Genomic DNA, 41,594 nt, shown 5'->3' on the forward strand with positions numbered 1-41,594 from the left:
CCCCGCCGCCGCCTCCGGCGCGCCCCGCGCCCGCCAGCACGGCGCCGGCCACGGTGGTGTCCCGGCCCTCGGCTCCGGCCAGCAAGCCGCTGCCGCCGCCGCCGCCCTCGGCGCCCACGTTCACCGCGCGCGCGCCCGAGCCGCCGCGCCCGCCACCCACTGAGCAGGCGAGCAGTGCTTCGGGACCCATGTCCCGCGTGGTGGCCGCTGGCGCGAAGAAGAAGGTCGTGGTGAAGAAGTCCCGCTAGAGCCCGCCCACCGCGCCGCCGTTTCCGGCGGCGCGGGGGTGGAACAACCGGGGGTGCCACCATGGACGCCGAGCACAGGGCCGAGGGACAGGAAGGAATGCCGGGCACACCTGGGGAGAACGCGACGCCGTCCCAGCAGGAGGGCGCGTCCGAAGCGTCCCCGCCGGAGCATGGCGAGGGCGTGGCAGGGACCTCGCACGCGCAGGGCGCGGGTGGGGAAGTCATTTCGGAAGGCGCCTCTCAGGCGGGAGCGGGTGGCGACGCCGTGAGTGGAGCGCAAGCGGAAGCAAGCGATGGAGCAGCTGACGCCCCTGGGGCCCCGGTGGAAGCCGGCGGCGGCACGGTGGACGCGTCCAGCGGTGGAACCGACGCGAGCACCGCGGCCGTGACGGGCTCCGAGTCCGGAACCGGCGGTGAGGCGACTGCCGCGGCCGCGACGAACCCGGATGCGGGTGCGGCCTCCGGAGCCGGCGGCGATGGGGCCTCGACGAACCCCGAGGCAGGCACGGGCGGCGCGACGGAAGGTGCCTCCGCGACGAGCCCGGATGCGGGTGCTTCCTCCGGAACGACTGGCGAAACGGGCGCTCCGTCCGAGGCCGGTACGGGCTCCGAAGCCTCCGCGGAACAGTCGGGCCCGGGCCGCTACGTGGAGCTGCCGTCGGGCGGCGATGTGGCGGACGCCCCTGGCGAGCCGAAGGACGAGGCGCGCTCCGGCCCGGTGTCGGGCGTGGACGCAGCGCTCCTGAGCGCCGGCATCTGGGACGTGGCGAGCCGCGCGAGCCAGGAAGAAGCCCCCGGCCCGGATGGCGGTTCCGACAAAGCTGTGGCGACCCCGGACGAGGAGCCCCTCGCGGAGGCCGTGGAGCCCCGCGTGATGGGACAGGTGACGGCGATGGTGTTGCCGCTGGAGCGACTGGAGGAGGACACCACCTTCCGTCTGCGCGACGAAGGCGACGTGTCCGAGCTGGCCACGGACCTGGCGCGTCTGGGACAGCTGTTCCCGGTGGACGTGCGCCCGCGCGGCGAGGAGCGCTACCAGCTCATCTGCGGCTTCCGGCGCGTGGCGGCGCTGCGCTTCCTCAAGCGCGACCAGGTGCAGGTCCGCGTGCACGAGGAGCTGTCCGACGAGGACGCGCTGCTCTTGTCGCTGGCGGAGGCCATCCACGCCTCGCCGGTGGAGCACGACACGCTGGAGGCCAAGCGGGACTCGCTGGAGGCCGAAGGCCGGCTGACCGCGCCGGTGCGCGACATGCTGGAGAAGGCGCTCGCCACCGAGGAGACGCTGGCGCCGGAGGGCGTGGAAGAGGAGATCGACGCGGATGAGCTGGCGGCGGACGTCGCGCAGCGCATGGGCGCCCTCAACCAGGACCTGTCGCTGCTGGCGGACGTGTTCTCCTCGCTGGACGAATCCCGGCGCGCGGAGCTGCTGATGCAGGTCCGCTACTCGGCGGAGCTGGTGAAGTACCTGGAGGGTCTGTAGGCCATGGCGGAATCGCTGACTCGCGACCGCGCCCGGCTCCTGGAGGTGCTCACCCAGCGCTCCTTCGAGCGGCGGCGCGTGGTGCTCTCCTCCGGCAAGGAGTCGGACTTCTACATCGACTGCAAGCGCACGGCGCTGCTCGCCGAGGGCCACTACCTCATCGGCCGGCTGCTGCTGGAGGCCATCCGGCGCGACGCTCCGTCGGCGGTGGCCGCGGGTGGGCTGACGCTCGGCGCGGATCCGCTCGCGTCGGCGGTGAGCCTCACCAGCTTCCTGGAGGGCGCGCCGCTGCACGCCTTCATCGTGCGCAAGGAGCCCAAGGGCCACGGCACCGGCCAGTGGATTGAAGGTCTGGCCGCGCTGGGCCCCGGTGCGCCGGTGGCCATCGTGGAGGACGTGGTGACGACGGGCGCGTCCACGCTCAAGGCGATTGAGCGGGCGAAGCTGGAGGGCCTGACGGTGCTGGGCGCCTTCGCGCTGGTGGACCGGCTGGAAGGCGGACGCGAGGCCGTGGAGGCCTCCGGCCACCGCCTCACCACGTTGTTCACGCGCAAGGACTTCATCCCGTGAGAAGGCTGCTGGTGGCCGTGGTGCTGCTGGGCGTGCTGGGCGGTTGCGCCAACACGCCCCCCCTCGTCGGGGAGCCTGCTCCCACGCTGGATGATCCGAAGGCGGAGGCCGCGTACATGGCGGTGCTGGACCGGTACTCGGACCGCAAGGAGATCTACGACGGCTTCGACACGCGCATCTTCGCGGGGGCCACGCTGCAGACGCCCGTCTTCCGCGACGCCCGCATCCGCCGCCGCGCGCTCTTCCAGACGCTGCCCGCGGCGAAGGTGGAGTCGCTGCTCGCCGAGGAACAGGCGGAGGCGGCGCAGTTCCACGAGTTCTTCCTGGGCGTGCACGTCAACGACTCGCGCTACGACGACTTCGCCAACCGCAACAGCATCTGGCGGATCGCGCTGGTGACGCCCGCGGGCGAGGTGACGCCCGTGGAGGTCCGCCGCATCGGCCGGGCGGACCTCAACGTGCGCGCCTACTACCCGTACACCACCCTCTTCTGGGTGGGCTACCGCGTGCGCTTCCCGCTCACCTTCTCCGGAGGCCAGCCCGTCATCCCCGAAGGCACCGACCAGGTGATGCTGCGCGTGGCCTCGTCGCTGGGCAGCGCGGAGCTCAAGGTGAAGGCCCACTGAACGAAGCGGCGGCCCGCGGCCTCAGGTCTGCTGGCCGTCCTTGAGCCACTTCGACGTCACCGGCATGGTGGGCCCCGAAAGCAGGCGGTCCAGCAGCGCGTCCGGCGAAGGACTCACCGCGAAGGGCATCGCCTGGGTCTCCGGCACGAAGCCGGCCTCCACCATGCGCTGCACCAGCGCGAGCAGCGGCTGGAAGAAGCCATCCACGTCCAGAAGGCCCATGGGCTTGCGGTGCAGCCCCAGTTGGGCCCAGGTGACGATCTCGAACAGCTCGTCCAGGGTGCCGAAGCCGCCGGGCAGGGCAATGAAGGCGTCCGCGCGCTCGGCCATCAGCGCCTTGCGCGAGTGCATGGAGTCCACCCGGTGCATCTCCGTCAGGCGCGGGTGGCCCAGCTCCTTCGCGTCCATGAAGTGGGGCAGCACGCCCACGGCCTTGCCGCCGCCGGCGAGCACCGCGTCCGCCACCGCGCCCATCAACCCCACGCTGGCGCCGCCGTAGACGAGCGTCAGCCCCCGCCTTGCCATCGCGGCGCCCAGCTTCGTGGCCGCGTCGCGGTACTCGGGACGCACGCCCGAGCGGGAACCGCAGAAGATGCAGACGCTGCGCACGTTGACTTCGGCCATGTCAGAAACCTCCGTGCCGTTCGGGGTGGGATGCGACCAGGGCCAGGGCCGCGGCGATGAACAGCAGCACGGGGATGGCGCGCGCGTAGAACTTCCGGCCCTGGCGCAGGGCCATGCCGCACGGCAGGCCGAAGACGAACCCGCCCAGGTGCCCTGCCCAGCTCACGCCGGGCAGCAGGCTGATGACCGCCACCTGCACCAGCCAGAAGTACAGGTCCTTGCGGCCCTGCTGCGTGGCGATGGGCAGCATCGCGCCGCCCCAGCCGAGAATCATGCCGGAGGCGCCCACCGTCACGATGTTGAAGTTGAAGAAGAGCGCGAACGCGGAGCCGCCCAGCGCGGTGACGAGCGACAGCGCCAGGAACCGCAGACTGCCGATGCCGCGCTCCAGCGTCTGGCCCATCGTGAAGACGACGGACATGTTGAAGAACAGGTGCAGCGCGTTGCCGTGCTCGAACACCATGCCCAGCAGGCGCCAGTACTCGCCCGCGCGCACCGCCGGACCGAAGAGCGCCAGCGGCGGCAGGTGTCCCACCGGCGTCCCGTCCGGCCCCACCAGCGTCTGGCCCAGGGAGCGGCCCAGGAAGAACATCGCCACCGCGCCGGCCATCAGCGCGTAGCAGACGTACGGGCGGGGCAGGGCGACCCGCGGCCCCGGAGGCGGCGGGCCGTCACCATCGCGGTGGCCCTGCGTGGGCCCCGGTTCGTCGCCCAGGCCAGTGGGGCCCGGGAGCTCATTCTGCGTACGGCGCGGACTCGACATGGCGGCTCACAGCTCCCGGGACAGCACGGTGTCGCGCGTGCCCTGGTGCTCGTCGGTGTGGGGGTAGTCCAGGGTGTAGTGCAGGCCCCGGCTCTCCTTGCGACGGCTCGCGCAGTCCACGATGAGGTGCGCCACCTCCGCGATGTTGCGCAGCTCGATGACGTCGCGGGTCACCTTGAAGCGCCAGTAGTAGTCGCGGATCTCCTCGCGCAACAGCTCCAGCCGCCGGCGCGCGCGCATCAGCCGCTTGTCCGTGCGCACGATGCCGACGTAGTTCCACATCAGGCGGCGGATCTCATCCCAGTTGTGGGCCACAACGACGCGCTCGTCGGAGTCCACCGCGCTGCCGGAGTCCCATGCGGGCGGCTCCTCCCTGGAGTGCGTCAGCGAGGCGATCTCCTCCGCCGCCACCTTCACCGCGCGGTGGCCGAACACCAGGCCCTCCAGCAGCGAATTGGACGCGAGCCGGTTGGCGCCGTGCAGGCCCGTGGAGGACACCTCGCCAATGGCGTAGAGGCCCGGCACGTTGGTGCGCCCGTGCAGGTCCGTCACCACGCCGCCGCACTGGTAGTGCGCCGCGGGCACGACGGGGATGGGCTGCACGGCCATGTCGATGTTGAAGGCCTTGCACGTGGCGTAGATGTTGGGGAAGCGCTCGGTGACGTACGCGCGGCCCAAATGCGTCATGTCCAGGTAGACGCAGTCGTTGCCCGTGCGCTTCAGCTCCGCGTCGATGGCGCGCGCCACCACGTCGCGCGGCGCCAGGTCCCTCATGGGGTGGTAGCGCTCCATGAAGGCCTGCCCGTCCTTGAGCCGCAGCTTGCCGCCCTCGCCGCGCAGGGCCTCGCTGATGAGGAAGCTCTTGGCCTCCGGGTGGAACAGGCAGGTGGGGTGGAACTGGTAGAACTCCATGTTCGCCACGCGCGCGCCCGCGCGGTACGCCATGGCCACGCCGTCCCCCGTCGCGACGTCCGGGTTGGACGTGTACAGGTACACCTTGCCCGCCCCGCCGGTGGCCAGCACCGTCACCTTGGAGAGGAAGCGCTCGATGGCGCCGTCCTCCAGGAGCGCGTACACACCCACGCACCGGCTGGCGGAAGGCGAGTGCGGCTTCCTGTCCAGCATCAGGTCGATGGCGGCGGTGTTCTGGAAGAACGTGATGTTGGGGTGTTCGTCACACGCGGCCAGCATCGCGCGCTGCACCTCGCGGCCGGTGATGTCGCCCGCGTGGATGACCCGGCGGGCGGAGTGGCCCCCCTCGCGCGTGAGGTCGAACTCGCCGCCGACCCGACGGTCGAACTCCGCGCCCAGGGCGACGAGCTGCCGCAGCCGCTCGGGGCCCTCGCGCACCGTGACCTCCACCGCGTCCCGGTGACACAGGCCCGCGCCCGCCACGAGGGTGTCCTCGATGTGGGCGTCGAACGTGTCGGTGGGGGCCAGCACGCCGGCGATGCCCCCCTGCGCGTAGGCGGTGTTGCCTTCGCCCCGCTCGCGCTTGGTGAGCACGGCGACGGTGCCATGCTGGGCCGCCTCCAGGGCGAACGACAGACCCGCCACGCCTCCGCCCAGGACCAGGAAATCAAACCGATGGGGCATGGCGAACAGCCTTAATGGCGGTAAGTGCTGGAAACAAGGCGTTTTCTTGAGGACTTTCCGGCCGTTGTCTAAGGTTTCGGCCGCCGCCATGCGTGTCCTCACCGTCCTTCTTGCCCTGCTGACCCTCGCCCCCACGGCGTCGTTCGCCGACGGCATCTACAGCTACGTGGAGAAGGACGGGACGATCGTCTACACGAACGTGCCCCCGGCGGGCTCGCGCAAGGCGCGCAAGCTGGCCGGCACCTTCTCACCCGCGCCCGCCACCAGCGCTCCGGTGCGCGGCCGCGCACGCACGCCGGAGGAGCTGGATCCGCACATCGCCAAGGCGGCGCTGCGCTACCGCATCCCGTCCGCGCTGGTGCGCGCCATCATGCACACGGAGAGCAACTTCAACCCGAACGCGCTCAGCCACAAGGGCGCCAGCGGGCTGATGCAGCTCATGCCGGCCACCGCGACGGACATGTACGTGAAGGACATCTTCGACTCGAAGGAGAACATCGAGGGCGGCGTGCGCTACCTGCGCGTGCTGGCCAACATGTTCGACGGCGACATGGTGAAGATGGTCGCCGCCTACAACGCCGGGCCTGAGGCCGTGAAGAAGTACGGAGGCCAGGTGCCTCCGTACGCGGAGACCCAGGCGTACGTGCGCAAGGTCGTCCAGCTCTACTACCACTACAAGGAGCGCGAGCGGCTCGCCCAGGCCGAGGCCAGCAGCCGTGAGCCCACACCCGAGAATGACGACGCGCACGAAGGGGACGAAGGAGCCGGGCCCCGCTGACGAGGAGTTCCTGCAGCAGCTCTACCGTGGAAGCGAGCTGCTGGGCGCCGGCAAGGTCATTGAAGCGAAGGACTTCCTGGAGCGTGCGCACCAGCTCCAGCCGCGTCACGAGAAGGCCCAGAACCTGCTGGGCCTGACCTATTTCAAGCTGGGCCTCTTCGACCGCGCCGCGGACCTGTACGAAATGCTCGTGCGGGACAACCCGGTGGACCCCACGTTGCGCGTCAACCTGGGGCTCGTCTACCTGAAGACGAACGCGCTCCAGCGCGCGGCGCGCGAGTTCGAGACCGCCACCGACCTGGCCCCGGATCACAAGAAGGCCCACAACTACCTGGGCCTGACCTTCGCCCAGATGGGCGAGTACGGCCGCGCGCGCGAGCACTTCCTGCTGTCCGGCAGCGATGCCATGGCGGAGAAGATGTCGCGCGCCATCGCTGGTGAAGGCTTCAGCCGCCCCGCCGCGCCCGCCCGTCCCCGCGACGCGGAAGGCGGCGAAGGGGAGGGCGCGTCCACCGCCTCCACCGGCTCCGGCGAGAACGACTGGGGCGCCCAGTTCGGCCTGGACGAAGCACCCCGGAAGACTCCCGCCACGGGCGCCCGGGAAAGCCGACCTCCCGTCGCGGCGACGCCGCCGCCGCGCCCCTCGGACGACGAGCTGCGCTTCGACGAGGACGAGGATCCAAGCCTCGCCGCCGGTTCAGCCGCCCCTGCCTCCGACTCCGACGATGAACAGGCCCGGGCGCTGGCCGCGACGACGGACGCGTTCGCCTCCGGGGAGGACGTGGAGGTCTCCGACGAGCTGCCCCCGACCCCGGTGTCGGAGGAGATTGAAGTCTCCGAGGAGCCTGTCACCACGTTCGAGGAGACCTCCGCCGCGCTGGCCGCGAGCGAGCCCCCCGCGCCGGTCCGCGCCGCGCCGTCCCCGGCCGCGAACACGAGCGGATCCGGACCCGGCGTGAACCCACCGGTGCTCACCGAGTGGGCGCCCACGGCGGTCCTGCCGGGTGCCTCCGCGACCCAGCCCTTCGTGCAGGGGCCCGCGAGCGTCGCCGTGTCGGTGAGCGGGGAGCTGCTCACCCGTCTGGAGGGGCTCATCGCCGTGCAGGGACAGGTCACCTTCCAGCCGGAGATGAAGCGCTTCCGGGGCCGGGCCACGGACAAGCCCTTCGGCGACGGCGTCCAGGCCATGGTGCGCGCCCGGGGTCAGGGCACGCTGCACCTGGAGCCGGCCGCCGGGCGGCAACTGGTGGCGATGGTGCTGGACGACGAATCCGTCTACCTGCGCGACGCGAGCGTCTTCGCCTTCGAGGAGCCGGTGGTGTTCGAGAACGGCCGCGTGCCGTCGGACCTGGCGCCGGACCTGGACCTCGTGCACCTGCGCGGGCAGGGGCGGGTGCTCTTGAGTCTGTCGGGGCCGCTGCGCTCGGTGCCGGTGACGATGGACGCGCCGGTGTCGGTGCCCCTGTCCCATCTGGTGGGCTGGCTGGGCAACCTCACTCCGCGTGTGGTGCCGCTGCTCCAGTCCGCTGGCGGGGAGACACTGCGCACGGCGGTGGAGCTGGGCGGTGAAGGTTTTGCCCTCATCGCACTCGGGGTCCGGTAGAAAGCGCGCCCATGGCCTCCTCGGACCGAGCTCTCCGGAAGCAGAAGAAGCGTGAGGAGCGGGCCCGCAAGCGCGCCTCCCGCCGTCCCAGCATCCTGGTGCAGGAGTTCTGGAACCTGCCCAACATGCTCACGTTGGGGCGCATCCTCATCATCCCCCTGTTCGTCTGGCTCACCTACGACGCGGATCCGCTCCACTCGCTGCTCGCGGGGCTGGTGTTCGCGGTGGCCTCCATCACCGACGTGGTGGACGGCTACCTGGCGCGCAAGTGGAACCTCATCACCGTCGTGGGCAAGTTCATGGACCCGCTGGCGGACAAGCTCATCGCCATGGCCGCCCTGGTGATGATGGTCCGCCTGGGCCGCATCGCCGCCTGGGTCGTCATCGTGTTGCTGGCGCGCGAGTTCATCGTCAGCGGCCTGCGCACCATCGCGGCCAGCGAGGGCATGGTCATCGCCGCCGGCCAGGAGGGGAAGTGGAAGACGTCCCTTCAGCTCGTGGGGATCATCTCCCTGTGCGTCCACTACGTGCACCCGCTGGACCTGGGCTTCCAGACCGTCACGGTCGACTACAACCAGGTCGGCAAGGTGCTCGTCTACCTGTCGGGCGCGTTCTCCGTGTGGAGCGCCGTCGTCTACTTCCGCGCGTTCCTGGCCATGCTCGCCCGGAGGGGAGGCGCGGATCCGGAGGCGGATGCGAAAAGTGTTTGACGGGTCCGAAGGCCCTCTGTATACCCCATCTCACTTCCGGCGCGGCACCGCCCGACGGAAAGCAGCAAGCGGTACGGCAGTCCTGATGCGGGAATAGCTCAGCGGTAGAGCATCGCCTTGCCAAGGCGAGGGTCGAGGGTTCAAATCCCTTTTCCCGCTCCAAAAAATAAAGGCCCTCTGGGAAACCAGGGGGCCTTTTTCTTTTCCAGGTGGTGCGCGCGCGAGGCCGGCGCGGCGCGATGCGGCGAGCGGCCGGACGGGCGTGTCCGCGAGCGCCCGGAAGTCCCGTTGCTCACCTCTTCCTCTTCGCATGATGTATGGATGGCCCTGCATGCTTCGCAACCTGCGTGAGCTCTACCAATACCGGGGCCTCCTGCTCAGCCTGACCCAACGGGAGCTCAAGGCGCGGTACCGGAACTCGGTGCTCGGCTTCCTGTGGACGTTCCTCAACCCGATGCTGCAGATGGGCGTCTACTCCCTGCTCTTCACCGTCTACATGCGGCAGAAGATCGAGGGGTACACCTACTTCGTGTTCGTGGGGCTCCTGCCGTGGATCTGGTTCTCCACGTCCCTGGGGGCCGGGGCCAGCTCCATCAGTGATCGGCGCGACCTGCTCACCAAGGTGCGCTTTCCCGCGCAGGTGCTGCCGGCCACCGTGGTGGTGACCAACCTCTGCAACTACGTGCTGTCCCTGCCCCTGATGATCGGGCTGGGGCTCATCCTGGGCTATGTGCCCACCTGGCACATCATCGCCTTCCCGGTGGTGCTGCTCACGCAGCTGAGCATGACGGTGGCGCTGGTCTACATCGTGTCCGCGTTGAACGTGACGTTCCGGGACCTGCAGCAGATCATCGCCAACCTCCTGACCATGTGGTTCTTCGTCACGCCCGTCTTCTACCGGGTGGACACGCTGCCGGACGCCGCGCAGGGCCCCCTCGTGCTGCTCAACCCGATGGCGGTGATGGTGACGTCCTACCAGTCCATCTTCTACGAGCACCGGCTTCCCAATCCAGGGCCGCTCCTCATGTGGATGGGCGTCTCCCTGGCGCTGCTCTGGGTGGCCGCCGGCATCTTCGAGCGTCGTCGCGAGGACTTCGCGGAGTTCATATGAGCAGCGACATCGCGTCGCCGGACGCCATCGTGCTGCGGAACGTGGTGAAGCGCTTCCGCAAGAGCACCATCCGGCGCGAATACACGACCATCAAGTCGGAGCTGATCCGCATGCTCCGGGGCAAGCGCGACGTGGACGGCAAGTCCATGATCGAAGCGCTCCGGGGCGTGGACCTCGTGGTGCCCCGCGGCAAGACGGTGGGCATCATCGGGCGCAACGGCTCCGGCAAGAGCACGCTGCTCAAGCTCATCTGCGGCATCTACACGCCGACGACGGGCACCATCGACATCCACGGGCGCATCAGCGCGCTCCTGGATCTGGGCGCGGGCTTCCACCCGGACTTCTCCGGCCGGGAGAACATCCTCATCAACGGCATCATCCTGGGGATGACGCGCGCGGAGGTGAAGGCCCGGATGGAGGAGATCATCACCTTCAGCGAGCTGGGTGACTTCATCGACGAGCCGGTGCGCACCTACTCCAGCGGCATGTACATGCGGCTGGCGTTCTCGGTGGCCACGCACGTGGAGCCGGACATCCTCATCATCGATGAGATCCTGGCCGTGGGCGACGAGCACTTCGGCAAGAAGAGCCTCGCGAAGATGACGGAGTTCAAGCGGGCCGGGAAGACCATCGTCATCGTCACCCACGACCTGGGGACGCTGGAGCGCTGGTGCGACCTGGGCGCGTGGATCGACGCGGGCCGCATCCGTGAGTTCGGTCCTCCCGCGGAGGTCATCAAGAGCTACAAGCGCGCGGTGGCGCTGGCCGAGGAGCGGGGCATGGCGATGGAGTCGCCCGCGCTGGCGTCCGACGGCGGGGCCCTGCCTTCGCTCGCGGCGCCGTCCGCCGCGCCTTCGCCGCTGGAGGTGGACTCGGTGGGGCTGTTGCGCCGGGACGGCTCCGTGGCGGAGTGGGTGGACTCCGAGGACGGGGTGGAGCTGTGCGTGGGGTTCACCACGCGGACGCCTGCGCCTGGGCTGGGCTTCGGCCTGGAGCTGACGCGCGCGGACGGCGTGGTCGTCTACGGCACGGACACCTTCGTGGAGCGCGTGCCCTTTCGCGCGGAGACGCCGGGAAGCGGTTCGGTGCGCTTCGTCGTCGACCGGCTGGGGCTCACGGCGGGCCGCTATGCGTTCACGGTGACGGTGCGTGATGCGGCCGGGCAGGTGCTGCAGAAGCGCGAAGCGGCGTGTGCCTTCGAGGTCCGCTCCGGGGTCAAGGACGTGGGCGTCACGCGGCCGGTGCATCGCTGGGTGGTGGAGGGTGTCGGGGCGCGCGTGGCGCAGGTGCGAGACGTAGGCTCGTGAGCGGGCGGGATGCGGCAGGCCGGGGGGAGCCGGGCATCTGGCTGGGCATCGTGCTGTACCGGAACCCGACGCAGGAGCTGGAGCGACTGTGGACGTCGCTCCAGTGGAACCGTGACGCCGTGGGGGCGCCTGGCTTCCGCGTGACGTGGCTGGACAACTCGCCGGACGACTCGCTGCGCACGGTGGTGACGCGGTTGGATGCGCGGGCGGACTACCGCTACTCCGGCCAGAACCTGGGCTTCGGCGGCGCGCACAACCGGCTGATGGCGGAAGCCTTCGGGACGCCCGGGGTGCGTCACTACATCTGCGTGAACCCGGACGGGGTGTTGCACCCGTACTGCGTGCGCGAGCTGGTCCACGCGGCGGACCGGATGCCGGACACCGGCCTGGTGGAGGCGCGGTTGTTCCCGGATGAACACCCCAAACCCTATGATCCGGTGACGGGGGAGACGCCGTGGTGCAGTGGCTGCGTGCTGCTCGTCACGCGGAAGCTGCATGCCAGGGCGGGGGGCTTCGACGAGCGTTTCTTCATGTACTGCGAGGACGTGGACCTGTCGTGGCGGGCGCGGGCCCTGGGGCTGTCCGTCCGGGTGGCCCCGGCGGCGCGCGTGCACCACTACACCGTCACCCGGGAGGAGAGTCCGTTGCGCGAGCGGATGGTGCGCCGCAGCGCGGCCCTGCTGGGAGCGAAGTACGGGAACGCCACGTTCATGCGCGACCGCCTGCGGGAGTACTCCGCGCTGGGGGGCGAACCGTTCGCCGTGCCGGAGGTCGTGAACCCCGGGTGGCGCCTGTCGCGCATCGCCGAGTTCGGCCATCACCTCGAGTTCGCGAGGAGGCGCTGGTGAACGCCATGCCGGAGGAGGTCGCGACATCCGATGCGCCGGAGCGGCTGACCGCCTTCGTGCTGTCGCGCGTGCGGGCCGGGGCGGTGGTGTGCCTCGTGGGCGAGGCGAAGCCGCTGGCGGCGGCGCTGCGCGCCCACGGGTGTGACGTGCGGGAGCAGCCCGGACCGGCGTGGACGCGACCCGAGGGCACCGAGCCGTCCCACGTGGTGCTCACCGGCGACGCCGTGTCGCACGTGCTGACGGGCGGGCTGGAGGTGCTGCGGCAGGAGGCGCCGCGTGCGGAGGTGCTGTTCCACCTGCGCAACGCGGGCTCGGCCCGTGCACTGCTGGAGACGTGGCTGGGCACCGCGCCCGTGCGTGCCGGCATCTCCGAGCAGGGGATGCTGCGGCGGCTGTCCGACGCGGGCTATCGCATCGCCCACCGGGAAGTGCTGCCTGGCGCGTCGGGTTCCACCGCGCTGGCGGCGGACGCCGAACAGGCCCTGCGGGCGTTGCTGGCCCAGCTCTCCGTGTCCACGCAGGTGGAGGAGGGGCTCTACGCCATCGTCCCGGAGGCGCCGGCGCGGGCGCTTGAACAGGGGCTGCTCAGCGTCGTGCTGTTGCATGACCCGCGCGCCTCCGCCGCGATGTTGGACGAAGCGCTCTTCGCGCTGGCGTGTCAGGAGCAGCAGCCGCTGGAACTCCTCCTCGCGGCGCCGGAAGACAGTGACCTGTCCGCCGCCGAGGCGTCGCTGGAGCGCTACGCGAAGCTGGGAACGTTCCAGCCGCGCGTGGTGCGCGCTCCGGCGGGCGACCTGTACGCGGCGGCGCTCCGTCAGGCCCGGGGCCAGTACCTGGCGCTGCTGGATGCGCGGTGCCTGGTGTATCCACGTCACTACGCGCACCTCGTCCAGGCGCTCCAGGGAAGCAGCGCGGCCTGGGCGGTGGCGCGGTCCTTCCGCACCGAGTGGGCGTCCAGCGCCGGGGCCATGCCGTACGTTCGCGCGAAGGTGCCGTTTCCGCTGGGGGAGCAGCTGGAGGTGCAGCACCTCACGCTTCACCCGGAGCTGGTCCATGTGCTGGTCATCGACCGGACGCGGATCGGTCCCTTCCCGCTGACCGGGGTGGGGCAGGGGGGAATCGGGGACCTGCCCGTGCGGCTGGGCGCGCTCTTCGTGCCGGTGTTCCTCGGCGGCATCGCCTCGTGTGAAGTGCGCGGGCCCTGCATGGCGCCGGGGGGCGGTGCGGCTTCCGCCTCGTCGGACCCCTGGCTGCTGCGCCGGGTGAGTGCCTGGACCGCTGCGGTCGTGCAGACCCGTGAAGAGGCCCTGCTGGCGCGTGAGTTCCGCCACCGGCTCGTGGATGGGGTGAATGCGCGCCTTCATTCCATCCCCTGGATCCACGACACGCTGCGGGCGCTGGCGGACCGGCTCAAGCTCGACCGCACTCCCTGAGCCGGCCATGAACCACTCCACCCACAGTGGGGGGCTTCCGCCGCCGCTCGAGGCCTTCACGCAGGTGCTCGGCTTCGACGTGCCTCCGTCGCACCGGGCGCGTTGGGGCTCGGCCATCACCACCGCCAAGCGCCTGGGCACGGTGGGACTCGGGCCCGTGCAGCGGCTGTTGCTCTCGCGTCAGGTCCACTTCAACGCCCTGTTGGCCTCGCTGCTGCGGCAGCCGGAGCGGACGCTGCCGGAGCGTGCGCGGAGGGAGCTTGCTCCGCTCGCGGATCCCCTGCCGCTGGGCGTGAAGGCCGCGTGGCTGCCCGCGGCGCCGGGCCTGCGCGAACAACAGTCCTGGAACGGGGCCCTCGTGGCGTTGCTGTCCGGGCAGGACTGGCCCCTGCGGACCGACGGTGTGCGCGGGCCCCTGGATGCGCTGGATGCGCGCTGTGACGTGCTGGCGTCCCAGCCTCCAGGGACCGTGGGGCTTCCGTTGTGGCGCGAGGTGTGGCGGCGGCAGATTGGCTTCAACCATGCCTGTGTCCGGACCCTGCGACACATGCTCGGCGCGGCCCGGCCGGTCCTGGTGATGCCCGAGCCGGAGGCCTACGCGCGGGCTGCCCGCGAGCAGGAGGCGCGCGACGTCAGGGCCGCGACCACCGCGCTCGAAGGGCTGACGCGGCGTCCCCTCATCAGCCTCGTCACCCCGGCGTGGGAGACGCCGGTCGAGGTGCTCCAGGCGTGCATCGCTTCCGTGACGGCGCAGGTGTATCCGCACTGGGAGCTGTGCATCGTGGACGATGGTTCGCGTGGCGCGGGGGTCGCCGCGACGCTGCGACGGCTCGCGGCCGGGGATGCGCGCATCCGTTTCGAACGGCTGCCGGAGAACCAGGGCATCGCTCGCGCGACGAATGCCGCGCTGGCCATGGCCAGGGGAGAGTTCGTCGGTTTCCTCGACCATGACGACCTGCTGGCCCCGCATGCGCTGGCGGAGGTGGCGCTGCGTCTTGCGTCCGCTCCCGACACGGAGGTCCTCTACTCGGACGAGGACAAGGTGGATGCGGGGGGACAGCGCTTCGCGCCCTACCTGAAGCCGGAGTTGTCCCCGGAGCTGCTGCGCGCGGTGAACTACGTGTGTCACTTCCTGGTGGTGCGCACGTCGCTGCTCCGCGAGGTCGGCGGCATCCGGCCCGGCTTCGAGGGCGCGCAAGACCATGAGTTGCTTCTGCGGCTGATGGAGCGCACGCGGCGCTTCGCCCACATTCCCAAGGTGCTCTACCACTGGCGCACGTTGCCGGGCTCCACCGCCACGGATGCGAGCGCCAAGCCCGCCGCGTCCGAGGCAGGTCGCCGCGCAGTGACTGCGCACCTGGAGCGCGCGGGGGAGGCGGCGACGGTCGAGACTTCCGCGCCGGGGCTGTACCGGATCCGCCGCTCGATCGCCCATCGCCCCCGTGTGTCGGTGTTGTTGTCAGGTGAGAGCACCGAGGCAGGACTCGAATCGCTGCTCGCCCTGACGGACGGCTTGGAGGTGGAAGTGCTCGTGCCCGTCTTCGGGGGGCGCGAGCCGGGGGCCGCGGCGTCGGTCGCGTCCCCCGCGAAGGTCGTGCGCGTTCGCGTGGAGAGAACCCTGACGCCCGGGGCCGTGGCGAACCGACTCCTGCGCGCATCGAGTGGGGACCTCGTGCTGAGCCTGGACGCCGGCACGCTGCCGACCGAACCGGGCTGGCTTGCCGAGCTGTCCTCACAGGCCCTGCGTCCCGACGTGGGCGTGGTGGGCGCGCGGATCCTCTCCCCTGAAGGGCACGTGCTGCACGCGGGCCTGTGCTTCGGCTCGGAAGGTCGGCTGCTGCGGCCCTTCGCGGGGCTGCCGGATCCGTCGCTCCGGGACTTCGGCGGCTCGCACTGGCCCCGAGATCTGCTGGCCGTCTCCAGCGCCTGCGCGATGATCCGTCGCGACGTGCTGGAGTCCCTGGGCGGATGGGACGAGTCCTTCACGTCGGACGATGCCCGGGGCGCGGAGCTGTGCCTGCGCGTGGGCGCGCGAGGCCTTCGCGTGCTGTACACCCCCCACGCCCGGCTCGTGAGGACCCAGGCACGGAGCGATGGCGACGACGCGCGGGATGCCCCCCGCTTGCGCGAGGCGTGGACGCGTCACCCGCGCACCCCCAGAGGTGATCCCTTTGGCCATCCGTGCCTCGAACCCTCGGATGCGGAAGGAACAGACCGATGAGCGAAGTGCCTGAAGGCCGGCGCCGGAAGCTGGCCCGCCTGACGCGGGATGCGGCTCACGAAGTGCGCATGGGCGTGACGCGGCCCACCGTCCACCTGACACCTGAACCCGTCACGGGAGTGACCGCCGACAGCGGAGGCCCCTTCGAGTGGAACGCCGACGGCGCCGGGGCCCTCGTGGCCCTCACGGCCGACAGGCAACCGCTGCCCACGGGCTGGACACAGCTCTCCTTCCAGCTCCGCACCGAAGCCCCCGGCGCCGCCTCGCCCGTGCTCGTCGTGGACACGGGCGTCGCGGGGGCCGAACAGAGCATCCGGCTGCCGTTGGATGCCCACGGTCGTGCTCGCGCCCTCGTGCGACTTCCAGACGCCGTGCACGCGCTGCGCCTGGGCCCGGTCAGCCACGCCACGCGCTTCCGCCTCACCGACGTCCGCGCCGTGCGCGTGGGCCGGACGGAGGCCGCGCTGCGCACGACCCTGCCCCTGGCCCTGCGACTCGTACGGGAGCCCCAGCGCATTCCCCAGGTGGCCCGTCGCTACCTGGGCGCCCTGCGCACCGGGGGACTCCAGGGCGTGGATGGGGTGCTGGGCCAGAAGTCCCAGGGCAGGCTGTCGCTCGAAAGCTACGACGACTGGGTGGCGCAGTACGACACGCTCACCGACGCGGACCGCGAGTCCCTGCGCCGCACGGCGGAGGCCCTGCCCTGGAAGCCCCGGGTGTCCGTGGTGATGCCCACCTACAACACGCCGGAGGTCTGGCTCCGGCGGGCCATCGACTCCGTGCGCGCGCAGCTCTATCCCCACTGGGAGCTGTGCATCGCGGACGACGCCTCCCGCCAGCCCCACGTGCGCGCCGTGCTGGAGGACTGCGCCCAGCGCGATGCCCGCATCCGCTTCGTCGTCCGGCCCACCAACGGTCACATCTCCGCGGCCTCCAACTCCGCGCTGGCGCTGGCCCAGGGCGAGTTCGTCGCGCTCTTCGACCACGACGACGAACTCCCGGAGGACGCACTGCTCCGCGTGGCGGAAGCCCTCAACGCGCACCCCGACGCGGACATCGTCTACAGCGACGAGGACAAGATCGATCCGCGGGGCCGCCGGTTTGATCCGTACCTCAAGCCCGCGTTCAACCTGGACCTGTTCCGCACCCAGAACCTCATCAGCCACCTGGGCGTCTACCGCACGGAGCGCGTGCGCGAGGTGGGCGGCTTCCGCGTCGGCTTCGAAGGCAGTCAGGACCACGACCTGGCCCTGCGCGTGATGGAGCGCACCACGCCCGAACGCATCCATCACGTCCCGCGCGTGCTCTACCACTGGCGCGCCATCCCCGGCTCCACGGCGCTGCACGCGGGGGAGAAGGACTACGCCAGCATCGCCGCGCGCAAGGCGCTCCAGGAGCACCTGGACCGCACGGAGCCCGGTGCGCGCATCGAGCCGGGGGCCAATGCCTCACTCCAACGCGTCCGCCATCCGTTGCCCACGCCCCGGCCCCGGGTGACCGCCATCCTCCAGGCCCGGACCCACGAAGCGGCCACGGCCCGTCTCCACGGATGGCGTGCCTCGGCGCAAGGGTGGGATGTGGATTGGCGCGTGGCCTCCGGCGCTCACGAGCAGGCCTCCGCTTCCGCGAACGAGGCCGCGCGCGACGCCACGGGCGAGGTGCTGATCTTCGCCGACGCGGACCTGTCCCCGGACAGCGAGGACTGGCTCGCGGAGCTGGTGTCGCAGGCGCTGCGGCCGGAGGTGGGCGCGGTGGGGGCGAAGCTGCTCGCGCCGGACGGCCGCGTCGAACACGCGGGCTTCGTGTTGGGCATGGGCGCGGACGGGGTCGCGGGCTGTCCGTACCGGGGCCTGCCTCGCGACGGCACCGGACACGTGGGCCGCGCGGCGGTGCAGCAGCGGGTGTCCGCGGTGAGCGCGGCGTGCCTCGCCGTGCGCCGGAGCAGCTTCGAGGCCGTGGGCGGCTTCGACGCCGGACACCTGCCCGGTGCCTGGCGCGACGTGGACCTGTGCCTGAGGCTGGCGGCCCGGGGCTTGTGGACGGTCTGGACGCCCCACGCCGAGCTGATGCGACAGCCGCCCGCGAGGGAGCCGGAGGTGGTCCCGTCCGCTGCCGCCGCCGCATTCAAGGCTCGGTGGAAGGACACTCTCGACAGCGATGCGTTTCACAGCCCCAATCACGCACTGGGCACGGAGATGCTGCGCTTCGCGTGGCCTCCCCGCCCGCCGCGCTGACGGGCGGAAAGTCCAAACGGCAGGACGGGGACGGGGACGGAGGGGCTGTCTCCCCCCCTGGAGAGGAGGCGGCCTCCCGGCCTTGACGCTCTCCAGGGCAGATGACATGGAGGGACGTCCATCATCGGGCGGGCGCCTGTTCGAAGCCCCGCCACCGCGCCAACGCCTGGAGAGGGGGGCGTGCCCCGTGTATCGGGGCCAGGCCTTCCTGACGCCAAGAACACCATGCACCCACTGCTCAATCCCCTGGACCATCCCCTCAGCTTGACGGTGCCGAAGCGGCTTCTGGCCTCCTCCGCGTGGGTTGAACACGTCCCGTTCGCGATGTTCATCATCGACCTCGCGCGTCCCCGGACGTTCGTGGAGCTGGGGACGCACTCGGGCGTGTCCTATTGCGCGTTCTGCCAGGCCGTGGACACGCTGAAGCTGGAGACGAAGTGCCACGCGGTGGATACGTGGAAGGGGGATGCGCAAGCGGGCTTCTATGGGTCGGACGTGCTCGCCGACCTGCGCGCGCATCATGATCCGCTGTACGGCGGCTTCTCCCGCCTCAACGCGATGACCTTCTCCGAGGCGGCGGGCGCCTTCGCGGACGGCTCCATCGACCTGCTCCACATCGACGGCTGCCACACGTACGAGCAGGTGCGAGCGGACTTCGAGCAGTGGCTGCCCAAGATGAGCCGCTCAGGTGTCATCCTGTTTCACGACACCAACGTCCGGGAGCGCAACTTCGGCGTCTGGCGCTTGTGGGAAGAGCTGCGGGGGCGCCATCCCTCCTTCGAGTTCGACCACGGTCACGGCCTGGGCGTCCTGGCCGTGGGCCCGGATCAACCCGAGGGCGTGCGCGCCCTGGTGGAGGCGCGCGGCGAGGAGGCCGCCCGGCTCAAGGCCGCCTTCTTCGCGCTGGGCTCCCGGCTGTCGCTCCAGCTTCAGACCCAGCAGCTGATCGCGGAGCGGGACCGGCTGAGCCAGGAGCGCGACCAGCTCACCCAGACGCGCGACCAGCTCACCCAGACGCGCGATGAACTCTCCCAGCGCATCGACGCCACCACCCGCCGCGCCGAGCAGCTCCAGGCCGACGTGGAGGCCGCCCGGCTCCGGGCCCGCGCGGATGCCATCGCCCTGAGCGCCCGCTCCGCGGAACTCGACAAGCTGGAGAAGGCCCAGCGCGTGCTCCAGGTGGAGCTGGACCAGAAGGCGCACCGCGTCTCCGAACTGGATGCCCTGGCGTCCCAGCAGCGCTCGCAGCTGGCGCACATCAACGGCAGCCTCGGGTGGAAGCTCGTGAACCGCTACTGGGCGGCGCGCGAGCGCGTCCTGCCCCCCGGCACGCTTCGCGGGAAGGTCTACCAGCGCGGCAAGCAGACGCTCCACAAGGTCGGCGCGAAGCTGGCGCGGTTGCCCAGGGCGGAGCAGCTCGCGCCCAGCCCCGCCGGGAGCACCGCCGTGGCCATCGCCCGGGCAGCGCGCCCCCAGCCGTGGACGGTGCCGCTGACGAAGGACTCCCGGTCCAGCATCGGGCGGCGCATCCTCATCATCGCGGAGCTGTCGCTCCCCCAGTGCAAGCGCTACCGCGTGGACCAGAAGGTGGAGATGTTCCGCCGGCTGGGCAACGAGGTCACCGTGCTGCGCTGGAACGACCACGCCGAATGCAAGACGGCGCTCCAGTTCCATGGCCTGGTCATCTTCTACCGGGTGCCGGCGTTCCCCGACGTCGTGGAGACGCTCGAAGAGGTGAAGCGTCTGGGGTTGCCCCACTTCTTCGAAGTCGATGACCTCATCTTCGACGTGGAGGAGTACCGCCGGAACAGCAACGTGCAGGGCCTTCCCAAGAAGGAGCGCGACCTGCTGCTGGACGGCGCGAAGCTCTATCGCAAGGCGCTCGGCATGTGCGAGCACGCCATCGCGAGCACGCCGACCATCGCGGAGGCCATGCGCAAGGTCGTCACCGGCGACGTCTACGTCGTCGAGAACTGCCTGGACGAAGGCATCCTGGCGCTGTCCGAGGAGATGGAGCAGCGCCCGCCGACGGTGGACGCGGGCATGGTCACCATCGGCTATGGCAGCGGGACCCGGACGCACGACGCCGACTTCGCCGTCGCGTCGGACGCCATCCAGTCCGTGATGGAGCGCTACCCGAACGTGCGCCTGGCCATCCACGGCTTCCTGGAGCTGCCGGAGGGCTTCGAGCGCTTCTCCGACCGCGTCTTCCGCATTCCCTTCCTGGAGGCGGACGACTACCTGCGCGCCCTGGCCTCCTGGCAGATCAGCATCGCGCCCCTGGAGAAGACCCTCTTCAACGACGCCAAGAGCAACATCAAGTACATCGAGGCGTCGGTGTTCCGCGTGCCCACGGTGTGCTCGGGCGCGGGGCCGTTCCGGGAGATCGTCGAGAACGACAGCAACGGCTTCATCGCCACGACGAGCGCGGAGTGGGAGCGCGCGCTGTCGCGGCTGGTGGAGGACGCGGGCCTGCGCCAGCGGATGGGCGAGGCGGCGTACCGCAGCGTGATGGGCCGCTACCATCCCGCCGTGGTGGCCACCGAGCGGCTCCAGCCGGTGCTCAAGCACCTGCCTCCGCCGTCTCCCCCGCGCCTCAAGGTGCTGGAGGCGAACATCCTCTTCGCGCCGCTGAGCTTCGGCGGGGCCACCATCGTCGCGGAGCAGCTGGCGCACCGGCTCCATGACAACGGCTGTGACGTCACCGTCTTCACCGGCATCCTGGAGTCGCCGCTGTCGGCGTACTCGGTGGTGCGCTACGAGACCGGGGGCCTGCCCGTCATCGCCGCGCAGGTGCCGCACGGTGGCGACCGTGCGCTGGACTACGAGAACCCCCGCATGGGGGAGCTGTTCACCCAGGTGCTCAAGGCCGTGCGCCCGGACGTGGTGCACTTCCACTCCATCCAGATGCTGAGCGCCTCGCTCGCGACGGCGTGCCGGCAGGAGGGCATCCCCTACACCATCACCCTGCACGACGCGTGGTGGCTGTGCGAACGGCAGTTCATGGTTCGCGAGGACTCCACCTACTGCAACCAGAAGAGCATCGACCTGCGCGTCTGCTCCAAGTGCGTGCCGGACTCGCGCTTCACCTTCAAGCGGACGTTCGCGCTGCGCAAGGTGCTGGATGGCGCGGCCCTGCTGCTCACGCCCAGCGAGTTCCAGCGCCAGCTCTACATCGCCAATGGCATCGCCCCGGACCGCATCAAGGTCAACAAGAACGGCGTCATCCTGCCGTCGCGCGAGCGCACCCCCCGGCCGGAGAAGACCCCCGTGCGCTTCGCGTACCTGGGCGGCCGCGCGGTGCACAAGGGCTACTTCTGGCTCAAGGACATCCTCGAATCGATGCCCGAGGACCAGTACGTGCTGAAGATGACCGACATCCAGTTGCGCATGGGCTCCGCCTCCATCGACGCGAAGGAGTGGAAGGTGCCCGGCCGCGTGGAGGTCGTCCCGCCCTATGATCAGGACGGGCTGGATGCCTTCTTCGAAGGCGTCGACGTGCTGCTCATGCCCTCGCAGTGGAAGGAGAGCTTCGGTCTGGCGGTGCGGGAGGCCCTGGCCCGGGACGTGTGGGTGCTCGTCACGGCTTCGGGTGGCGTGGTCGAGGACGTCGTCGAAGGCGTCAATGGCAACATCGTGGAGATTGGCGACCGGGAAGGCTTCCGGCGGGCGCTCCGCGAGCTGCTGACGCATCCGGAGCGGCTTGCCCACCACCGCAATCCGCAGCGCGCCCAGGTGCGAGGCTACGAGACGCAGGCCACGGAGCTGCGGGACCTGCTCTCCGGAATCGCCCAGGCTCCCGTCCTGAAGCGGTCCGCCAGCTAGGCCACGACTCCGGCTTCCCTCCCAAGCTCATACACGGGAGGGAAAAGGTCCAGGCAAGCCTTCGAGTCCGTGTACCGGGCCCGCGTCGCTCAGGGCTTCTTGCGCTCGGCGGCCAGCTGCTCCAACTGCTTGTCCACCTCCTGGCGCCACAGGGCCTGCGTGCGCGCCTGGGTCCGCTGGTGCTCGTAGATGAGCGCGAGCGCGTCCAGGATGGACTCGTTGAACTCCACCTGCCGCCGCAGCGCTTCGTTGATGAAGGGCTGGAACGCGAGCCGGAAGGCGCGCTTGGCCATCACGAGCGCGGGCCCCACCACGGGACGGTGGGAGGTGGGCGCGTCGGCGTAGCGACTGTCGCGCTTGCGCCGCGCACCCTCCAGGAAGTGCGGCCAGGCAGCGCTGGAGGCCGGCGCCAGGGTGGCGGTGAACCTGCTGCGCAGCGCGTCCACCTTCTCCGGCTCGGGGCGCGGCAGCCGGCGCAGGGCTTCGGCCACCGCCTCCGCGGTGGGGTGGGTGCTGATGAGGTCTTCAGCGCGCATGCGTGCGTCCTCCTGCGTCCAGCTCCCGGGCCAGGTCCCTCGCGAGCGCGTCCACGTCCGTGTCGGGCTTCAGCTCCTTCAGGCGCGGTCCCAGCAACCGCCGCACCCCCGCGTCCGGCGCGCGGCGGGCCTCCCAGACGCCCCAGGCGTGGGCCTGGACCTGGGCCGCCGTCCGCCGGGCCACTTCCTCCGCGCCCGCGAACAGCACGGGGCCGGTGGCGCAGCGCACGCCCGTCTCCAGGGAAGAGGACGCGGGCGCATCCGAGCTCGCGGGGGAGGTTGGTTCATCCGGGGTGAAGTGCCACACCGGCGTGCCTTCACGTCGCTCCTCACGCGGCGCCAGTTGCAGCGGCATCACCCCGCGCCGCACCGTCCAGAGCCTCGCGCCGGGCATCCGGTCCACCACCGCGCGCGCCAAGCGGGACATGGGCGCGTCCGGCGCCGTGTCGAAGCCCGGGCACACCACCGTGGCGGCATCCGGCCCGGGCTTCGCTTGCACCGGAGAGCGGCCCTCCAGGAAGGGGGTCAGGGCCTCGTGCACCCGCCGGGCGACCGTCTGCTGGTCCAGCGGGGCCAGCCGGTCGCGCTGGGCGGCCACCACCTGCGCGCGCAGGGCCGCGTCGCGCTCCAGCACCGCGAGCAGCCCGGCCACCTCCACGGGGTCGTCCGACAGGGTGGTGAGGCCCGCGCCGCCCATCGTCTCCGGCACCGCCGCGGCGCCGTACGCCACCACCGGCACCCCCCGGTACATGGCCTCCAGCAGGGGCACGCCGAAGCCCTCGTGGCGGCTCATGGAGAGGTAGGCGGTCGCGGAGGCGAAGCACGCGGACAGCTGGGATGCGTCCACGCGTCCCAGGAAGACGACGCGCTCGGGGCCCAGCTGCTCGCGCAGGGCGATCACCGACGCGTCATAGGGCGTGCTGTTGGACAGCGTCCCCGCCACCAGCAGCCGGCTGCGCGGCTGGTACAGGCGCTGGTAGGCGGTGAAGACGCGCAGCACGTCCTCCAGGCGCTTGCTGGGCACGGTGCGGCCCACGAAGAGGATGTTCGCGCACCCATCCTCCACCTGCGCCCGGAGCGCCGGGTCCGGCGGCACGTCGAACGCGTTCCAGTCCACCGCGAAGGGCAGCACGGAGGCGTCGCGGTAGCCCGCGGCGGCCAGCTCCTCCGCGCTGAAGTGCGAGTAGGCCCAGGCGTGCGACACGTGGTCGCGCAGCGCCCGCAGCTCCTCGCGCGCCGCCGTGCAGCCTTGCGCCACGTGGCGGTCCACGCCCTCGAAGAACCGGGTGGGCGTGACGTTGTGGTACAGCAGCGCCTTGCGCCCCCGCGCCTTGGCGACCAGGGGGACGAGGCGCGACTCGAAGCTGTGGTGGATGAGCAGCGCGCTGTCGGAGCTGGCATCGCGCGGATAGTCCCGGGCGGGCCGCACCTGGTCGCGGCAGGCCTCGTCCCACTCATTCGCGTAGATTTCCGAGTCGAAGCCCCAGCCGCGCAGCAGGTCCCGCAGGTAGCGCACCTGATTGCCCACGGCGTCGCCCCAGGCCAGGTGCGACACCAGCTGGTGGACCCTCCCGACACTCCGGGAGGCGGTCCCTCGCTTGCTGTTCCAGAGGCTCACGTTGGCCATGGCGTTTACAACCGGCACGCACCGGGGACAAGTGGGCGCGGCCTTGCCTTGACGGGGCTCCCCTGCCTCCGATACGGAGGGCGCTTTCTCCTGCGTCCGAGTGGTGGCTTGTCAATGAACGTCCTGGTGACAGGGGGCTGCGGCTTCATCGGCTCCAATCTGGTGAAGTACCTGCGTCGCGAACGGCCTGACTGGAAGATCGTCAACCTCGACAAGCTCACCTACGCGGGCAACCTCGAGACGCTCGCCGACCTGGAGGGAGACCCGAAGCACGTCTTCGTCCGCGGCGACATCGGCAACCGTGAGCTGGTGGAGCACCTGATGGTGCAACATTCCATCGACGCGGTGATGCACCTGGCGGCGGAGAGCCACGTGGACCGCTCCATCCTGGGGCCGGAGATCTTCGTCACCACCAACGTCCTGGGGACCCAGCAGTTGCTGGAGGCCAGCCGGGCGCGGGGCGTGAAGCGCTTCCTGATGGTGTCCACCGACGAGGTGTACGGCTCGCTGGGGCCCACGGGCGCGTTCACCGAAAGCTCGCCCCTGCAGCCGTCCAGCCCGTACTCGGCGTCGAAGACGAGCTCCGACCTGGTCGCGCTGGCGTACCACCACACGTTCAAGATGGACGTGGTGGTGACGCGCTGCTCGAACAACTACGGCCGCTACCAGTTCCCGGAGAAGCTCATCCCGCTGATGGTGGTCAACGCGCTCCACGACAAGCCGCTGCCCGTCTATGGCGACGGCGCCAACGTGCGCGACTGGCTCCACGTGGAGGACCACTGCCAGGGCCTGCTGGTGGCGCTGGAGAAGGGCCGGGCCGGCGAGGTCTACAACATCGGCGGTGGCTCCGAGCGTCGCAACATCGAGATCGTCAAGGGCATCCTGGGCCTGCTGGGCAAGCCCGAGTCCCTCATCCAGTACGTGGCGGACCGGCCCGGGCATGACCGGCGCTACGCCATCGACCCGACGAAGATCCGCACGGAGCTGGGCTGGAAGGCGCAGCAGACCTTCGAGCAGGGGCTGGCGGACACGGTGAAGTGGTACGTGGAGAACCGCGCCTGGTGGGAGCGGGTGACGAGCGGCGCCTACCGCCAGTACTTCGACACCCAGTACAAGGCCCGCCTCCAGGGGAAGGGCTAGGCCATGCGCTTGCTCGTCACGGGGGCCAACGGCCTGGTGGGCAGCCGCGTCTGCGCGCTGCTGACCCAGCAGGGACACGACGTGGTGGGCCTGGGCCGCGGCCCCCGGCGCACCGGCGGGACGCACCGCTACGTGGAGGTGGACCTCACGCGTGAGGCGGACGTGGCCCAGGCGCTCTCCGCGAGCGCGCCCGAGGTGATCATCCACCCTGCCTCCATGACGGAAGTGGACGCGTGCGAGAAGGACCCCGAGGCCGCCTTCGCGGCGAACGTCACCGCCACGGCGGCGGTGGCCCGGGGCGCCCGGGCGGTGGGCGCGCACCTGGTGCACGTGTCCACGGACTACGTGTTCGACGGGGACGCGGGCCCGTACGCGGAGGACGCGCTGCCCAACCCGAAGGGCGTGTACGCGCTCACCAAGCACATGGCGGAGCAGGCGGCGCGCACCTTCGTCCCGGGCTGCGCCATCGCGCGCACGGCGGTGGTGTACGGCTGGCCGGCGGCGGGCCGTCCCAACTTCGGCGCCTGGCTGGTGGGCGCGCTGGAGAAGGGGCAGCCGGTGAAGCTCTTCGAGGACCAGGTGGTGTCCCCGAGCTTCGCGGACAGCGTGGCCGCGATGCTGGCGGAGCTGGGCGTGCGGCGGCTGGGCGGGGTGTGGAACACCTGCGGTGGCACCGTCATCGACCGGGTGGGGTTTGGCCGGGCGCTGTGCGAGGTGTTCGGCTTCGACGCGTCGCTCATCACGCCCACGCGGATGGCGGACCTGAAGCTCGCGAGCCCCCGGCCGCTGCGCAGTGGCCTGACGACGGACAAGGTGCGCGACCAACTGGAAGCAAAGCCGTTGGCGCTGGCCGAGTCGCTGGCGCGCTTCCACGCGGCGTGGAAGGCGAACCGTCCCGTTTGATCATCCGCGCGTGGCGGCCGGCCGCGCGCATCCCTCCACGCGATCCGCCGGAATCCCGGGCCGGGTGCGTGGAACGCAAGGAGCATCCATGAAGGGAATCGTTCTCGCCGGCGGCTCGGGCACGCGCCTGTATCCGCTGACGCGCGTGGTGAGCAAGCAGCTGTTGCCCGTCTACGACAAGCCGATGATCTACTACCCGGTGACGACGCTGATGCTGGCGGGCATCCGGGAGATCCTCATCATCTCCACGCCGCAGGACCTGCCGCGCTTTCGCGAACTGCTGGGGGACGGCGAGCAGTGGGGCGTGCGCTTCCAGTACGCCGAGCAGCCGAAGCCGGAGGGGCTGGCGCAGGCCTTCGTCATCGGCCGCGACTTCGTGGGCAAGGACCCGGTGTCCCTCATCCTGGGCGACAACATCTTCTACGGCCACGGCATGGGCGAACTCACGCAGCGCGCCTCGCGTCGCACGCATGGCGCGACGGTGTTCGGCTACTACGTGAAGGATCCGGAGCGCTACGGCGTGGTGGAGCTCAACGCGCAGCACCAGGCGGTGAGCATCGAGGAGAAGCCGGCGAAGCCGAAGTCGCACTACGCCGTCACCGGGTTGTACTTCTACGACAACCAGGTGGTGGACATCGCCGCCAACCTCAAGCCTGGCAAGCGCGGCGAGTATGAAATCACCGACGTGAACGCCGAGTACCTGCGGCGCGGGCAGCTCAACGTGGAGCTGATGGGCCGGGGCTACGCGTGGCTGGACACCGGCACGCACGAGTCGCTGATGCAGGCGTCCAACTACATCGAGATCATCGAGCGCCGTCAGGGCCTCAAGGTCGCGTGCCCGGAGGAGATCGCCTTCCGCATGGGCTACATCGACGACAAGCAGTTGGCGGCGCTGGCGGCGCCCATGCGCAAGAACGAGTACGGCCAGTACCTGTTGGATCTCATCGAGAACCGGGGAGCGGTGTCGTGAAGGTCACCCCCCTGGAGCTTCCCGAAGTCCTCCTGGTGGAGCCGAAGGTGTTCGGCGACGACCGGGGCTTCTTCCTCGAGTCGTACCACGCGAAGCGCTACGCGGACGCCGGCATCACCGGCCCCTTCGTGCAGGACAACCTGTCGCGCTCCGTGAAGGGCACCCTGCGGGGGCTGCACTTCCAGGAGCCGAACGCGCAGGGCAAGCTGGTGCAGTGCCTGTCCGGCGCGGTGTGGGACGTGGCGGTGGACGTGCGGCGCGGCTCGCCCACGTTCGGCCGCTGGGTGGCCGCGGAGCTGTCGTTCGAGAACAAGCGCCAGCTCTGGGTGCCTCCGGGCTTCGCGCACGGCTTCTGCGTGCTCAGCGACTCCGCGGACTTCTTCTACAAGTGCACCGCGCTGTACTCGCCGGAGACCGAGCGGAGCGTGCACTGGAATGATCCCGACCTGGCCATCCCCTGGCCGGTGAGCGCGCCGCTGCTGTCCGGCAAGGATCAGCAGGCGCCCCGGCTGAAGGACGCCCCGGTCCTGCCCGTTTTCTGACGGTTGTCCGACGTCTGGAGCAGGCGGGCGGACGCGAAGTGGGGGCTTGCCATTCCGGTCTCCCTGCGCGGGCAGCAGGCAGGGAGGCGGGCGACTTCCGCGAGGAGGACGCCAGTCAGGGGATGGAATGCCCAATCTCCTCCGAGCAGTCGTGGCCACACCTCGGAGGAGGCAGCATGGTTTTGCCCGGCAAGGGAATGAGCTGGAAGGAGTTCTTCAAGTCCCTCAAGGCCGAGTGGGGGCGGGACAACGTGGGCAACGTGGCGGGGGCGCTGACGTTCCAGGGCATCCTCGCGCTGTTCCCGTTCCTGCTGTTCCTCGTGTCGCTCGCGGGCGTGTTGATTGATCCGCATCAGGCGCAGCAGCTCGTCCAGGAGCTGTCGCGCGTGGCGCCGCAGGAGGTGACGAAGATCCTGGGTGAGCGGCTGGAGGCGCTGGCGAACAGCAACCCGGTGGGGCTGTTGACCATTGGTGGCGTGGGCGCCATCTGGGCGGCGTCGGGCGGCATCGTGGCGCTGATGGAGGCGCTCAACACCGTCTACGGCGTGGAGGAGAAGCGCCCGTTCTGGAAGAAGCGCGGCATCGCGCTCCTGACGACGCTGGGCACGGCGGTGACGGCGGTGCTGGCGGCCCTCGTCGCGGTCGTCACGCCGGCGGTGGCGAACAAGCTGGGTGAGCCGCTGAGCACCGTCATCATGTGGCTGCGCCTGCCGGTGGCGGGGCTCCTGATGATGTGCCTGTGGGCGTACCTGTACTACGCGCTGCCGGACGTGAAGCAGAAGTTCAAGTTCATCACGCCGGGCTCGGTGGTGGGCGTGCTCATCTGGGTGGCCGCGTCGTGGGCGTTCTCCATGTACGTGGCGAACTTCGGCTCGTACGACGTGAACTACGGCGCCATCGGTGGTGTCATCGTGCTCTTGCTGTGGATGTGGATCTCCTGCCAGGTCATCCTGCTGGGCGCGGAGATCAACGGCATCCTGGAGCACAAGTCGCCGGACGGTAAGTCGCCGGGTCAGCGCGATCCGGATGCGGCCGGCCCGAACGTGACGAAGACGGAGGCGGAGGAGAAGGGCGCGGACCTGCCTGGAGCCACGGACTTCCGTCCCAAGCCGCCGGTGCCGCCGTACACCACGGCGCCCGTGCCGCTGAGCAAGACGCCCCTGGCGGCGGCGGCGAAGGTGGCCGCGGGCGTGGGCCTGGGGGTGTTCCTGATGCGCCGCAAGTCTCCGGCGCGGTAGCCGGCACGGACACGGGGCGTGACGACGGCGGGCGGTCTTCCTTGGGGAAGGCCGCCCGTGGTCGTTTCAGGGCAGGGGCGTGGTGACGTAGTCCTTCCCGTCCGAATGACAGCCGTGGCAGGTGTCGTGGCCGCGGCCGTAGTAGTTGCTGTCGTAGTTCGGGCCGAAGCCCTCGTAGAAGATCCAGGTGTCCTTGCCGGCGCCGTCGGCGACCTTCACGTCCAGCGCGTGGCCCCGGAGGGTCTTCCCGTCCTTCTCGAACAGCTCCTTGACGAGGATGCTGCCCACGGGGTGTGTGGCATTGCCGTCGCGCAGCGAGCCCACGACGCGGTCGTTGAAGAAGACGCGGACCTTGCTGCCGTGGGGCGCGCGCGTTTCGTGGACGGTGGGCTCGGCGAGCCACGACTTGTAGCGGCCGGAGCGCACGAAGTCGGTGATGCCCTGTTCGGAGGTATCGAGTTCCTGGACGACGCCCAGGCCCTCATCCACGGACGAGGAGGGGCCACAGGCGCTGGCGAGCAGCAGGAGGGACAGCAGCAGGGGGCGCGGGTGCATTCCCTGCGTTACGCCGGGGGGCCCGGGCGGGTTACGTGGGAGCGGCTCAATGTTCCGAATAGATGTGGGTGAGGCCGACTCTCAGGGCCGTCACGACCTCGGGGATGTCGATCTCGAACCAGCCCCGGTTCAGGTCGGCGCGGGTGACTTGGTAGTAGACCGTGCCGAATTCGTCATCGAAGGAGAAGTCATCGACGTCGAAGATGGAGAGCTCGATAGGGTTCTTGAGGAGGTTGGACGACACCACTTGGCAGCTCCCCGCAGACCACCGGGGCTCCAGGCTCTGAACGGTCTCGGTGCGCGAGCGCTCGGAGGCGGAAGGGCAGCGCATCTCGACGACGACGTCCGGCGGCGAGCCATCCGGATCCCATTCCGGGTCCTCCTCGTCGAGCGGGTCGAAATCGAGAATGGACGCCGCGAGGGGCTGCACCCGCGTGCGCATCACGCCCACGATGCAGGTCTGCTTTTGCAGGTGGCAGACCGAGCCCTCGGCACAGCCCTCACACGTGCCACCCGTCCTGGGGCCGCAGGCATCATCCCCCAGGGAGCGGATGCACGTGTCGTCCGCCCCGCAGCACCCGTCCCGACAGTTGTCCGGGGTGCACTCCGAAGGCCCGCACGCGGAGAGGAGCAGCGCGCAGGTCAGGGCGAGTAGGAGGGACGCGGGTCTTCTCATAAGGGCAGCGGCGAAATCTGGCAGACCTGGGGGAGTGGTATCAAACCACGCCCTGCGATGGCTGCATGCTGGCTCCCCACAGCGCGGTACAATCAAGGCTCATGGACGCCATTGACCGAGTGCTGGCTCGCGCTGGACGGCCTTCTCCGCCGCGAACGGCTGGTGGGGAAGGGCTCCGAAAACACACGGCCCTCCGCATCCAGGAGCGATGGAACCCCCTGCCACAGGGCTCCGACTATTCGGTCAGATAGGTGTCGAGCTGGAAGACCAGGGAGGTAACGGCCTCGGGAATCGCGACATCCACCGAGCGCCGGTCGAGGTCCGCTTGGGTCAGTTGATATTGGGCGACGGTGATCTCGTCGTCGAAGAACGCGTCGACATCAATGACCCTGAACTGGATGGGGGCCGCGAGGAGGTCCTGGGCGAGGACATCGCAGCCACCCTTGGTCCACTGAGGGGTCAGGCTCTCAATCTCTTCCGTGAGGGAGACCAGCGGCTCCGGCTGGGGGCAGGTCAACTCGACCACGACATCCGGGGGAGAGCCATCAAGGTCCCAGTCGCTGTCATCCGAAGGATCAAGAGCCGTGAGCGTAGCGCGAAGCGCCCTGAGCCGCGTTCGGATGACCGGGGTGATGCACTCCTGCCTCGTCGGATGACACACCATTCCGGACGCGCATTTCGTGCAGACGCTTCCGTTGAGACCACACGCTTCGGCGCCCCGGGTCGTGATGCACTTGTTGGTCAAAGCATCACAACAGCCTGTGGTGCAATTTCCTGCGTTACAGACTTCGTCGAGGGGCGGCGGTTGTTCATCGACCGTAGGATCTTCAGCGGGTCCTGGGCAGCCAGTCACGAAGAGGAAGGACATCATGAAAACAAGGGAGAGGATTCGATTCATGGAGGGCTACCGGGAACCGTTCAGATCAAGAAGAAGGACGCGGGTTCCGTTGTCCTGACGCACTTCCGCGGTGGTCAGCCTGGCAACAGGAATGCTTACAGCTTGAGGTCGTTTATCACTTGGGCTTGGAACGAGTGCCACGCTCGTGGCTTGCTTCGAACGCAGGGTGGCTCTGCTCTGAGGGTCGACGTAGCCGACGAAGAAGAGTTCGTCGTTGGGGGTGCGATGCAGTTCGATGCCATCCCGGAGGCTACCGAAAAGCGGAGTCTTCGCATTGAACGAGGGAACGCTCTCCATTTGGACAAAGGCATACCGGCCTCGGGGGAGCTGATCCACGTGTGAAGCACGTTCCGCTGTCAATGCAACCGAGACCCGGTGCTGCTGTCGCAGGATGCTGATGGATTCGGCGGGCGCAGGGAAAGAGGTGAACACGGGTTTCTGCGGGTTGGGAATCGCATTTCTGGGCGGCGGCATATCCGTGCCGACCTCCCTGTGTTCATTGCTCTGGGTCACCAGCGCGAAGGCGCCAACGAACAGCGGAAGCGCCAGGACCGGCACGAGCCAGTTGGCAGTGGAGCGGTCCTTCTGGGGAGGTGACGACGCCTGATTGATGGCTGGTGAAACCGTGCTCGCAGGGGAAACGGCGATGACGGGGCCCGTTGGTGCCGGTTGCGTCGTGGCGGATTCAGGGCGCGGCGAATGGGGCGGACGAGGCCGGGTCGTTGACGCGTTGACAGGGGCCTGGGCCGGGTGTGAATCGCCAGTACCGCCAGCCCGTTGATCCGGGACTGTTGCACGCTTCGCGTCCAGGTCACCTTCACCGATGGCGGAAGGGGCTCCAGGCGTGTCGAAGTCCTCGCGGATTTTCGCGAAGAGTTCATGGCAGTTGATGCCACCATAGATGCGAAGCTGGTTACGGCCAGTCAGCTCTCTGATTTGGTTGAAGAGGTGCTTGTTTCTCGCTTCGACAACGACGGTTTCGCTGTCGTAGAAGGCCCAGAGGATGTCTACGTTCTGGTGGCGATCAGCTGCGATGGATGAGAGCGTTTGGGTGAAGACATCGTCCCATCCGCCGTATCCAACGACAATCAGGGTGTGGGTGTTGAGGAGTCTGATGATGTCGGCCGTAACGCGCTTGCGTTCACGAGCGATTTCCATGGGGGTGTGGAGGGTTTCGCCGTTGAGCCAGTAACCATGGAGGTGAACGATGTGGGCGACATTGGGGGTTGAGAGCTTGGCTTGGCTGAATGGCTCATCCCGGTCGACCACAGTCCGGAGGAATTCCCCTTTTGCCATCTTCACGGATGCGGAGATGAGGGGATCAAAGTTCGTTGTCAGGACGGGGCCAAAGCGTTCGGGATGGTCCGCGAGGAGCTTGCCCAGATGGAGTGTCGCAGGGGGCAATGCCCAGCCGCTGAAGTCGTCATCGAGCTGTGCTTCCGTGAGTCCAGACTCATTCCGTGCGTTTGTTCGGGCTCTAAGGACCGCCTCGCGAATGACGGTATTGGCGATGCCTCTGTTGCTGCGATCCTGGAGGAACTTCATTGCCCACTGATAGCGGTTGTTTTTGCCGGCCTTGAGTTCTGCGTCGAACTGCTCGAGGTGCTTGGCCGGAACGCGCTTTCGGATGAGTTCGAGCATCGCCTCCACCCCTGGAACCTGAGGGGCATCTTCCTTCGCCTGCGTGGAGAGCGGCGACCCAACGAGAAAAGCGATTTTCTTGTTGGGGGTGGATGCCTGCAAGGCGCTGCGAAGTGCGTCCAGTGGAGGAAGGGAGTTGTCAGAGGACATTGAACTGGAAGGGTATCAGACAGGTGCACTTTTCCGAGTTCACGCCGCCTGCGCTGCGGTGGCTCCGCGCTCCTCTTCTTGGAGCGCCAACGTCTTGCGGTACTCCGCCGCTTCCGCGAGCTGGGTCAATTCGAACTCTCCGTGGTGCTTGCGGACAGCCGCGGCGATCTCTTCCAGGCTGACGCGGAAGAACTCTTTGCGCTCGTTGATGCGATTGACGCGCCGGTCCGTGAAGGCGCGGTGCAGTGCGCTCTCCAGCGCGGGAGCATCCGAGGTCCGGATGATGGCATGCACGTCGAACTCGAAGGGGACGGAGGCGTCCCCCAATTCGTCGATGCGGTCCTGCGGCACCAGCCTTCGCGTCATCCCCAGCTTGTAGACGCCTTCCCCGAACGAGCCGATGTTGGAGATGACGTAGACGTGTCCCGTCCGCGTGAGCTGCGCCTGGGAGATGGCCCGCTGCTTCTCCATGTCCTCGGCCACCCGGCGCTCCAACTCCGCGATGCGTTCCTGCATCCGTTGCTGTTCGGGCCCCTTGGCTTTTTCGTAGTCCAGCCGGGCCCGGGCCAGGGCGTCCGCATCGCGTTTGGCTTCACGCTCCGCTTCCAGCTTCGCCTTCTCCAGCTCTCTCTGGGCGGCCTCTTCCTCCCGCATCTGCTCCCGGATGCGGCGCTGTTCGTCCCGCTCCTGTTGCACCTTCTCCGAGTACTCGTACGCCAGGAGCAACTCATCCCGCTTCAGCTTCACGTACTTGCGCACGATGACGCACTGCTGGATCTCCGTGAGGCTGTTGATGGCCGCTGCCGCCTTCTCGAGGCGCGTCTCCATGGCCTTTACGTTCTTGTACGTCACCTTCGCGATGCAGGCGTCCGCCTCGCCGTTGAAGGCGCGCAGCATCAGCTTCAGCGTCCGGTCCGTCTGCTTCCTGCCTTCCGCCTTGCTGCCGTTGACCTCCCATTCCAACGAGCACGTTGCCGCCTGCTTGTCCTTCAACATCTGCTTCTGGCCTTCGCGGAGCGTCTCCAGCCGGTCCTCGTATTCCTTCACCGAGGAGAGGGCATACACGGGCTTGTAGAACCCGAAGGAGAGCAGGACGGCCTCCTCCTCCAACTGCTTCAGCTCCGCCTTCAATCGGCCGATTCCCGATTCCAGTGCCGTGCGCTCCGTGTTCGCCTGGAGCCGCCGTGCCTCCGCTTCCGCCATGGCCCGTTTCGCGGCCTCCGTTGTCCGGGTGGCTTCGTCGCGAATGCGTGTCAGCTCCGCCTTCGCCCGCGTCTGTTCCGCGGCGACGGCCTGCTCGACATCCGCCTTCGCCTTCGCAAGCTGTGTCTCCACCCGCCTCTGTTCCGCGGCCAGCGCACCGTCCGCCTCGCTCCGTGCGCGAGCCAGCTCCTCCTGGACGCGTTTCTTCTCTGACGCCATGGCCGCGTCCGCGTCCGTTCGCGAGCGCGTCAGTTCTTCAGCGACCCGGCGCCTCTCGGCTTCCAGGTCCAGGATGGGCTTGAACCGATCCTGCACGGCCTGGAGCTGAAGCCGGGTCCGGAACCACAGTCCCACGAAGAGAAGGGTCAGCACTCCCAGCGAAATGGCAATGATTGACATGGGTGTCCCCCCACCGAAGCGGGAAAGTCTAGGTCAGGCACTCAGGGAACGCATCCGACCCTCGGCGGGCGGGTCGTCGCGGACCACCACGGGCAGCTCCGCCGCGTCCTCTTCCCGGAGCAGCGTGTCGATGCGTGCGATGATCCGCGCAACCTCTTCCGAGGGTGAGCGGAACCAATCCGTGGACCAGATGCGATGCAGCCGCCACCCCAGCCCCGTCAACACCTGGTCTCTCAGCCGGTCGCGATCCCTGGCGGATCGTGAGCTGTGATAGCGCGCACCGTCGCACTCCACGCCCAGGATGTAACGGCCGGGATGACGGGGATGCCGTATGGCCATGTCGATGAAATAGCCCGCGACGCCCACCTGGGGCACGACCTCGTAGTGGTGTGCCGCGAGCGCTTTCGCCACCGCCACCTCGAAGTCCGAATCCGGCGGGCGTCCACTGCCCACGCCGTGGGCCACGATGGCACCCTGGGCCTCCAACAGGTAACGCTGCAGGACGCGCATCCCCCGGGGACTGCTCTCCTGCACCTTGAGGTCCGTTGGGTCGAACGACGCGAACACCGTCAGCGCACACCGTGCCCGGGTGAAGAGCACGTTCAAGCGTCGGTAGCCGTCCGCCTGGTTGATGGGCCCGAAGTTCTTCCGGAAACGGTTCTCCCGATCGTTGCCGAACGTCACCGAGACGAAGATGGCGTCGCGCTCGTCGCCCTGGACGTTCTCCAGGTTCTTCACATCGAAGGGATTGGGCGTCTTCGCCCAGGACGCCAGGAAGGCCGCGAGCCGTGCATCCTTCTTCTCCTCCGCCAGCACGAGCGCGTCGATGAGTTCCCGCTGCTTCGAGTTCAGCGTGACGACCAGCAGGCTCTGGGTGGGGCGGGTGTGCGCATGCTGCCGCACGGCCTCCACCACCGCGCGGGCCTCGGGCTCGTTGCGATTGGACTCATAGAGCCCGTCCTTCACCCGTTCAAAGCGCAGCCCCAACCCCTCCAGGTGCTGTCCGGGCGCGGGAAAGACGATGAGGTCTCCGTTGTAGAACTCCCGGTTGCTGAAGGAGATGAGCGCCGGGTGCCGGGAGCGGTAGTGCCAGCGCAGCATGCGCATGGGGAAGCGCCGCGCGGCGGCCACCAGGATGCTCTCCGATTCATCCAGGAGGGACGGGCCCCGTGCCTCCTCGGGCTCAGTGGCTTCGTCACCCGTGTCGTCGTCGTCCCGTTCGAGCTGCGCGAAGAAGCTCGTGGGCGGAAGCTGCTCCGGGTCTCCAACCACCACCAGTTGGCTGCCCCGGGCGATGGCGCCCAGCGCGTCCTCCGGGCGGAGCTGGCTGGCCTCATCCATCACCACCAGATCGAAACGCAGGTGCCCGGGTGGCAGGTATTGGGACACGGACTGCGGACCCATCATGAAACAGGGCATCAGCGCCTGGAGCGCGCTTCCCGCGCGTTGCACCAGCTCACGGATGGAGACGTGGCGCTGCTTCTTGCCCAACTCGTGCTGGATGAGCTGTACCTCCGTCAGGCCCGCCACCTTCTGCGAGTGCACGCCCTGCGGCACCGGCCGACGGCTGAGCTGATGCGCCAGGTTCGGTCCCTGTTGCCCGATGAGCTGTGCATCCAGTCGCGCGAAGTCCTCCCGCTGCGCGGCGTGCACGGCGCCCGTGAACTGATCGAGCTCCGGCTGTTCCCTCAAGACGGACTCGGCGAGGGACCGGAAGAAGACAGCGTCGAAGGCGGCGAGCAGCTTCGTCGCCAGCGCAGGCCGGGAGTCGATCCGCGCCAGGAACGCGGCGGTGGAGCGCAGGCGGGTCACCGCGTGCCGGTGCCGCTGGTACGCGGCCCAGCCGGGAAGGGTGGTCGCGCGCTCCAGCGCCCTGTGCAGCCGCCGCACGGTGGCCGCGAGCGGTGACTCGGAGGCCGCGTCCTCCCAGGTTCCGGGCTCCATGTGTCCCAGTTCCTGCGCCCGTGCTGTCGCGTCACGGTAGTCCCGCAGGCGGGCTTCCACGTCGTGGCTCCGCGCCCCCAGGTCCGCGTGGCGACGCACCGTGTCCTCCCGCAGCAGCCAGCCCGCGAAGCCTTCGGGCAGGGGCGCCGCGAGCACGTCATCGACGTAGCGCGCGAGCGCCCGGGGGCCGGCCGTGAGCGTCTTCCTTCCCTGGTACTCCGTGCCCAGCAACGCGGACGCCGCCGCATGGTCCTTCAGTCGCTCCGCTGCCTCGCACGCCTCGCGCACGGTGCGCACCTGGGCCTGGAGCTGGACCAGGGGCAGTGAAGGCGGCGCATCCGCCCTGCGGGCCTGGTCCAGGACCTCTCCCAGGTGGACGCGGAGCGCACCCAGGCTGGCTTTCACCTGGGACACGGGTTCGGTGTTCCACGAGTTCTTCCGCAGGTGCATGCGCGTTGCGGCTTCCCGAACCGCGTCGCTCACGTTGCGGGCCTGGCTGTGCGCATCCCCCTGGGCCGAGGCCTTGGCGATCGCCTCGCGCCAGCGATTCGCGGGCAACTCCAGGGCCATGCGTGCCAGGGGCTCGACGCTGGTGCCCATGGGGCGCAGCAGCGCTTCCACCTTCCTCCAGACCTCCACCCACGAAAGGAGTCGATCGAAGCGCGTCGCGGTTCCCTGGAAGCGCTCGCCCAACAGCTCGCGCAGAGAGGCGTCCGCCTGGAAGCGCTCACGTGCCGCGTGATGCGCCAGCAGGTCGTTGTACCCGAGGATCAGCAAGGGCCGTGTCGGCCGCTGACCATGGGCCATGGCCTGGAAGTCACGCCGCGCGGAGCGCCACCCCCGCGACAGCCACGGGATGAACGGTGCGGTCGACACGGCGACGGCATGCGCCTTCAGCGTCTCCAGGGAGGGGACGAGCTCGGGCATGAAGCGGACGGCGAGGGCTCGCGCCTGTTCGTCCAGGTCGTCGCGGGTGCGCGCCGCGTTTCGCAGCAGCTCCTCCGCTGCTGGCGTCACCCAACGGGCATCGCGCCAGTCCAGGGCGCCGTCGTCCAGCCCCGCCATCGCATCCACGACCCGCGCGAGCGTCTGGATCATCGCGGGCGTCAAAGGCCCTTCGAGCCCCAACACGGGAGCGAGTCCTTCCGCGAACGCACGTCCCTGGTCGACCGCCGCCAGCGCGTGCTCCACCGCTTCACGGGCCCGCGCCACGGTGAGCAGCGGGGTGTCCGGGGTGAAGAGCCGCAGGCAGGTGTCCAGCAGCGCCTCCGCACCCTTCAGGGCCTCCGCGGTCAGGTCCTCGCGGGAGCGCCAAGCGGCCTCCAGACCTGCCCACTGCCGTTGCACCGACTCGATGGCATCCAGGAGCGAGCGCAAGGCGTCACGGTTCGCAGGCTCCAGGAGGGCGGATTTAAGGCCAGGACGAGGTGGCGTCGGGGGCTCGGGCAGCAGATGCACCGCGCTCACGAAGGCGTCCGCCGCGAGGGCGCTGTTCCGGAGGGCCATCCCCGTGAGGGGGGCCAGTGCCGCCAGGGACTGCTCCAGGCCCAGCGCGGCTTCCTTCCATGCGGTGGTCCGCTCAATGAGCGCCTGGCAATCCCCGGCGCTCAGGTTGGGATTCTTGATCCCGGACCAGGGATGCTCGGAGGGCAGGGGCGCGACGCGGAGGATGTCCTTGAACTGCGCCGCGAGTCCCCGGAGCGCTTCGCGCACTTCCTCCAGTGCCGTGGGGGACACGCTCGCGGCCGCCTCGATGCGCACGTCCTTGAGCGCAGCGACTTCATCCCCCAGCTCTGTTTCGGACCGGCTCACCCTCCAGAAGATGTCGTGCGGCGTCAGCTCCAGGCCTCCCTGGGCCGAGTGCAGTCGCTCGGTGTGCGCGCGCAGGACGCCAATGGCCTGCGTGACCTGGGCTCCCAGGGGTCCTGTCGCGACTGCCGTGGGCCGTTGTTTCAGCCGTCTGCGCAGGTCCTCCATGAACTGCTGCTTCTGGGTCTTGTGGCTGTGCAGCTCCAGGCAGAAGTCGCCCAGCCCCGCCTGCTGGAGTCGTCGGGAGACGACCTCCAGGGCCGCCATCTTCTGCGTGACGAACAGCACCGTCTTGCCCGCCGCCAGCGCCGCGCCGATGAGGTTGGTGATGGTCTGGGACTTCCCCGTGCCCGGGGGGCCCTGGACCACCAGACTCTCGCCCCGAAGCACGTCCACCAGCACGCTGTGTTGGCTGCTGTCCGCGTCCGTGATGAGCGGAGGGACCTCCGACGCGAGCGCAGGTGAGTCCAGGTCATAGACATCACTCCGGCGCTCAGCGATGGCGGGTGCGGCGCCGCCATTGGATTCCTTTTCCTGCCTGCCACCCAGCAGCGTCCGAACCTGGGGACTGGACAGCAGGGGGCTCGAATCGGGCCAGCGACCCGGCTCCAGATCCCGCCACATGAGCAGCCGTCCAAAGGACAGCAACGTCAGGGTGACCTGCCGCTCCAACCCCCACCCAGGACGCACGTTCGCCAGGAGCGTGTTCACCTTCGCGAAGTACGCCTCCAGTCCTTCGTCCGCATCGAACACGGGCAGCGCGATGCCGAACTCCTGCCGCAGCTTCTCCTGGAGCGTGAGGTTCAGCTCGATGGACTCTCCCTCGTTGTAGTCCACCTCGTAGGCGTGGACCTGCGTCTTCGCATCAGGCGCGTTGCGCCGGAGGCTGACCGGCATCAGCACCAGTGGCGCGCTGCGCGGCTTCTCGCGCGCGACATCCCCTGGCTCGTACCAGCGCAGGAATCCGAAGACGAGGTGGAGCAGGTTCGCCCCCGTCTCCTGGATGGCGGTCTGCGCGAGTCCCTGCAATTGACGCAGTTGGGACTCCAACTCCTCCGGAAAGTAGAGCGTCTGGACGTGGCGGTCCTGGTGCTTGCGCGAACCGGCTGCACCGTCCGTTGTGGCAAGCGGCAGCTCGAAGCGGGTGTCGATGCCCAGCCGTTCGGCCTCTTGGGTCGCCAGCCGTTGCCGGGACACGGGAGGCGCGACGGCCTCCATCGTGAGCACTCCGGGACGCGGCTCCTTCGCGGGAGCTTCGCGTTCGGGTTCAGGCACTGGCAGGAACGTGAGCGCGCGATGGTTGCTCAACCGCTCGAAGATGATGCCGGGAAGCTCATCCACCAGCCGCAGCGACGTCCGCACGGTATGCCGGAAGTGGAGGAGCCGATTGGATGCACTCAGATCCAGGAGCCGCGTGCGCTGCCGTTCAAGCTCCTTCAGCAGGACCGGATCTTGCGGAGTCATCGGTGCGTGCCCCTCCCCGGGTCGTCACGCGAAGGGCGACCTGGCACGCAGTGTTCTGACGCTTTCTGCGGAGCGGGGGCATCCCCCGTGAGGGGTATGGACAACTCCAAATGGAATCGCCGCCTCGCTTCCGGAGGCTCCGGAGGCGGGCGGCGATGGGGACTGCGCTTGCGCGTGGACTACCGGCGCTTCATCGCCGCGTCCGCGTGCTTCTCGCGGAACTCGGAGTAGGGGCCGTTGAAGTCGAGCACTTCCTTGCCCGCCTCCAGGCTCCAGATGCGCGTGGCGACCTCGGAGATGAGCTCCTGGTCGTGCGTGACGACGATGACCGTGCCCTCGAACTTCTGGAGGCCTTCGGCCAGCGCCGCGATGGACTCCAGGTCCAGGTGGTTCGTCGGCTCGTCCAGGATGAGCACGTTGTCCTGCATGATCATCAGCTTCGACAGGAGCACGCGCACCGTCTCACCACCGGAGAGCGTGTCCGTGTTCTTCATCCGCTCTTCACCGGAGAACAGCATCCGGCCCAGCACGCCGGAGATCTCCTCGTTCGTCAGCTTCTCGCTGATCTCCCGCAGGTAGCCGAAGCAGGTCGTGCCCTTGTAGATGACCCCGTGGTGGTCCTGCGGCAGGTAGCCCACCGACGCCTGATGGCCCCAGGTGATGGTGCCCGCGTCCGGCTCCGTCTTTCCGGCCAGCATCTTCACCAGCGTGGACTTGCCCACGGCGTTTCGGCCGATGACGCAGATGCGCTCGCCCTTGCAGACCAGGCCGGTGAACGGCTTGATGACCTGCACGCCGTCGTAGGACTTCTTCAGGCCCTCGAACATCAGCGTCTGCCGGCCGCTGACCACCTTCTGATCAAACCGGATGAAGGGCCGCGCGATGTTCGAGCGCTTCAGGTCCTCCGTCTTCAGCTTGTCGATCTGCTTGATGCGGCTCTGCACCTGCGAGGCGCGCGTGCCGGCGTGGAAGCGCGCCACGAAGTCCTGCAACTGGAGGATCTTCTTCTTCTTCTCCTCCGTCTCCGACTCCACCCGGGTCCGCAGCTGCGACTTCTGACGGACCATGTCGTCGTAACCACCCGTGTACTGGATGATGGTCTCGTAATCGATGTCCGCGATGTGCGTGCAGATGGAGTTCAGGAAGTGCCGGTCGTGGCTGATGGTGATCAGCACGCCCTCGTACTGGTGGAGGAAGGTCTCCAGCCAGCGGATGGAATCGATGTCCAGGTTGTTCGTGGGCTCGTCGAGCAGCAGCCCGTCCGGCTTGCCGAACAGCGCCTGCGCGAGCAACACACGCAGCTTCAGGCCGCCCGTCAGCTGGCGCATGGGCTCTTCGTGGAAGGCCTCGTCGATGCCAAGGCCCGCCAGGAGCGTGGCCGCGTCGCTCTCCGCGGAGTAGCCGTCCTCTTCCGCGATGACGCCTTCCAGCTCACCCAGCCGGTTGCCGTCCTCCTCGGTGATGTCGGACTTGGCGAGCAGCTTGTTCTTCTCATCCATCGCCGCCCACAGGTGGCGGTTGCCCATCAGCACCACGTCCAGGACGCGGTCGTTCTCGTAGCGGAAGTGGTCCTGGCGCAGGATGCCCAGCTTGCGCGGGCGGATGATGTCGCCCATGTCCTGCTCCTCGTCACCGGCGAGGATCTTCATGAAGGTGGACTTGCCGGCCCCGTTCGGACCGGTCAGGCCGTAGCGACGGCCCGGCGAGAAGGCGACGTTGACCTCCTCGAAAAGTTTCTTGGGCCCATAGGCCTTGGAGACGTTGATGACGTTGAACATGGCGGCGGCTTGTAGCGGAAATGGCGCGTCCACCAAAGACGCGCGGTGAATCGGGGCCCGGCGGCGTACCGGAGGACCCAATGTAACCGCCGGCACGCCCCGGAAATGCCGGCTTCCCACCCCGTTTCCAGGCCCCCCCTGGCC

30 protein-coding genes, 1 tRNA gene and 1 pseudogene are annotated in these 41,594 nt (G+C 69.1%); 20 read left to right on the forward strand and 12 right to left on the reverse strand.

The annotated features are described in order from the left end of the window. The 4 genes and pseudogenes from D7Y13_RS07010 to D7Y13_RS07025 form a co-directional block, all read left to right on the forward strand. Positions 1-248, forward strand: a pseudogene (locus D7Y13_RS07010) (polymer-forming cytoskeletal protein); the annotation flags it as partial. A gap of 322 nt (positions 249-570) precedes the next feature. Further along, positions 571-1,728, forward strand: coding sequence for a ParB/RepB/Spo0J family partition protein (locus D7Y13_RS07015; protein ID WP_233595228.1), 1,158 nt, complete (start codon positions 571-573; stop codon positions 1,726-1,728). A gap of 3 nt (positions 1,729-1,731) precedes the next feature. Then, on the forward strand, positions 1,732-2,298 hold the full coding sequence (gene pyrE / locus D7Y13_RS07020; protein WP_120581914.1) for an orotate phosphoribosyltransferase: 567 nt from the start codon (positions 1,732-1,734) through the stop codon (positions 2,296-2,298). Further along, complete coding sequence (locus D7Y13_RS07025; RefSeq protein WP_120581915.1) at positions 2,295-2,924, forward strand: hypothetical protein; 630 nt, start codon at positions 2,295-2,297, stop codon at positions 2,922-2,924. The genes pyrE and D7Y13_RS07025 overlap by 4 nt, the downstream gene beginning before the upstream one ends. 21 nt (positions 2,925-2,945) lie before the next feature. Here the strand turns inward: D7Y13_RS07025 and D7Y13_RS07030 are convergent, their stop codons facing one another. From D7Y13_RS07030 to nadB, 3 genes are read right to left on the reverse strand one after another with little or no spacing between them, the layout of a single operon-like run. Further along, positions 2,946-3,548, reverse strand: coding sequence for an LOG family protein (locus tag D7Y13_RS07030; RefSeq protein WP_120581916.1), 603 nt, complete (start codon positions 3,546-3,548; stop codon positions 2,946-2,948). A 1-nt stretch (position 3,549) separates the two neighbouring features. Then, positions 3,550-4,311: a rhomboid family intramembrane serine protease gene (locus D7Y13_RS07035; protein ID WP_120536709.1), complete on the reverse strand. Its 762-nt coding sequence runs from the start codon at positions 4,309-4,311 to the stop codon at positions 3,550-3,552. A 6-nt stretch (positions 4,312-4,317) separates the two neighbouring features. Then, complete coding sequence (nadB, locus tag D7Y13_RS07040) at positions 4,318-5,907, reverse strand: L-aspartate oxidase (protein WP_120581917.1); 1,590 nt, start codon at positions 5,905-5,907, stop codon at positions 4,318-4,320. Positions 5,908-5,995: 88 nt separating this feature from the next. On the opposite strand from nadB, the gene D7Y13_RS07045 reads away from it, so the two are divergent. The 11 genes from D7Y13_RS07045 to D7Y13_RS07095 all read left to right on the forward strand — a co-directional run bounded on the left by D7Y13_RS07045 (position 5,996) and on the right by D7Y13_RS07095 (position 21,977). Next, the gene (locus D7Y13_RS07045) at positions 5,996-6,685 is read left to right on the forward strand and encodes a lytic transglycosylase domain-containing protein (RefSeq protein WP_120536711.1); all 690 of its coding nucleotides are present in this window, start codon (positions 5,996-5,998) and stop codon (positions 6,683-6,685) included. Further along, positions 6,642-8,288 (forward strand): tetratricopeptide repeat protein, encoded by a 1,647-nt coding sequence (locus D7Y13_RS07050; protein ID WP_120581918.1) that lies wholly within the window; start codon positions 6,642-6,644, stop codon positions 8,286-8,288. The genes D7Y13_RS07045 and D7Y13_RS07050 overlap by 44 nt, the downstream gene beginning before the upstream one ends. A gap of 11 nt (positions 8,289-8,299) precedes the next feature. After that, positions 8,300-8,998 (forward strand): CDP-diacylglycerol--glycerol-3-phosphate 3-phosphatidyltransferase, encoded by a 699-nt coding sequence (gene pgsA / locus D7Y13_RS07055; RefSeq protein ID WP_120536713.1) that lies wholly within the window; start codon positions 8,300-8,302, stop codon positions 8,996-8,998. An 87-nt stretch (positions 8,999-9,085) separates the two neighbouring features. Continuing rightward, positions 9,086-9,160: transfer RNA gene (locus D7Y13_RS07060), tRNA-Gly, on the forward strand. A 169-nt stretch (positions 9,161-9,329) separates the two neighbouring features. Beyond that, positions 9,330-10,109, forward strand: coding sequence for an ABC transporter permease (locus D7Y13_RS07065; protein WP_158620237.1), 780 nt, complete (start codon positions 9,330-9,332; stop codon positions 10,107-10,109). Then, the gene (locus D7Y13_RS07070) at positions 10,106-11,416 is read left to right on the forward strand and encodes an ABC transporter ATP-binding protein (protein ID WP_120581919.1); all 1,311 of its coding nucleotides are present in this window, start codon (positions 10,106-10,108) and stop codon (positions 11,414-11,416) included. The genes D7Y13_RS07065 and D7Y13_RS07070 overlap by 4 nt, the downstream gene beginning before the upstream one ends. Then, a complete protein-coding gene (locus D7Y13_RS07075) occupies positions 11,413-12,264 on the forward strand; it encodes a glycosyltransferase family 2 protein (RefSeq protein ID WP_120581920.1) in 852 nt (283 codons plus the stop codon). Before D7Y13_RS07070 ends, D7Y13_RS07075 begins: the two co-directional genes overlap by 4 nt. After that, positions 12,261-13,697, forward strand: a complete 1,437-nt coding sequence (locus tag D7Y13_RS07080; RefSeq protein WP_120581921.1) for a glycosyltransferase family A protein — start codon at positions 12,261-12,263, stop codon at positions 13,695-13,697. Before D7Y13_RS07075 ends, D7Y13_RS07080 begins: the two co-directional genes overlap by 4 nt. Positions 13,698-13,704: 7 nt before the next feature. Beyond that, complete coding sequence (locus D7Y13_RS07085; RefSeq protein ID WP_120581922.1) at positions 13,705-15,918, forward strand: glycosyltransferase family 2 protein; 2,214 nt, start codon at positions 13,705-13,707, stop codon at positions 15,916-15,918. Next, positions 15,915-18,152: a glycosyltransferase family 2 protein gene (locus D7Y13_RS07090; protein WP_120581923.1), complete on the forward strand. Its 2,238-nt coding sequence runs from the start codon at positions 15,915-15,917 to the stop codon at positions 18,150-18,152. Before D7Y13_RS07085 ends, D7Y13_RS07090 begins: the two co-directional genes overlap by 4 nt. 225 nt (positions 18,153-18,377) lie before the next feature. Then, the gene (locus tag D7Y13_RS07095) at positions 18,378-21,977 is read left to right on the forward strand and encodes a class I SAM-dependent methyltransferase (protein WP_120581924.1); all 3,600 of its coding nucleotides are present in this window, start codon (positions 18,378-18,380) and stop codon (positions 21,975-21,977) included. Positions 21,978-22,066: 89 nt separating this feature from the next. Here the strand turns inward: D7Y13_RS07095 and D7Y13_RS07100 are convergent, their stop codons facing one another. After that, a complete protein-coding gene (locus D7Y13_RS07100) occupies positions 22,067-22,513 on the reverse strand; it encodes a hypothetical protein (protein ID WP_120535681.1) in 447 nt (148 codons plus the stop codon). Next, positions 22,503-24,140, reverse strand: a complete 1,638-nt coding sequence (locus D7Y13_RS07105) for a glycosyltransferase (protein WP_120535682.1) — start codon at positions 24,138-24,140, stop codon at positions 22,503-22,505. Before D7Y13_RS07105 ends, D7Y13_RS07100 begins: the two co-directional genes overlap by 11 nt. 114 nt (positions 24,141-24,254) lie before the next feature. Here D7Y13_RS07105 and rfbB point away from each other — a divergent pair, with 114 nt between their 5' ends. The 5 genes from rfbB to D7Y13_RS07130 all read left to right on the forward strand — a co-directional run bounded on the left by rfbB (position 24,255) and on the right by D7Y13_RS07130 (position 28,933). Beyond that, positions 24,255-25,280 (forward strand): dTDP-glucose 4,6-dehydratase, encoded by a 1,026-nt coding sequence (gene rfbB / locus D7Y13_RS07110; RefSeq protein WP_120581925.1) that lies wholly within the window; start codon positions 24,255-24,257, stop codon positions 25,278-25,280. 3 nt (positions 25,281-25,283) lie between these two features. Beyond that, positions 25,284-26,183 (forward strand): SDR family oxidoreductase, encoded by a 900-nt coding sequence (locus D7Y13_RS07115; RefSeq protein ID WP_120535684.1) that lies wholly within the window; start codon positions 25,284-25,286, stop codon positions 26,181-26,183. Between the two features lie 88 nt (positions 26,184-26,271). Beyond that, a complete protein-coding gene (gene rfbA, locus D7Y13_RS07120; RefSeq protein ID WP_120535685.1) occupies positions 26,272-27,153 on the forward strand; it encodes a glucose-1-phosphate thymidylyltransferase RfbA in 882 nt (293 codons plus the stop codon). Beyond that, entirely contained in the window at positions 27,150-27,695 is a 546-nt protein-coding gene (rfbC, locus tag D7Y13_RS07125) for a dTDP-4-dehydrorhamnose 3,5-epimerase (RefSeq protein WP_120535686.1), read from the forward strand. Before rfbA ends, rfbC begins: the two co-directional genes overlap by 4 nt. Positions 27,696-27,871: 176 nt before the next feature. After that, complete coding sequence (locus tag D7Y13_RS07130; RefSeq protein WP_120581926.1) at positions 27,872-28,933, forward strand: YihY/virulence factor BrkB family protein; 1,062 nt, start codon at positions 27,872-27,874, stop codon at positions 28,931-28,933. A gap of 66 nt (positions 28,934-28,999) precedes the next feature. On the opposite strand, the gene D7Y13_RS07135 is transcribed toward D7Y13_RS07130, so the two are convergent. The 7 genes from D7Y13_RS07135 to D7Y13_RS07165 all read right to left on the reverse strand — a co-directional run bounded on the left by D7Y13_RS07135 (position 29,000) and on the right by D7Y13_RS07165 (position 41,450). After that, the gene (locus tag D7Y13_RS07135; RefSeq protein ID WP_120535688.1) at positions 29,000-29,488 is read right to left on the reverse strand and encodes a hypothetical protein; all 489 of its coding nucleotides are present in this window, start codon (positions 29,486-29,488) and stop codon (positions 29,000-29,002) included. A 46-nt stretch (positions 29,489-29,534) separates the two neighbouring features. Further along, positions 29,535-29,930, reverse strand: a complete 396-nt coding sequence (locus D7Y13_RS45660) for a hypothetical protein (RefSeq protein ID WP_233595234.1) — start codon at positions 29,928-29,930, stop codon at positions 29,535-29,537. Positions 29,931-30,399: 469 nt separating this feature from the next. Continuing rightward, positions 30,400-31,062 (reverse strand): hypothetical protein, encoded by a 663-nt coding sequence (locus tag D7Y13_RS45135; protein WP_147444132.1) that lies wholly within the window; start codon positions 31,060-31,062, stop codon positions 30,400-30,402. Positions 31,063-31,068: 6 nt separating this feature from the next. Next, complete coding sequence (locus D7Y13_RS07150) at positions 31,069-32,805, reverse strand: SIR2 family protein (protein WP_158620239.1); 1,737 nt, start codon at positions 32,803-32,805, stop codon at positions 31,069-31,071. An 87-nt stretch (positions 32,806-32,892) separates the two neighbouring features. Further along, complete coding sequence (locus D7Y13_RS07155; RefSeq protein ID WP_120581930.1) at positions 32,893-34,455, reverse strand: SNIPE associated domain-containing protein; 1,563 nt, start codon at positions 34,453-34,455, stop codon at positions 32,893-32,895. Between the two features lie 33 nt (positions 34,456-34,488). After that, complete coding sequence (locus D7Y13_RS07160) at positions 34,489-39,672, reverse strand: PDDEXK-like endonuclease domain-containing protein (RefSeq protein ID WP_120581931.1); 5,184 nt, start codon at positions 39,670-39,672, stop codon at positions 34,489-34,491. Positions 39,673-39,851: 179 nt separating this feature from the next. Continuing rightward, complete coding sequence (locus tag D7Y13_RS07165) at positions 39,852-41,450, reverse strand: ABC-F family ATP-binding cassette domain-containing protein (protein WP_120535691.1); 1,599 nt, start codon at positions 41,448-41,450, stop codon at positions 39,852-39,854. Positions 41,451-41,594 lie beyond the last annotated feature (144 nt).

This window comes from Corallococcus praedator (assembly GCF_003612125.1).
Lineage (GTDB): Bacteria > Myxococcota > Myxococcia > Myxococcales > Myxococcaceae > Corallococcus > Corallococcus praedator.

Excerpts from the sequence above, each read along its gene's own strand:
- D7Y13_RS07065 (WP_158620237.1), top strand. The coding sequence starts at position 9,330 with ATGCTTCGCAACCTGCGTGAGCTCTACCAATACCGGGGCCTCCTGCTC.
- rfbB (WP_120581925.1), top strand. The coding sequence starts at position 24,255 with ATGAACGTCCTGGTGACAGGGGGCTGCGGCTTCATCGGCTCCAATCTG.
- D7Y13_RS45660 (WP_233595234.1), bottom strand. The coding sequence starts at position 29,930 with ATGCGCACGCGGGTGCAGCCCCTCGCGGCGTCCATTCTCGATTTCGAC.
- D7Y13_RS07100 (WP_120535681.1), bottom strand. The coding sequence starts at position 22,513 with ATGCGCGCTGAAGACCTCATCAGCACCCACCCCACCGCGGAGGCGGTG.
- pyrE (WP_120581914.1), top strand. The coding sequence starts at position 1,732 with ATGGCGGAATCGCTGACTCGCGACCGCGCCCGGCTCCTGGAGGTGCTC.
- rfbA (WP_120535685.1), top strand. The coding sequence starts at position 26,272 with ATGAAGGGAATCGTTCTCGCCGGCGGCTCGGGCACGCGCCTGTATCCG.
- D7Y13_RS07155 (WP_120581930.1), bottom strand. The coding sequence starts at position 34,455 with ATGTCAATCATTGCCATTTCGCTGGGAGTGCTGACCCTTCTCTTCGTG.
- D7Y13_RS45135 (WP_147444132.1), bottom strand. The coding sequence starts at position 31,062 with ATGAATCGAATCCTCTCCCTTGTTTTCATGATGTCCTTCCTCTTCGTG.
- D7Y13_RS07045 (WP_120536711.1), top strand. The coding sequence starts at position 5,996 with ATGCGTGTCCTCACCGTCCTTCTTGCCCTGCTGACCCTCGCCCCCACG.
- D7Y13_RS07135 (WP_120535688.1), bottom strand. The coding sequence starts at position 29,488 with ATGCACCCGCGCCCCCTGCTGCTGTCCCTCCTGCTGCTCGCCAGCGCC.
- D7Y13_RS07095 (WP_120581924.1), top strand. The coding sequence starts at position 18,378 with ATGCACCCACTGCTCAATCCCCTGGACCATCCCCTCAGCTTGACGGTG.
- D7Y13_RS07085 (WP_120581922.1), top strand. The coding sequence starts at position 13,705 with ATGAACCACTCCACCCACAGTGGGGGGCTTCCGCCGCCGCTCGAGGCC.
- D7Y13_RS07035 (WP_120536709.1), bottom strand. The coding sequence starts at position 4,311 with ATGTCGAGTCCGCGCCGTACGCAGAATGAGCTCCCGGGCCCCACTGGC.
- D7Y13_RS07165 (WP_120535691.1), bottom strand. The coding sequence starts at position 41,450 with ATGTTCAACGTCATCAACGTCTCCAAGGCCTATGGGCCCAAGAAACTT.
- D7Y13_RS07070 (WP_120581919.1), top strand. The coding sequence starts at position 10,106 with ATGAGCAGCGACATCGCGTCGCCGGACGCCATCGTGCTGCGGAACGTG.
- D7Y13_RS07105 (WP_120535682.1), bottom strand. The coding sequence starts at position 24,140 with ATGGCCAACGTGAGCCTCTGGAACAGCAAGCGAGGGACCGCCTCCCGG.
- D7Y13_RS07050 (WP_120581918.1), top strand. The coding sequence starts at position 6,642 with ATGACGACGCGCACGAAGGGGACGAAGGAGCCGGGCCCCGCTGACGAG.
- D7Y13_RS07115 (WP_120535684.1), top strand. The coding sequence starts at position 25,284 with ATGCGCTTGCTCGTCACGGGGGCCAACGGCCTGGTGGGCAGCCGCGTC.
- D7Y13_RS07030 (WP_120581916.1), bottom strand. The coding sequence starts at position 3,548 with ATGGCCGAAGTCAACGTGCGCAGCGTCTGCATCTTCTGCGGTTCCCGC.
- D7Y13_RS07090 (WP_120581923.1), top strand. The coding sequence starts at position 15,915 with ATGAGCGAAGTGCCTGAAGGCCGGCGCCGGAAGCTGGCCCGCCTGACG.
- nadB (WP_120581917.1), bottom strand. The coding sequence starts at position 5,907 with ATGCCCCATCGGTTTGATTTCCTGGTCCTGGGCGGAGGCGTGGCGGGT.
- D7Y13_RS07160 (WP_120581931.1), bottom strand. The coding sequence starts at position 39,672 with ATGACTCCGCAAGATCCGGTCCTGCTGAAGGAGCTTGAACGGCAGCGC.
- D7Y13_RS07130 (WP_120581926.1), top strand. The coding sequence starts at position 27,872 with ATGGTTTTGCCCGGCAAGGGAATGAGCTGGAAGGAGTTCTTCAAGTCC.
- pgsA (WP_120536713.1), top strand. The coding sequence starts at position 8,300 with ATGGCCTCCTCGGACCGAGCTCTCCGGAAGCAGAAGAAGCGTGAGGAG.